The sequence below is a fragment of the Streptococcus sp. 1032 genome (genome assembly GCF_013277015.1).
Taxonomy (GTDB): domain Bacteria; phylum Bacillota; class Bacilli; order Lactobacillales; family Streptococcaceae; genus Streptococcus.
On the sequence record NZ_VMMD01000032.1, the window covers coordinates 1 to 42,869 of the forward strand.

The window sequence follows — 42,869 nt, forward strand, 5'->3', positions numbered from 1 at the left end:
ATAAGACTGACGAAGTCAGGAACCATACCTACGACAAGCCGACGCTGATATGGTTTGAATTTGATTTTTGAAGAGTATTAAATGAGTATGAAAAGAGAATTTTTTCATTAGAAAACGCATAATATTGAGTGTTTTGACACCTGCTATTATGCGTTTTTTATAATTTTTGCACCTTTCTTAGCCTTTGTTATCGACAAGTATTGTTCTAGCTCCTTGTTTTTAGAATGGCAATTTCCCAGCGAAAGCACCCAGTTTTTTCTTGGTAGTTTCATCGATTTGTTCAAGAGCAGAGTTGATGGCTTGAACGGTCATATCAGAAAGAGTTTCAAGGTCCTCTGGGTCAATGATAGCTGGATTGAAATCAATGCTGACAACTTTCTTATCTCCAGTTAAGGTCGCTTGGACAAGGTCTTGAGCAGATTTGCCAACAAATTGCATAGCTGCAAGTTCAGCTTGACTTTGTTCCATTTGTTTTTGAAGTTTTTGTGCTTGGCGCATCATGTTTTGCATGTTCATCATAAGATTTCTAAAGTTCCTTTCATCTCAAGGGGATAATCCTTGTTGTTAACAAGTGCCTGATTTTCTATCCTAATTGTTCTTAGTAGCATAGCCATCAAGCCCAAGTATTGATTTTATTATATCATTTTTTTAAGACATAGTCTTTTATTGGTAAGAGTTATTTATGTCAAGGAGTAATTAGAAATAAATTAAAATAATGATTTTTGCTAAGAGGGGCTCTATTCTAGTTTCATGGAAATGATTTTACTAAAGGTTCGTATGCTTTGTTTACCAATATGTTACCTCTATCTATTTTTGGAAAAATAGTTGTTTATTATTTTTATGCTAATAGTAAAATCTAAATGGTAGCCTACGATTTTTTAGAAAGAAAATGGTACAATATTCTAAGAGAAAATACAATGGGAGGGAAAATGAGGTTATTACCTATAAGAAAAATATCACGTCAGTCTAAAAGGTTAGCACTTTTTTTGACGTTTTGTGCTGGATATGTGGATGCTTACACTTTTATTGTTCGTGGGAATACCCTTGTAGCTGGACAAACTGGAAATGTTGTCTTTCTTTCGGTAGAGCTAATACAGAATAATGTTTCGGATGTTAGGGATAAGCTTTTAACCTTAATAGCGTTTATGCTGGGAGTTTTTTTACTAACCATTTATAAGGAAAAATTGAGAATTGTAAAAAAGCCAATTCTGTCACTGATTCCTTTGGCAATCCTATCAATCATTATTGGTTTTGTTCCGCAGACTGTAGATAATATCTATCTAGTGCCGCCCTTGGCCTTCTGTATGGGACTGGTGACAACTGCTTTTGGAGAAGTATCGGGTATTGCCTACAATAACGCTTTTATGACAGGGAATATCAAACGAACCATGCTAGCTTTTGGGGATTATTTCCGAACCAAGCACACACCTTTTTTGCGTGAAGGGTTCATATTTGTTAGCCTGCTTAGTAGTTTTGTCCTTGGTGTTGTCTTTTCAGCTTATTTGACGATTTTCTATCATGAAAAGACCATTCTTGGTGTTCCTATTATGATGAGCATTTTTTATCTCAGTATGCTTTTTGCCTCGTGGCGGAAAAAAGTAAAAGAAAAGTAAAAGAAAAAGCTTCATTTTAGGTGTTATTACTTGTAAGAAAATAGGAGATATGCTATACTTAGAGAGTTGACTATGCACGTTCCTGTGCAACCGCACGAACATCGTTGCTTGATTATTCAAGTTTAAGTGGTTCGTCCCACGATGCTAGGCGAGTCTTCACAAAAAATCGGGGAAACCCATAAAAATCATAGGAGGTGCATAATGAGCACATACGCAATTATCAAAACTGGCGGAAAACAAGTTAAAGTTGAAGTTGGTCAAGCAGTTTACGTTGAAAAATTGAACGTTGAAGCTGGTCAAGAAGTTACTTTTAACGAAGTTGTTCTTGTTGGTGGTGAAAACACTGTTGTCGGAACTCCACTTGTTGCTGGAGCTACTGTAGTTGGAACTGTTGAAAAACAAGGAAAACAAAAGAAAGTTGTTACTTACAAGTACAAACCTAAAAAAGGTAGCCACCGTAAGCAAGGTCACCGTCAACCATATACAAAAGTTGTCATCAACGCAATTAACGCTTAATTTTAAGGAGAACACATGATACAGGCAGTCTTTGAGAGAGCCGAAGATGGCGAGCTGAGGAGTGCGGAAATTACTGGACACGCCGAGAGTGGCGAATACGGCTTAGATGTCGTGTGTGCATCGGTTTCTACGCTTGCCATTAACTTTATCAATTCCATTGAGAAATTTGCAGGCTATGAACCAATCCTAGAATTAAACGAAGATGAAGGTGGCTATCTGATGGTTGAGATTCCAAAAGACCTGCCTTCACACCAGAGAGAAATGACCCAGTTATTCTTTGAATCATTTTTCTTAGGTATGGCAAACTTATCGGAGAACTCTTCTGAGTTCGTCCAAACCAGAGTTATCACAGAAAACTAACACGGAGGAAAACATTATGTTAAAAATGACTCTTAACAACTTGCAACTTTTCGCCCACAAAAAAGGTGGAGGTTCTACATCAAACGGACGTGATTCACAAGCAAAACGTCTTGGAGCTAAAGCAGCTGACGGACAAACTGTAACAGGTGGATCAATCCTTTACCGTCAACGTGGTACACACATCTACCCAGGTGTAAACGTTGGACGTGGTGGAGACGATACTTTGTTCGCTAAAGTTGAAGGCGTAGTACGCTTTGAACGTAAAGGACGCGATAAAAAACAAGTTTCTGTTTACCCAATCGCTAAATAAAAAGGTTCAGTGAACCTTTTTATCCTGAGCCTTGAAATGTAAAGGCGAGGAAGCTAGAAGTAGCATTAAATAAGGCTTTCCGAGTTTTTCGGAGAGCCTGTTTTTTTGTTTTGGTACCCATACTTTTTAATATGTATAGTGGATTGAATCTGGAATAGAACACTGCTAAAAATTGATTTGAGTTTCCTACTCGATTTCTTCAGATTTTATTTCAATTGACTATAAGAACTGGTATCTGGTTTCAAATATTGGCTTGTCGTCCCTTAACTTGTCTGAATGGCTTGAGCCGTTCCTTCTGATAAGGGAAAATGATATTCTTTAACTGAAACTGTCTGAGAATCCAAGCTAACAGACGGAGAGAAAAATAGCTCCAATCTGAAGCACACTGGATGGGAGTTGTTGAAAATCAGTCATCTAGTTTTTCTTTACTGCTTTGGCTTTTTTCTTTGTCATCAGGGAAAGTGACTTGCTTCAAATCAGGGAGTTTAGGAAACTCTTCAAATATCTTGCACAAGTTGTCTCGTTTTGTAAATTTTACAGCCATAGGTGTACCTCGATTCTAAATTCTACCTTTTCGGCACCAATTAGTAATTTAAAGTTCTCAGGAGTTAGTTGCATTGCTTTTTCATACATAAGCATAGTATGACACTTTATGGTTACCGAACAAGTCTAATCACTCCTTTCAAACTTTTGAAGATGGCCTACAAGTTTTTGAGAAGAATATTGCAAAGTTCATAGTTAAGCAACGATAGAGTGAAGTGCTTTTTGAAAACAGCTACACTTCAGGTGAAAAAAACGACATTTCAGATTTTCTGTTCCAGAAATAGCTATCGCTATGATATAATTATTTTATGATTATTACTATTCCTATAAAAAACCAAAAAGATATTGGCACACCATCTGATTCAGTCGTTGTTCTCGGCTATTTTGATGGCATACATAAGGGGCATCAAGAATTATTTCGTGTTGCCAACAAAGCTGCGAGAAAGGATTTATTGCCTATCGTCGTTATGACCTTTAATGAATCTCCAAAGATCGCTTTAGAGCCTTATCATCCAGATTTGTTTTTGCATATTTTGAACCCTGCTGAACGTGAAAGAAAATTAAAGCGCGAAGGTGTAGAAGAATTATATCTCCTTGATTTTAGTAGTCAATTCGCTAGTCTCACGGCAGAAGAATTTTTTGCAACTTATATCAAGGCTATGAATGCCAAAATTATTGTTGCAGGTTTTGATTATACATTTGGTTCTGACAAAAAAACAGCAGAAGATTTAAAGGATTACTTTGATGGAGAAGTTATCATTGTTCCACCTATAGAAGATGAGAAAGGAAAGATTAGTTCAACTCGTATCCGTCAAGCTATTTTAGATGGAAATGTGAAAGAAGCAGGAGAACTTTTGGGGGCACCGCTTCCATCCAGAGGTATGGTGGTTCATGGTAATGCTCGTGGTCGTACGATTGGTTATCCAACAGCTAATTTGGTGCTTTTAGACCGTACTTATATGCCAGCAGATGGCGTTTATGTCGTTGATGTTGAGATTCAAAGACAGAAGTATCGTGCTATGGCTAGTGTCGGGAAAAACGTGACCTTTGATGGAGAAGAAGCACGTTTTGAAGTCAATATTTTTGATTTTAATCAAGATATTTATGGGGAAACCGTCATGGTTTATTGGCTTGATCGTATTCGAGATATGACCAAATTTGATTCTGTTGATCAATTAGTGGATCAGTTAAAGGCTGATGAAGAAGTAGCTCGAAATTGGTCTTAAGAGCTTGAGTAAACAAAAAAGAGGTTGTTTGTAACCCAAAAGATAGATGATTTAGTCTAACTTTTGAGGTCACGACATTACCTCTTTTTATTCTTTTTCAAAGGTAAATCCTTCTCCAAGGATTTCGTGGGCTTCTGTAATAGTGATAAAGGCTTGAGGATCGATTCGATGAATCATTTCCTTCATTTTCACAATCTCATTTCTACCGACAATACAGTAGATAATCTTCAAATCTTTTTGACTATAGTAGCCTTGACCTGAGATGAAAGTAACGCCTCTTCCTAGGTCATCATTAATCGCTTTAGCAAGTTGGTCAGGACGTTTTGTGATAATCATAAAGCCTTTACCAGCATAGCCTCCTTCGCCAATCAAATCAATGACACGAGAAACGATAAAATCAAATAAGAGTGTGTAGGAAACCAATCTCAAATCCTTGAAGATAAGGAGAATGAGCATGAGAATACAAAAATCTAAGATAAAGAGCAGTTTTCCCATTGATATATGAGTGTATTTATTGAGAATACGAGCTAGAATATCAGTTCCGCCAGTTGTACCTCCAGCATTAAAGATAATTCCAAGACCAATTCCCAATAGAATCCCAGCTATAAGAGCAGTGATTAGTAAATCACCTTGAAGATCAATATGAAGTGGAATACGCTCAAAAAAGGCTAACCAGGCGGATAAGGCTAAGGTTCCTAGCAAACTAGAATAGAGGGATTTTGCTCCAAATATTTTCCAAGCTAGGATGAAAAGGGGAATGTTAATCAGCAAGTTCATGAGCGAAACAGGGATTTTAAAAAGATAAAAGGTGATAAGGGTAATACCTGTTGCCCCTCCTTCAAAGAGATGATGAGGAACTACAAAATAAGTTAGACCAAAAGCATAAATAGCAGCACCTAGTAAAATGGTTAAAATGGGGTAAATTTTTTTAATCATAGGACACCTCTTTTCTTATAAGTTGATTATATCAAATTTTTACGGAAAATTTGAGTGACTCCATTAGGATTTTTAATCTTTTTTTGATATAATTAAAAGTAAGAAAACCAATCTGAATCCTAAAATAGAAAGATTGATACTATGACAAAAATTAAGATTGTAACCGATTCATCTGTTACTATTGAACCAGAACTAGTAAAGCAATTAGATATTACGGTAGTGCCACTATCTGTAATGATTGATAATGTTGTTTATTCTGATGCTGATTTGAAAGAAGAAGGTAAATTTCTTCACTTGATGCAAGAAGCTAAGAATCTTCCGAAAACAAGTCAGCCGCCTGTAGGTGTCTTTGCTGAAGTTTTTGAAGACCTGTGCAAGGATGGTAGCCAGATTCTTGCTATTCATATGTCTCATGCTCTTTCGGGGACTGTAGAAGCAGCACGCCAAGGTGCTAGTTTATCTACTGCAGATGTGACTGTTGTTGATAGTTCCTTCACTGACCAAGCCTTGAAATTCCAAGTTGTTGAGGCTGCGAGATTAGCTCAAGAAGGCAAAGACATGGAGACAATTTTAGCTCATGTAGAAGAGGTTAAAAACCATACGGAGCTCTATATTGGCGTTTCTACTCTAGAAAATCTAGTAAAAGGTGGACGAATTGGCCGTGTAACTGGATTGTTAAGCTCCCTTCTCAATATCCGTGTTGTCATGCAAATGAAAGACCATGAATTGCAGCCAATGGTTAAAGGTCGTGGAGCTAAAACTTTTAAAAAATGGTTAGATGAGTTGATAACATCGCTTTCTGAACGTTCTGTAGCAGAGATTGGAATTTCATATTCTGGTAGTGCTGATTGGGCAAAAGAGATGAAAGAAAGCTTACAAGCTTATGTTGAACAGCCAATTTCTGTTTTGGAAACGGGTTCCATTATTCAAACTCACACGGGTGAGAACGCTTGGGCTATTTTGGTACGTTACCACTCCTAAAAAAATAAAGAAAATGGGAAGAAATAGCGTTTTTAACTTGACCTAAAAGGGATTTTAGGATATGATTATATTTGTTAATTAGAAATTATTTGGAGGAATCGTTAACATGGCAAACAAACAAGATTTGATCGCTAAAGTAGCAGAAGCTACAGAATTGACTAAGAAAGACTCAGCAGCAGCAGTTGAAGCTGTATTTGCAGCAGTAGCTGACTATCTTGCAGCTGGTGAAAAAGTTCAATTGATCGGTTTTGGTAACTTTGAAGTTCGTGAGCGTGCAGAACGTAAAGGTCGCAACCCACAAACTGGTAAAGAAATGACAATTGCAGCTTCTAAAGTTCCAGCATTCAAAGCTGGTAAAGCTCTTAAAGACGCTGTTAAATAATTGGTGTTCAAAAAGCCTATTGTATCAAGCTTTCTAGCTTGGTCAGTAGGCTTTTTAATTATGAAATCTAGTAATAAATAGAGTTAAAAAGTTGAATGCTCCGAAAATATTGTATATATAGTAGTTGAATCTAAAATAGTACGAAACAATTTCTAAAACATTTATAGAAATTAATTTTACTTCCTCAATCGATTTGTTCTCATCTTATTTCAATCTGCTATACGTACGTATATAATGAAAAGAATTAAATAATAGACTTGTGCGATAACTATTTGAAGCAAGATTGGCTGGTTAGAAAATCCAACAAGATAGCGAAGGAATCTAACATAAAATATACATAATTTATTTTATGTTATAAACCCTTCGCTAAAATACTTACCATTATCTTGAATGCCTTAGGGAAACATGCTATACTACTTGTATGATTATTTTACAAGCTAATAAAATTGAACGTTCTTTTGCAGGAGAGGTTCTTTTCGATAATATTAACCTGCAGGTTGATGAACGAGACCGGATTGCTCTTGTTGGGAAAAATGGAGCAGGTAAGTCTACTCTTTTGAAGATTTTGGTTGGAGAAGAGGAGCCAACTAGTGGAGAAATCAATAAGAAAAAAGATATTTCTCTATCTTACCTAGCCCAAGATAGCCGTTTTGAATCTGAAAACACTATCTACGATGAAATGCTTCATGTCTTTGATGATTTGCGTCGGACTGAGAAACAACTGCGTCAGATGGAGTTGGAGATGGGAGAAAAGTCTGGTGCTGATTTGGATAAACTGATGTCAGATTACGACCGCTTATCTGAGAATTTTCGCCAAGCAGGTGGCTTTACCTATGAAGCTGATATACGAGCGATTTTAAATGGATTCAAGTTTGACGAATCTATGTGGCAGATGAAAATTGCTGAGCTTTCTGGTGGTCAAAACACCCGTCTGGCTCTAGCCAAAATGCTACTTGAAAAGCCCAATCTTTTGGTATTGGACGAACCAACCAACCACTTGGATATTGAAACCATTGCCTGGCTAGAGAATTACTTGGTAAACTATAGCGGTGCCCTCATTATTGTCAGCCACGACCGTTATTTCTTAGACAAGGTTGCGACAATTACGCTAGATTTGACCAAGCATTCCTTGGATCGCTATGTGGGGAATTACTCTCGTTTTGTTGAGTTGAAGGAGCAAAAACTAGCTACTGAGGCAAAAAACTATGAAAAGCAACAGAAGGAAATTGCTGCTCTGGAAGATTTTGTCAATCGCAATTTAGTCCGTGCTTCGACGACCAAACGTGCCCAATCTCGCCGCAAACAACTGGAAAAAATGGAACGTTTGGACAAGCCTGAAGCGGGTAAGAAATCAGCCAATATGACCTTCCAGTCTGAAAAAACGTCGGGCAATGTTGTTTTGACTGTTGAAAATGCGGCTATTGGCTATGATGGGGAAGTCCTGTCACAACCGATTAACCTAGACCTTCGTAAGATGAATGCTGTTGCCATCGTTGGTCCCAATGGTATTGGCAAGTCAACCTTTATCAAATCTATCGTGGATCAGATTCCGTTTATCAAGGGTGAAAAACGCTTTGGCGCTAATGTTGAGGTTGGTTACTATGATCAGACTCAAAGCAAGCTGACACCAAGTAATACTGTACTGGATGAACTTTGGAATGATTTCAAATTGACACCGGAAGTTGAAATCCGTAACCGCCTAGGTGCTTTCCTTTTTTCTGGAGATGATGTCAAAAAATCAGTCGGCATGCTGTCTGGTGGCGAAAAAGCTCGCTTACTTTTAGCTAAACTGTCTATGGAGAACAACAACTTCTTGATTCTGGATGAGCCAACTAACCACTTGGATATTGATAGCAAGGAAGTGCTAGAAAATGTCTTGATTGACTTTGATGGAACTCTTCTATTCGTCAGCCACGACCGTTACTTTATCAATCGTGTGGCAACTCATGTACTGGAATTGTCAGAGAATGGATCAACTCTCTATCTTGGAGATTACGATTACTATGTTGAGAAGAAATCAGAAGTAGAAATGATTCAAACTGAGGAAGCTTCAACCAGCAATCAAGCAACAGAAGCAAGCCCAGTTAATGACTATCAAGCTCAGAAAGAAAGTCAAAAAGAAGTTCGTAAGCTCATGCGACAAATAGAAAGTCTAGAAGCTGAAATTGAAGAGTTAGAAAGTCAAAGTCAAGCCATTTCTGAACAAATGTTGGAAACAAACGATGCCGACAAACTGATGGAATTGCAGGCAGAGCTGGACAAAATCAGCCATCGTCAGGAAGAAGCCATGCTTGAGTGGGAAGAATTATCAGAGCAGGTGTAAAGATGGAACGTCTTGGAAAAGTACTTCGTGAATTTCGGACAAGTGGAAATTATTCTTTAAAGGAGGCTGCAGGCGAGTCCTGCTCTACCTCTCAGTTATCTCGCTTTGAGCTTGGGGAGTCTGACCTAGCAGTCTCACGTTTCTTTGAGATTTTGGATAACATTCATGTCACAATCGAAAATTTCATGGACAAGGCTAGGGATTTTCAAAATCATGAACATGTTGCTATGATGGCGCAGATTATTCCGCTTTACTACTCAAATGATATTGCAGGTTTTCAAAAGCTTCAAAGGGAACAACTTGAAAAGGCTAAGAGTTCGATCAATCCCCTTTATTTTGAGCTGAACTGGATTTTGCTACAAGGTTTGATTTGTCAAAGAGATTCGAGTTATGATATGAAGCAAGATGATTTGGATAAGGTAGCAGATTATCTCTTTAAAACGGAAGAATGGACCATGTATGAGTTGATTCTTTTCGGAAACCTCTATAGTTTCTACGATGTGGACTATGTAACTCGGATTGGTAGAGAAGTTATGGAGAGGGAGGAATTTTACCTAGAGATTGGTCGCCATAAGAGATTAGTATTGATTTTGGCCCTCAATTGTTACCAGCATTGTTTAGAGCATCTTTCTTTTGACAATGCAAGCTATTTTGAGACTTATACAGAGAAGATTATTGGTAAAGGTATTAAGCTTTATGAGCGTAATATTTTCCATTATCTAAATGGTTTTGCCTTATATCAAAAAGGACAGTGTAAAGAAGGTTGTAAGCAGATGCAAGAGGCCATGCATATTTTTGATGTGCTAGATCTCCCAGAGCAAGTAGCCTACTATCAGGAACATTACGAAAAATTTGTCAAAGATTAATTTTCCCAAATAAGGGAAAAAATAAAAAGCACCTTTCAGTTTTGATACAATAGTTTCAAAATTTGAGAGGAGTTTTTATATGAATCGCTATGCCGTACAGTTGATTAGCCGTGGAGCTGTTAACAAGATAGGAAATATGCTCTATGATTATGGAAATAGTGTCTGGTTGGCTTCCATGGGGACTATCGGGCAGACTGTTTTAGGAATGTATCAGATTTCTGAACTCGTCACATCTATTCTCGTAAATCCCTTTGGTGGAGTCATTTCAGACCGTTTTTCTCGTCGCAAAATTTTGATGACGACAGACCTTATTTGTGGGATTCTTTGTCTGGCTATTTCTTTTATAAGGAATGACAGCTGGATGATTGGAGCTTTGATTGTTGCTAACATTGTGCAGGCTATTGCTTTTGCCTTTTCTCGTACAGCCAATAAAGCTATTATAACTGAAGTGGTGGAGAAAGATGAGATTGTGATCTATAACTCTCGCTTAGAGCTGGTTTTGCAGGTTGTAGGTGTTAGCTCTCCTGTTCTTTCCTTCCTTGTTTTACAGTTTGCAAGTCTCCATATGACGCTACTGCTAGACTCGCTGACTTTTTTCATTGCTTTTGTTCTAGTGGCTTTCCTTCCGAAAGAGGAAGCAAAAGTTCAAGAGAAAAAGGCTTTTACTGGGAGAGATATTTTTGTAGATATCAAGGATGGGTTACACTATATCTGGCATCAGCAAGAAATTTTTTTCCTTTTGCTGGTAGCTTCCAGCGTCAATTTCTTTTTTGCAGCTTTTGAATTTCTCCTCCCCTTTTCGAATCAGCTTTACGGGTCAGAAGGAGCCTATGCAAGTATTTTAACTATGGGGGCTATTGGTTCCATCATTGGGGCTCTTCTAGCTAGTAAAATTAAAGCTAATGTTTATAATCTTTTGATTTTACTGGCTTTGACAGGTGTCGGAGTTTTTATGATGGGATTACCACTGCCAACTTTTCTTTCCTTTTCTGGAAATTTAGTTTGTGAATTGTTTATGACGATTTTTAATATTCACTTTTTTACTCAAGTACAAACCAAGGTTGAGAGCGAATTTCTTGGGAGAGTACTAAGTACGATTTTTACCTTAGCTATTCTATTTATGCCTATTGCAAAAGGATTTATGACAGTCTTGCCAAGTGTACATCTCTCTTCTTTCCTGATAATTGGAAGTGGTGTTATCATCTTGTCTTGTATATCGTTTATTTATGTTCGAACTCATTTTGAAAAATTGATATAAGGCTGCTTGAGTTTCAAAAATAATTTCAAACTAAGTATTTTTTCCGCCCTTCTCGTTTGTGAGGAGGGCTTAGTTTATGGTAAAATGGTCTTATGAATAAAAGAATGAATGAGTTAGTCGCCTTGCTCAATCGCTATGCGACTGAGTACTATACCAGCGATAATCCATCGGTTTCAGACAGTGAGTATGACCGTCTTTACCGAGAGTTGGTTGAGTTAGAAACTGCCTATCCAGATCAAGTATTAGCAGACAGTCCGACCCATCGTGTTGGTGGTAAGGTTTTAGATGGTTTTGAAAAATACAGTCATCAGTATCCTCTTTATAGTTTGCAGGATGCTTTTTCACGTGAGGAGCTTGAAGCTTTTGATGCGCGTGTTCGTAAGGAAGTGGCTCATCCAACCTATATTTGTGAGCTGAAAATCGATGGCTTATCTATCTCGCTGACGTATGAAAAGGGGATTTTAGTTGCAGGTGCAACACGTGGAGACGGTTCTGTTGGGGAGAACATCACAGAAAATCTTAAGCGTGTTAAAGACATTCCTTTAACTTTGCCAGAAGAACTAGATATCACAGTTCGTGGGGAATGTTATATGCCACGCGCTTCTTTTGACCAGGTTAATCAAGCTCGCCAAGAAAATGGAGAGCCTGAATTTGCCAATCCCCGTAATGCGGCGGCAGGCACACTACGTCAGCTGGATACAGCAGTAGTTGCCAAGCGCAATCTTGCAACGTTTCTCTATCAAGAAGCCAGCCCGTCAACTCGTGACAGCCAAGAAAAGGTTTTGAAGCACCTAGAACAACTTGGTTTTGTAGTCAATTCTAAACGAATTCTGGCTGAAAGCATGGATGAGATTTGGAATTTTATCCAAGAAGTAGGAGAGGAACGGGAAAATCTGCCTTATGATATTGATGGAGTTGTAATCAAGGTCAATGACCTAGCAAGCCAAGAAGAACTCGGTTTTACCGTCAAGGCTCCAAAGTGGGCAGTAGCCTACAAGTTTCCTGCTGAAGAAAAAGAAGCTCAACTCTTATCAGTTGATTGGACAGTTGGTCGTACCGGTGTTGTAACCCCAACTGCAAATCTGACACCTGTTCAGCTTGCTGGTACAACTGTTAGCCGTGCGACCCTGCACAATGTGGATTATATTGCTGAAAAAGATATTCGCAAAGACGACACGGTCATCGTCTATAAGGCCGGGGACATCATCCCTGCCGTTTTACGTGTGGTAGAGTCCAAACGGGTTTCTGAAGAGAAACTAGATATTCCTACAAACTGTCCAAGTTGTAACTCTGACTTGTTGCACTTTGAAGATGAAGTGGCTCTCCGTTGTATCAATCCGCGTTGCCCTGCTCAAATCATGGAAGGTTTGATCCACTTTGCCTCTCGAGATGCCATGAATATTACAGGCCTTGGACCATCAGTAGTTGAGAAATTATTTGCTGCAGATCTAGTCAAGGATGTGGCAGATATTTACCGTTTGAAAGAAGAAGATTTTCTCCTTTTAGAGGGGGTCAAGGAAAAGTCCGCTTCTAAACTATATCAGGCTATCCAAGCATCTAAGGAAAATTCAGCCGAGAAACTCTTGTTTGGTTTGGGAATTCGTCATGTCGGCAGTAAGGCCAGTCAGCTTTTACTTCAACATTTTCTCTCAATCGAAAATCTGGCTCAGGCAGATCCAGAGGAAGTGGCTAGTATTGAAAGCCTGGGTGGTGTGATTGCCAAGAGTCTTCAGACTTACTTTGCTACAGAAGGCTCTGAAATTCTTCTCAGAGAATTAAAAGAAGCTGGGGTCAATCTGGACTATAAAGGTCAGACAGTAGTAGCGGATGCAGCCTTGTCAGGTTTGACCGTGGTATTGACTGGAAAATTGGAACGTCTCAAGCGCTCAGAAGCCAAAAGTAAACTCGAAAGTCTGGGTGCCAAGGTAACAGGCAGTGTGTCTAAAAAGACCGACCTCGTCGTGGCAGGAGCAGATGCTGGAAGTAAACTTCAAAAGGCACAAGAACTTGGTATTGAGGTTAGAGACGAGGCATGGCTAGAAAGTTTGTAATGATCTTTTAAAAATAGAGTTTAGATAGAATGACAATATTTGTTAATCGGGACAAAATCGGTCAAGAATTTATTAGTGAAACAGAAATAAAATAAAAAGGAAAAATAAAAATGTATACCTACCCTATGCGCATTCATTACCATCGCAAGAATGGTGAATATGACACTTGCTCTTTTGTAAAAAGCCAGGATCAACGAATTGATTTACTAACTTACCAAGAAGATTATTTTGGTGCCTTATTTAGCTTTGAACACCCAAGTGTTCATCCCTTAGAAAGCTTGAATTTTGTGGTTCATACCGGCCAAATCAGTAAAGAATATGCTATCCGTTTTAATCACTATCCCCTCTTAACAGAGGTCTGGATTTTGGAAGGCGATGATCGGATTTATTACTCTGAAAATCCTGCTATTGCCAGTCCTTTCTATAAAAATCAAAATCCTTTTGCCTTTGATAAGGCCATTAACAGCGCTAGTTTTGACCATCATTGGGGTTACCAAGGGGAATTGGGTTGCCATGTAGAGGACAATCAGGCTCATTTTTCCCTCTGGTCACCAACAGCGACAGCAGTACAGGTTGTGGTTTATGAATCAGCTACTAATGATGCACCTGTTTGGAAGACTTTTGATATGGAGAGAGGCAATCGCTACTCTTATAACCATAAGGACAATACTATTGGTGTCTGGAGTTTGGATGTTGAGGAAGATTTGACTGGTAAGGCTTATCAGTATCAAGTCCAATTCCCTCATCACGAAACACTGACACGTGATCCTTATACAATAGCGACCAGCCCTGATGGCAAACGTTCTGCTATTCTGAGCCATGCAGAAAAACAAGTCGAAAATTTCGAGGTCAAGCATGGTTCTGATGCTGCTTGGCGTTTGGAAAATCCATGTAAGGCAGTTATTTGTGAAATGCATATTCGTGATTTGACCCAATCACCGACCTCAGGTGTGGATGAACATCTTCGAGGAACGTTCTTGGGTGCTGCTCAGACTGGAACGGTTAACCAGTACGGTCAGTCAACTGCTTTTGATCATATCAAGAAGTTGGGCTACAATTATGTTCAGTTGCAACCAATTGCAGACCGTCACAAAGAATACGATGAGGACGGGAATGTAACCTACAACTGGGGTTATGATCCACAAAACTATAACGCACCAGAAACTAGTTTTTCAACTAATCCAGATGATCCAGCTCAGGTCATTCGTGATTTGAAGACCATGGTTCAAGCTTACCACGATGCGGGTATTGGTGTCATTATGGATGTGGTCTATAACCATACCTTTTCAGTTGTTGATGCACCTTTCCAAACAACTGTCCCTGATTACTATTATCGTATGAATCCAGACGGTACCTTCCAGAATGGAACGGGTGTTGGAAATGAAACAGCCAGTGAACACGAAATGTTTCGCAAGTATATGATTGATTCTCTTCTATACTGGGTGCAGGAATACAATATTGACGGATTCCGTTTTGACTTGATGGGGATTCATGATGTCAAGACCATGCAGATGATTCGTCAGAGTTTGGATGAAATTGACCCTAACATTATCCTCTATGGAGAAGGTTGGGATATGGGAACAGGTCTTGCCCCTTATGATAAGGCTAAGAAAGACAACGCCTACGAAATGCCAAACATTGGTTTCTTTAATGACAATCAGCGTGATGCTGTCAAAGGTGGAGAAGTTTACGGTGCAATTAAATCAGGTTTTGTCAGTGGTGCTGCGACAGAGCCAATTCTAGCTAAAGCAATCCTAGGAAGTCGTGAATTAGGAACCTATACACATCCAAATCAGGTGCTTAACTATGTAGAAGCCCATGACAATTACAATCTTCACGATTTATTGGCAACTCTTCATCCAGACCAAAGTTCAGAACAAATCATGCGCAAGGTTGAGACAGCCACAGCCATGAATCTGCTCATGCAAGGAATGGCCTTTATGGAAATCGGTCAAGAATTTGGTCGTACCAAACTGGTTGCGACTGGTGAGAATGGTGAGTTGACCCATGATGATAGAGAGCGTGCGATGAATAGCTATAATGCTCCTGACAGTGTGAACCAAGTCAACTGGGATTTGATCAATGAGCGTCAAGATAGTATTGAGTTTATCCGTCAAGTCATCCGATTGAAGACAAAAACTGGTGCCTTTTCTTACTCTAGCTATGATGAAATTTACCATCATGTCTTTGTGCATTCTGCGATTGAACATAGCGGCTGCCTTATCTATGAAGTTCATGGGAAAGAACACCTCTTGGTTGTTGTGAATGCTAAATCCGAACCCTATCAGTTTGAGAATGCAGGAAATTTAGCCATGTTGGTAACCAATAGTCGTTCAAAAGAAGATAATGTTTTAGATGATATTAGTCTAGCCGTCTTGAGTGTTTTATAAAGACCATCTATCTCGCTATTCTAACACATTATTGGAAGTGAACGAATAGAAAGAGCTTAGCTAACAACTCACTTGTATAGAAAAGTTGATAAATATTTTCATCAAATGTGTAAAATCAGGAAATTGTTTTCCTGGTTTTATTTTTTTGCTATAAAACAATAATAATCATAGAAAAAATCCGAACTTTTTGGTATTATAGTAGAGAAAAGAAAGGCGTTTTCACATTTTTTTGAAAAAATATTGCTTTACAAGTGGACACATCAGTGAATTTGTTGAAGATTTTCAAAATAATTTTAAAGAAGTATAGTAATTTACTTGAATCTTCTCTAAAAAGGTAGTATAATAAAAACATAGAAAACGCTTACAGAAAAGAGGGGGTATTATGGATAAAAGAGAAGCTTTGCGCACCTTTATGACAGGAGAGAATTTTCACCTTCAGCATTATCTAGGAGCACATAAGGAAGAGCTAAATGGAGAGTATGGTTATACTTTCCGTGTTTGGGCACCTAATGCTCAGGCTGTCCACTTGGTGGGGGATTTTACCAACTGGATTGAGGGTCAGATTCCAATGGTAAGAAATGACTTTGGGGTCTGGGAAGTCTTTACCAATATGGCTCAAGAAGGGCATATTTACAAATATCATGTCACACGTCAAAATGGTCATCAACTGATGAAGATTGACCCTTTTGCTGTCAGATATGAGGCGCGTCCAGGAACAGGGGCAATCGTAACAGAGCTTCCTGAGAAGAAATGGAGGGATGGACTTTGGCTGGCACGAAGAAAACGTTGGGGCTTTGCTGAACGTCCTGTCAATATCTATGAAGTTCACGCTGGCTCATGGAAAAGAAATCCTGATGGTAGTCCTTATAGTTTTGCCCAGCTCAAGGATGAACTCATTCCTTATCTCGTTGAAATGAACTATACTCATATTGAGTTTATGCCCTTGATGTCCCACCCTTTGGGGTTGAGTTGGGGTTATCAGCTTATGGGTTACTTCGCTTTAGAGCATGCTTATGGTAGACCAGAGGAGTTTCAAGATTTTGTCGAGGAGTGTCATATCCATAATATTGGGGTTATCGTAGACTGGGTACCAGGTCACTTTACCATCAATGATGATGCCTTAGCCTATTATGATGGGACACCGACTTTTGAGTACCAAGACCATAATAAGGCTCATAACTATGGTTGGGGCGCTCTCAATTTTGACCTTGGAAAAAATGAAGTCCAGTCCTTCTTGATTTCTTGTATTAAGCATTGGATCGATGTCTATCATTTGGATGGTATTCGTGTGGATGCTGTTAGCAACATGCTCTATTTGGACTATGATGATGCTCCATGGACACCTAACAAAGATGGGGGAAATCTCAACTATGAAGGTTATTATTTCCTTCAACGCTTGAATGACATTATTAAGTTAGAATATCCAGATGTGATGATGATTGCAGAAGAAAGTTCGTCTGCAACCAAGATTACGGGAATGAAAGAGCTTGGTGGTCTAGGATTTGACTACAAATGGAATATGGGCTGGATGAATGATATCCTCCGTTTCTACGAAGAAGACCCAATTTACCGTAAGTATGACTTTAATTTGGTGACTTTCAGCTTTATGTATGTTTTCAATGAAAACTATCTCTTACCATTCTCGCACGATGAAGTGGTTCATGGCAAGAAGAGTATGATGCATAAGATGTGGGGAGATCGTTACAATCAATTTGCAGGTTTGCGCAATCTCTACACTTACCAAATTTGTCACCCTGGTAAGAAATTGCTCTTCATGGGTAGCGAATATGGTCAATTCCTAGAATGGAAATCTGAGGAACAGTTGGAATGGTCTAACCTAGAAGACCCAATTAATGCTAAGATGAAGTATTTCACTTCTCAGCTAAACCAGTTTTACAAAGACAACCGCTGTCTGTGGGAAATTGATACCAGCTATGATGGTATTGAAATCATTGATGCGGATAATCGAGACCAGAGTGTTCTTTCCTTCATCCGTAAGGGTAAGAAGGGCGACATGCTAGTCTGCGTCTTTAATATGGCACCTGTTGAACGAAAAGATTTTACAATTGGACTGCCTATTGCAGGGATTTATGAAGAAGTCTGGAATACTGAGTTAGAAGAGTGGGGAGGCGTTTGGAAAGAACATAATCAAACTGTTCAAACGCAAGAAGGACTATGGAAAGATTATGAGCAGACCTTGACCTTTACCCTACCGGCTATGGGAGCAAGTGTTTGGAAAATCAAACGCCGCTTGAAATCTGCAAAAACCGTCACAAATAAAAACCAAAAAGGAGTAGAAAATGAAGAATGAAATGTTAGCTTTGATTCTTGCTGGTGGGCAAGGAACTCGTCTCGGAAAACTCACTCAAAACCTTGCAAAACCAGCTGTGCAATTTGGTGGGCGCTACCGTATCATTGACTTTGCTCTTTCAAACTGTGCCAACTCAGGGATTCACAATGTTGGAGTCATTACACAGTACCAACCTCTTGCTCTCAATAACCATATTGGGAATGGTTCAAGCTGGGGACTAGACGGTATCAATTCTGGTGTCTCTATTCTTCAACCGTATTCTGCAAGTGAAGGAAATCGTTGGTTCGAAGGGACTAGTCACGCTATTTACCAAAATATTGACTATATCGACAGTGTCAATCCTGAGTATGTCTTGATTCTGTCTGGGGACCACATCTATAAAATGGACTATGATGATATGCTCCAGTCACACAAGGATAATAATGCTAGTTTGACAGTAGCAGTTCTTGATGTTCCTCTAAAAGAAGCTAGCCGTTTTGGTATTATGAACACAGATGCCAATAACCGCATTGTTGAATTTGAAGAAAAGCCAGCACAACCAAAATCTACAAAGGCTTCTATGGGTATTTACATCTTTGATTGGCAACGTCTGCGCAATATGCTTGTTGCTGCTGAAAAGAGCAATGTAGATATGTCAGATTTTGGTAAAAATGTCATTCCAAATTACCTTGAGTCAGGTGAAAGTGTCTATGCATATGAGTTTAATGGCTACTGGAAAGATGTTGGTACCATTGAGTCACTTTGGGAAGCAAATATGGAGTACATTTCTCCAGAGAATGCCTTGGACAGCCGTAACCGTCAATGGAAGATTTACTCAAGAAACTTAATTTCACCACCAAACTTCCTTGGGGCAAATGCTCATGTGGAAGATTCCTTGGTTGTTGATGGCTGTTTTGTAGATGGAACTGTTAAACATTCTATCCTTTCAACAGGTGCGCAAGTTCGCGAAGGGGCAGAAGTAGTAGATTCAGTTATCATGAGTGGTGCAATTGTTGGTCAGGGAGCTAAAATTAAACGTGCCATTATTGGTGAAGGTGCAGTTATTTCTGACGGTGTCGAAATTGATGGAACAGAAGAAGTACAAGTTGTAGGATATAATGAAGTAGTGGGGGTAGCAACAGATGAAGATTGATAAATATTCTGCCATTTTAGGAAATACAGTTGGTTTTCATGATATGTCAACACTGACGGATCACCGTCCAGTAGCTAGTTTGCCATTTGGTGGTAAATATCGCTTGATTGACTTCCCACTTTCCAGTCTTGCTAATGCAGGTGTCCGTAGTATCTTTGGTATTTTCCAACAAGATAATATCAGTTCTGTCTTTGACCATATCCGCTCAGGACGTGAGTGGGGCTTATCAACCCTTCTCAGTCACTATTATCTAGGTATTTACAATACCCGTGTAGAAAGTAGCACAGTTGGAAAAGAATACTACCAACAGCTGCTCACCTATTTAAAACGCTCTGGGTCAAACCAAACAGTTGCCCTCAACTGCGATGTTCTGATTAACATTGATTTGAACCAAGTTTTCCATCTACATAGTACAACAAAGGGACCTATCACTGTAGTTTATAAAAAACTAGCTAAGAAAGACATTTCAGAAGTAAACGCAATCTTGGAAGTAGATGAAACAGACCATGTTCGTTCTCATAAACTATTTGATAGCAAGTTACCAGATCAAATCTATAACATGTCCACAGATATCTTTGTCGTCGATACACCTTGGTTGATTGAACGCTTGGAAGAAGAAGCTAAGAAAGAACATCCAGAGAAATTGCGTTATGTTTTACGTGATTTAGCTGCCAAAGAAGGAGCTTTTGCCTACGAGTACACAGGTTATCTGGCAAATATTCATTCTGTAGAGTCTTATTACAAAGCTAACAAAGATATGCTTGAATCACAAAAATTCTACTCTCTCTTCTCACCAAATCAAAAGATTTATACAAAGGTCAAAAACGAAGAGCCAACTTATTATGCTAATACATCTAAGGTAAGCACTTCTCAGTTTGCATCTGGTAGTATTATTGAAGGTCAAGTGGCTAATTCTGTTTTATCACGTAATATTCATGTCCATAAGGATAGCTTGGTTAAAGATAGCATCTTATTCCCTCGTGTTGTTATTGGAGAAGGGGCTCAGGTGGAATATGCTATCTTGGATAAGGGTGTTGAAGTTGCGGATAGCGTTGTGATTCGAGGAACTGCAGAACATCCAGTCGTTGTTAAGAAAGGTGCTAAAGTAACAGAGGATATTCATTCATGAAAATTTTATTTGTAGCAGCTGAGGGTGCGCCCTTTTCAAAAACAGGTGGTTTGGGAGACGTCATTGGCGCTCTTCCTAAATCACTGGTAAAAGCGGGACATGAAGTTGCAGTGATTTTACCCTACTATGACATGGTAGAGGCTAAATTTGGAAATCAGATTGAAGATATTCTTCATTTTGAGGTGAGTGTTGGTTGGCGCAGACAGTACTGTGGAATTAAGAAAATAGTACTAAATGGTGTGACCTTCTACTTTATTGACAACCAATATTATTTCTTCCGTGGTCATGTTTACGGCGATTTTGATGACGGAGAACGCTTTGCCTTTTTCCAACTGGCTGCCATTGAGGCTATGGAAAGAATTGACTTTATTCCTGACCTTCTCCATGTTCATGACTACCATACAGCTATGATTCCTTTCTTGTTAAAGGAAAAATACCGTTGGATTCAAGCCTATGAGGGCATTAAAACTGTTTTAACCATTCATAATTTGGAATTCCAAGGACAATTTTCAGAAGGAATGTTATGGGATTTGTTTGGAGTCGGCTTTGAACGTTACGCTGATGGCACCCTTCGCTGGAATAACTGTTTAAACTGGATGAAGGCAGGTATTCTCTATGCGGATCGTGTTTCAACCGTTTCGCCTAGCTATGCTCATGAAATTATGACTAGTCAGTTTGGATGTAACTTGGATCAGATTCTTCGAATGGAGTCTGGTAAGGTCTCTGGTATCGTAAATGGGATTGATGCTGACCTTTATAATCCTCAGACGGATGCTCTTTTAGACTATCATTTCAATCAGGAAGATTTGTCTGGGAAGGTCCAAAACAAGGCAAAATTGCAAGAGAGAGTTGGCTTGCCAGTTAGATCTGACGTTCCTCTGGTGGGAATTGTTTCTCGTTTGACACGTCAAAAAGGTTTTGATGTGGTGGTGGAAAGTCTGCACCATATCTTGCAAAATGATGTTCAGATTGTTCTTTTGGGAACTGGTGATCCAGCCTTTGAAGGAGCTTTCTCATGGTTTGCTCAAATATATCCAGACAAGCTATCAGCAAATATCACTTTTGATGTCAAACTAGCTCAAGAAATCTACGCTGCTTGTGACCTCTTCCTCATGCCGAGTCGTTTTGAACCATGTGGCTTGTCTCAAATGATGGCTATGCGTTACGGAACCTTGCCATTGGTTCATGAAGTTGGTGGTTTACGAGATACCGTTAAAGCCTTTAATCCAATCGAAGGAAGCGGTACTGGCTTTAGCTTTGACAATCTATCTCCTTACTGGTTAAATTGGACTTTCCAAACAGCTTTGGACTTGTATAGAAACCATCCTGATGTTTGGAGAAATCTACAAAAACAAGCTATGGAGTGTGATTTCTCGTGGGATACAGCCTGCAGGTCATACCTTGAGTTGTACCATAGTTTAGTTAATTAATAGATAAAATCGTATGATGACTTCATACGATTTTTGGGCTGTTTAGAGAGGAGAACTGATGTCTCAAGTAAAAGGTTTGTGTGTTATGGATGTTGATGGAACCTTACTCCTAGAAGAAGTAATTGATCTTTTGGGAAGAGAGGCAGGTCGTGAGGAGGAAATTTCGCTGATTACAAGTCGGGCAATGAGAGGAGAGTTAGACTTTGAAAGCAGTTTAAGAAAAAGAGTTTCCTTGTTGGAAGGACTTCCTGTTTCTGTATTTGATAAAGTCTTCAACTCAATTCATCTATCGCCAAATGCCCAAGAATTCATCTCTATTCTTCAAAAGAATGGCATCTTGGTTGGTCTGGTGTCTGGTGGATTTACTCCAATAGTTGAGAGGCTTGCAAAATTCCTTGGTATTGCCTATTTCTCTGCCAATCAACTTGAAGTCAAAGATGGTCTTTTAACTGGAAAATTGATTGGACAAATTATAAGTCCTGAGGTCAAAAAAGAGACTCTGGAAAAATGGAGAGAGGAACTAAAACTTCCTCAAGAAAGAACTGTTGCAATCGGTGACGGGGCTAATGACTTATTAATGTTGAAGTCAGCAGGACTGGGAATTGCTTTTTGTGCCAAAAAAGTACTGAAACAAGAAATACCAAACCATGTTGACAAGAGGGATTTTTTAGAAGTTCTTCCCTTGATTGACTGTTTAGAATGAGGGAAAATATGAAGATTGTAATTGCACCAGATTCGTTTAAGGAAAGCTTAACTGCTGAAGAGGTAGCTGAAGCAATAAAAAGAGGCTTCCAACAATCAATAGCAGATGTAGAATGTCTTCTCTGCCCTATTGGTGATGGGGGAGAAGGTACTGTAGATGCTATCCGACATTCTCTTGACCTTGAAGAAAAATGGATCCAAGTGACAGGCCCTTTTGGACAAAAAGAAGCCATGCGCTATTTTCAAAAAGGGGAACTGGCACTATTTGAAGTAGCTGATTTGGTTGGCCTTGGAAAAATTCCGATAGAGAAACGAAATCCACTTCAAATCCAAACTTGTGGTATTGGAGAGTTGATTCGCCATCTCATTGCTCAAGGGATTAAAGATATCTATATTGGCGTTGGTGGCACGGCCAGTAATGATGGAGGAATTGGGATCGCTGCTGGTTTAGGTTATCGATTTTATGATAGGGATGGAAATGTCTTGCCCACTTGCGGTCAGTCCTTATTAAACTTAGCTTCTATGTCAACAGAAAATCGCTGTGAACTTCCTGAAGATGTGCAAATTCGTATTTTAGCAGATGTCGTGAGTCCCTTATGTGGTCCTCAAGGTGCGACCTACATTTTTGGAAAACAAAAAGGCCTTGATCCTACTATGTTTGAAGTCGTAGATCAGGCAATCCAAGATTTTTATGAAAAAGCCTCACCTGTAACATTGGAAATTAAAGGAGTAGGAGCTGGTGGAGGCATTGCTGGCGGTTTGTGTGCCTTTGCTCAGGCAAATATCGTGTCTGGAATTGATACCTGCTTGAACTTAATTAACTTTGATAAGAAAGTTTCACATGCTGACTTGGTAGTTGTAGGAGAAGGAAGGCTAGATCGTCAAAGTTTAGCAGGTAAAGCGCCTATAGGTGTTGCAAAAAGAACCCCTGTCGGAGTTCCTGTCATTGCTATTTGTGGTAGTCTTGCTGACGATTTACCTCCTTTACCATTTGAAAATATCCAAGCTACCTTTTCTATTTTGGAGAAATGTGAACCTTTAGAAGATAGTTTGAAAAATGCCAGTCTCTATCTGGAGCACACGGCTGCCAATATTGGGCGTTTATTAAGTCTGAGTAAGATTTAGCCGAACCATTTCTTCCATAAGGATGTTTTGGCAGGTTCTTCCTTTTTACCTTCCCAAAGTTTTGCAAAAGCAAGTCGAAGGTCCTTTTCTTCTACTTGTACTGGTGCATTGCTATGGATAATCAGGCCAAAAGGAGAAGAAGTATGCTCTTCAGATACAATGGTAGCTTGACTATCAGTTTCTTTTGCTTCCTTCAAGTAGAAAACTTGCTTGTCAAATTCGATAGTTGGTGAAATCTTCACAAATAGTGGCTCTGCTTTTTCCTGAAGGTTTTCTAAAATAGATAAAAAGCCTTTTTCTAGCTGAGGGCTATTTGCTGTGTCAATATCTGCATATCCAAGAACTCTTTCCTCAAAAGTACCAAGATAGCGTCTTTGCTCATCCGGATTTAGTTTTGGCTCACCATGAGCTTTTTCAAGTAATTGTTTTGATAAATCTGTCATGAAAATAGTATATCATAAAAGTTAGAATAAAACAGACAAAAGAAAGCGATTACTTTATAAAGTTAAGGAAAATTTGCACAAAGATAACGTTTTTTCTTGAAAAAGGAGGGTTTTTAAGGTATTATAGAGGTGTAAAAAATTTAACTCATAAGGAGAGTAAAAAATGTCAATTATTACTGATGTTTACGCTCGCGAAGTCCTAGACTCACGCGGTAACCCAACACTTGAAGTAGAAGTTTACACTGAATCAGGTGCTTTCGGACGTGGTATGGTTCCATCAGGAGCTTCTACTGGTGAACACGAAGCAGTTGAACTTCGCGACGGTGACAAATCTCGTTACGGTGGTCTTGGTACACAAAAAGCTGTTGACAACGTAAACAACATCATTGCTGAAGCTATCATTGGCTACGATGTACGTGATCAACAAGCTATCGACCGTGCTATGATCGCTCTTGACGGTACTCCTAACAAAGGTAAATTGGGTGCAAACGCAATCCTTGGTGTGTCTATCGCTGTAGCTCGTGCTGCCGCTGACTACCTTGAAATCCCACTTTACAGCTACCTTGGTGGATTCAATACTAAAGTTCTTCCAACTCCAATGATGAACATCATCAACGGTGGTTCTCACTCTGACGCTCCAATCGCTTTCCAAGAATTTATGATCGTACCTGCTGGTGCGCCATCATTCAAAGAAGCTCTTCGTTGGGGTGCTGAAATCTTCCATGCACTTAAGAAAATCCTTAAATCTCGTGGTTTGGAAACAGCCGTAGGTGACGAAGGTGGATTTGCTCCTCGTTTTGAAGGAACTGAAGACGGTGTTGAAACTATCCTTGCTGCTATCGAAGCTGCTGGATATGTTCCTGGTAAAGACGTATTTATCGGATTTGACTGTGCTTCATCAGAATTTTACGATAAAGAACGTAAAGTTTACGACTACACTAAATTCGAAGGTGAAGGAGCAGCTGTACGTACTGCTACAGAACAAATCGACTACCTTGAAGAATTGGTAAATAAATACCCAATCATCACTATCGAAGATGGTATGGATGAAAATGACTGGGACGGTTGGAAAGCTCTTACTGAACGTCTTGGTGGTAAAGTTCAATTGGTTGGTGACGACTTTTTCGTAACAAACACTTCTTACCTTGAAAAAGGTATTGCAGAAGGTGCTGCTAACTCAATCCTTATCAAAGTTAACCAAATCGGTACTCTTACTGAAACATTCGACGCTATCGAAATGGCGAAAGAAGCTGGTTACACTGCCGTTGTATCACACCGTTCAGGTGAAACTGAAGATTCAACAATCGCTGACATCGCAGTTGCAACTAACGCAGGACAAATCAAGACTGGTTCACTTTCACGTACAGACCGTATCGCTAAATACAACCAATTGCTTCGCATCGAAGACCAACTTGGTGAAGTAGCTGAATACCGTGGATTGAAATCATTCTACAACCTTAAGAAATAATCGTTGATTTAACAACGTTTCTAGCCCCTCGGATTTTATCCGAAGGGCTATTTTTGTATTTAGGGGGCAAAAAAGGGGCAAAACTTTTTAAAAAATCTTTTTCATAACTTTATCCAGTACATTGATTGCTTCATCTTTCATGTTCTTTGTGACGTGGGTATAGATGGAAGTGGTGACCTCAGAATCAGAATGGCCAACCCTGTCCATGATTGTTTTTAGAGGAATTTTATTTTCAGCTAAAATGCTAATAGTTGTATGTCTGAAGATGTGAGGTGATAGATGTTTAGGAATTGGTTTTTTAAGGCGTTCATTTGCTCGCTGGAGAGACTTGCTTAGGATGGAGCTATGAACGGGCTTTCCCGTATTTGTAACAAAGATGCGGTCGCTTTTATGCCAATTCTTATCGGTTGTTTCGCTTAGACGATTTAATTCAATCATTTTATCAAGTATTTCAATCTCTCTTTTTGTGAGGTGTGTCGTCCTGAAGCTGGCAAAAGTCTTAGTTCCATCATCGTCTGGAATGTATCGATTAAATGTAGTATGAATATCTAATGTCTTACTATCTTTGTGATATTTGTCTAGAGTCAGACCAGCCAACTCACCGACACGACAACCGTTCAGAATCATGAACTCACATGCCAAGGCGTATCGTAATGTAATATCTTTTCGATAGAGTTCTTTTAAAATAGCCTTGTATTCTTTTGGTTCTAGGTATTTATCTTTTGCGTTTTTCATCTGCTCTAAGCTTTGTTTCTTTCTAGGCAATTTCGCTTTTCTAGCAGGATTATTTTCGATAAAACCTTGGTCGATAGCATAGTCAAAGAAGACGTTTAGAATTGATTTGACACGGTATTTTTGGGTATATGTCCATTCTTCAGTATCAATCAATCTTTGAACCAGCCGCACATCCATATTTTCCAATTTAGTACCTAGTTCAACTTTATCGGATATTCGGTTGTAGGTAGCTAACATAGTCTTATACGTACTCAATTTAATTTGCTTCTGGTGAAATTCCCACCATTCGTCAAAGACTGTGTGAAAGAGAGCAGAAGCAGTAGTCAATTTTTGCAGTAAGGATTCTATCTTTTCGTCCAGTTGTTTCTGAGCTTCTTTCTTAGCCCTGCTTGATCCAGAGTCAAGGGTTACAGACACCCTTTTCCATTTCTCGGTATAAGGGTCTTTGTATCGCTCAAAAAATTTGTATTTTCCGTTAGGAAGTTCTTCCATCCACATTGATTTTCACCTCATTTCTTGATAAAATAGGTATAGTAAAGCAGGCTTTTTAATGCCGTTTACTATACAGGATATCCTCACACTCAAAGATGGCCGTCGGAGAGCGTGGGGATTTTTTTGGTTTTGAAAAGGGAAGCAACAGTTAAGTTACTTCCCCTGGCACGCTAAGGTGCAAAGTCTAAAATTATGAGGGCATGCCTCTAAGTAACTTAATTATAGTTCAATTTATAAATACTGTCAACAATCTACTCAAACCCTTTGAAACTCTCTAAAATCTTATCTTTTGAGTCTGTAGCGTTAAGCACTAAGACAACATAATTTCCGTAGATATAAGCAGGGTGCCCGATTAACTCTTTTTCTTTCTTAGCTTCTTTAAACATTGGGTTTTTATCGTAATATTCGTAAACCTCTACAGCAGTATCATCTTCTAAGATGAACCCTTTCCCTGATTCGGCTTGAATAAGGCTAGCTTCTTTTGAGATTTCTTCTTTGATTGTGAAGCCATTGCTTTCTAGCGCTTTTTTAAAATCGTCTAAGCTAGTAGCCTTTTTAGAAGCAGGTTTGTCATTTGCTTTAGTTTGCTCGGTTTTTGGTTGTTCTGCGCTATCTTTGGTAGCCGATTGATTGTTAGAGCAGGCTGCTAGAACAGTAGCAGTAAGCAAGATTGCTGATGTGGTCAGTAGTTTTTTCATGGGTATTCTCCTTTATTTCCGGTTTACGCAACTATTTCCAAAATGGAAACAGTTGGTTTTAATTTATACTCTTGGTTCATTACGGTGCCAATCATTAGGAAAACCTAAAGACTGGTTGATTACATTGATGTCTATAGAAGGCAGCTTTTTCTCTAGTTTGATAACTTTCTTTCTAAGAGTATTCCATAAAATGTTGAATTCTGCTTTACTAATAAAGCATTGAAGGCTAATAATTGTTGAATATACAGTTTTTCTACTGTCATCTCCCATCAAGATCTCTTCGTTATGAATCGTTTCCCAAAACGTACTATTAGAACGGCATCTGAAGTTTAATAAGCGATTATTGTGAGCGCATTTGTTTCGTACCTCGTTAATATTTTTTAGAAAAGATATCAAGGTTTCTGGTGGGAAAACATCGTTAAAGTCAGGTATGTTTGTGCTTATAAAACTTACTAAATCCCGTGCGATTTCATTTTGGAGTGAGTTCGGCAGGTTTTCAATAATCGTGCGTAAATCTCCAAACTCTAGATAATCAGTTAGTACCCAGATTGGGACATCTGAATGAGTATGTGCGTAGTGGTGAATGGAATTTCCTCTGTATCGCTTGTTTGTGTTTATGATTTTGGATAGTTTTGATACAATAAATCCCACGTCTAATATTTTATTATCTGCATAAGAATTGGTGTTTAAATAAGCGTATTTTTGACTGGGGTAGGCTTCGGCGAATCTGTGAGCAGTGATTGACTTGATATGGTGTTCAGCTTCAAGAATAGCTTGCAAAATGGCTCGTTTTACATCTTTGTCAAATGTATAGAGACTTGAAACTTCGTCAAATGTGACGCCGTCAATATAAGTGTCAGTACCAGGGTGTTGAAAAAACTTACTGTATCCATTGATAATATTGTAGTAATTGTTACTTAGTAGGTACTTAGCTGCTTTAGACTCATCTGTAATGGATAACCCTCTGATTTTTAGTGTTGCGATTTGTTCCTCGATTGTTTTAAATGGCTTCAAAAAAAACTCCCCCATTCTAATTTAGAATGAAGGAGTTTTCCCGTATCGGTCCCCGTAGAGATCCCGACGCTTTCTCTCTAATGAATTCATTCTAAATGATTTTTTTTAAAAAGTCAACTGTTTTTTTAATATTTTTAAAAAAATAATTTTTTTATTCCCCTCTATACACTCCGATAACTGCATAAATCTTGATGTGCGTGTCTTCGGCTGGTGGGAAGTCTAGGGTGATGTCTTCGTACTTGTCATTGAGTGATACGAGGCGTAGTCGTCCGTTTTCGGTGTATATCTTTTTGAAGTAAGAACGGTCTCCGTATGCGATAACTGCTAAATCTCCGTTGTAGGTAGTTAGTCCTTTGTCTACTAAATAGAGAATGTCTCCGTCTTGATAGTCAGGTTGCATGGAGTCTCCGCTGACCTTAGTCGCAATATCGTGACGTGGTGGTTGCTGGTCAACCTCTATAGTCTCTCTGTCTGTATCGTCGTAGCCAAATCCATAGTTAAATCCACAAGCTGCAGCCGTCTCAGATACAACCTCAACTTGGTACAAGCTGATAACTTCCGATACTTCGTTTATCTTCGTTTCTTCTTCGTTTTGCTCTGTGTACATCTCGCCGTTTGCTTTTTGTCTCTCCAGAAGCTCCTCAGACGTCCGTAGGACGATTTTTTTATTATCTGGGGTTAATTGTACTACCTTGTCCGTTATCTGCTGTATGAGCAAATCTGGGGACGCTGTGGGGGTGTCTCCTTTACTAATAGATGGAAAGAAGTCATCAATACTTACACCCAAAATATCGCATAGAGAAAATAGCATATCTTGATTAGCTTTACGTTCCCCCTTTTCATATCTACTAATGGTTTGTTTTGTTGTATTTAGCTTTTGAGCAAGTTCATCTTGAGTAAAACCAGCTGATTTTCTGAATAGCTTTATCTGATTTCCTATGTATTTTTTTAAGTCCATATTTTTTACTCCTGTGATGTTATATGTAGATTATATAAAAAAGTCACCGAAAACGCAACTTTTTTTATTTTTTCATTAAAAAAGTGTTGACTTGTCACCAAAATGGTGATATAATTAAATCATGGTTGAGGTAATCAACCAAATAAAAAAGGAGGTGCAGCCAATGAGGCGACAGGAACAAAGACCTAAAAAAAGAGAATTCGGCTTAAAAATCCAAATTCTCTGGTTCAAATTCGAACTTCACTACTCAATAGAGTGGTAGAAGTTTACAAGGGGCTGACCTAAAGCCCCTCCCCTTTAAAGGGGTACTGTCATTGTATCATATAGGCTGTATCTCCTGCAAGAAAAAGGAGAAAAATATGGATTGGAAAAAATTCTTGTTTGGTAACTTTGATTACGAAAAGATAAATCAAGACAATCATGCAAAAACTTCCTTGGAAATTCGAGGTGGACTTATTCCGAGTATATTGTTCTGGTCTGGTATTATCGTACTAATTTTATATTTAATTTTCAGATAGGGAGGTGGTTATGATTTGCAAATACTTTTGTATGAATTACGTAAATCCAAAGGATTGACGCAAAAAAAATTGGCAGATAAACTTGGGATATCCGAAACGGCATATCGTCAGAAAGAAAAGGGGCAACGTCCTTTTACTCAAGATGAAATGTTTTTCTTGCATAGTTTTTTTAATAAACCATTGCAAGAAATTTTTTTACCAAGATAGTCACCAAAATGGAAACATCAAAAAGGTCAAACTTTTTTCAAAATCGATAGAATAATTCTATCAAAACTGTTGACAAGTACCAACAGTTTTGAAAAGACCTATTAGTAGAAAGGAAAAAGTCAATGTATGGAGCGAAAATGAGGGAGCTGAGAACGGCTCAAAAGCTGGGCTTGCGTGAGCTTGCTAAGCGAACCTTGATAGACTACACGACCTTGTCACGGATCGAGAACGACCTGAAGGCAGTGACGCTGTCGCAGGCGGTGGTCATCGCCAAGGCGCTAGGGTGTAGGGTAGAAGATATGTTGTAGGAGGAAGGAAGCATGAAAATTGATGGAATTACAACGATAGACTCAGAAATTTTTTTCGGGGAGTGCGATATTCAAGAAGTTCCTGAAGAAATAAAAAAGCTTTTCCCAGAACAGAATCTTATAAAAGTTTCTGAAAAAGGAAAAAGCTATATTTTAAACTCAGACTATATCGTATTACTTTTTACGAGTCTGTGAAAGCGCCGATCCAGCGATAGACTTTGTTCGAGCAGAAGAACGCCCGTCACGAAGAGCTTTGCTTGCCTTGGTGGCGACTTTAGTAGAGGTCTGCTTAGTATTTTTTACCATAAGCAATTCTCCTTTCTTAATTATTTGACTTGCGATTTTCATAAGGAGTTTGAAAGGTCTTATCAAATCGTTTTAGTCAGGATATATTATAACTCAAACATTTTTGTTTGTCAACATATTGTATAAGAAAGGAACTGATGTGCTTGAAAAACACAACATATGGTATTTTTGATGTGGGATAAAATTAAAAAACAATTAAAAATAAAAGGCTGGTCGATGTATCGTTTAGCTAAGGAATCGGATGTCCATCCATCCAATTTTTCTAACCTAAAGGCTGGAAGATTGAAAGAGATGTCATGGACGAACATGTGCAAAATCGCTGACGCACTGGAAGTCAGCTTGGATGAATTTAGAGAGGAGAGGGAATGAATGAAATATCTTTATCAAACAACCTCAATCAGATTGAACTAGAAATCAATCATCACAAACAAATTGCAGGGCAGTCAATTTGGGAAATCGGCAGACGACTCAATCATGTTAAGGAGCATAATTTGACTCATGGTCAGTTTATGGAGTGGCTGAAAAAAGTTGATTTGAATTGGTCGGAAGCAAACCGCATGATGAAGGTTGCTAAAGAATTACCAAATTACCCAACGTTGAGTAATTTGGGTAGTACAGCCCTTTATCTCATTGCAACCCTACCAGAAGAAGAGAAACAAGCTCAAATTAACAGGATTGAGCAAGGTGATAACCCAACAGTCAGAGAGTTGCAAGATTTGAAATTAAAATTTTCTGCAGCTAAAAGAAAAATAATGGAACTACAAAAGGGGCAAGAACCAACTAAGGAAATCGTGAAAGAAGTTCCTGTTATGCCAGCAGACTACCAAGAAGCTCTCCAGAATCGTCAAAAACTAGAAGAGCGTGCCAAGTCTGCAGAGGAAAGGAATACTTTTCTTGAAGCTCAATTAAAAGACCTCTACGCTCAACGCGCAGAAGTGGATGAAAAATCGAACAAGTACGATGAATTGACAAAAGCCATCCAGCAATCCAAAGGGCAGTTGGACGACTACCAGAAAAAAATCGCTTCCTACAAGAATATCCTTAGCCTTATCCAGAAAGGGAATGATTTTCTTGCCAATATGGGCGGTCTCATCTACGCAGATGAAGAAAAAGTCCTGCATACGGACGGTGTTGCTGGTCAGGAGTTCGACAGTTTCGTCAATCGAGGCATCCGATTCTTTACGGATTTACAAGCAATCAGAAATAAAGACAATCAAATCTTAGAGGGAGAAATCTTATGACGCATGAAGTAGTTGCAATTCAACCAAGCGAATTAACCCAAGAAGATATTTTAATTCAGGTTCTACAAACTCAAAAAGAATTAAAGCAAAATCAGGAAGTGTTAGCAGGGGATGTTGATTATTTAAAAAATGAGCAACCTGTTAATCCGTCAATTTGTTTAGAGCTTGAAAATTTACGAAGAGTGAAAGTTATCATGGCTCTTGGTGGTAAGGATAGTCAAGCTTATAAAGATCGTTCTTTTGCTGGCAAGGTATTTCGTCAGGCTGCTAAAGACTTTAAAGAATTCTTTAGGATTCCACGGTATGACCTGCTGAAGAAAAAAGACGAAGAGAGGGCTTTTGATTACTGGAAATCATGGGAACCATCACATAATACCAAGATGGAAATCAAGACCATAAATGGGTAAATGCTAAGCAATTTAGAGAAGGAGATAGTAAAGATGCAACCAGGTAAAGGGAGACCAGCAAAAAAGAGTAGCCGTGGAGTTCGCACGGTCGCAATCTCAGATGAACTATTTGAGGATTTATATGAGCTAGCTCAAGGAAGCGGAATACCAATCAGTCAAGCGGCGGATTATATCTTTAAAAACGGACTGAAAAACGTCCGCATAGAGACGGAAACAGTCACCAGAAAACGCTTGGTATTTGAGGATTAGGAAGGAGAAATCATGTTAGATTTTAAGAACTTGGAAGCTCAGCTCATCTTTCAAAAATCCAGTTAATGATTACACTTCTGTCAGCAATGATTTTCTCAAAGATTCGAACCTAGAGCCTGCTTCTATCGGTATCTTGATGGTCGTCCTCAGCAATAAAGAGAACTGGCTGGTCTATCCAGAAGAAATCGCAAAGCGCTTAGGAGTGAGTCGGGATATGGTAGATAGGCATTTCAAAAAGATAGAGAAGGCAGGTTATCTCAGAACTTTTAAAAAAAGTCTCGGCAGAGGGCGAGGAGTTCAGACTTTCAGATTCTTCTCAGATACAAAAATAACTGATTTTCAATTTGAGATGATGCAACAGAGTTTAGAGGAGGCTTTAGAAAAGTTATCCACAGGTTAGCAGTTACATTTCCTTATTTTACAAATCTGTATTTTACAAATCTGTATTTTACAAATCAGTAAAATAAGGCACTAATAAGTATTAAATAACAACAAGTATTAAATAACAATAAATATTAAAAGACAACAAGTCCTACTCCTCTAAATAAATAAAAGAGAGGGTAGAAAAAATAAATACAAAGGAGAAGGAAATGAGACCGAGACGATATCCGTATAGTGGGGAAATAAAAAAGCCTATCAATTTTCAGATAGACTTAGAAAAATTCAAGCATCTTAGCTGTGAAACCATTCATGATACTTCTCAAGTAACTCAATAGGAGGAAGGAATAAAATGATTCACCATTATATAACTCACTATGCCAGCAATGGGAAAGATTACGCCGAAGCATGGATTCAAATCAATATTTTTGGAATGTGCTTTTGTGTATGGAAAAAGCGTACAACCATTGAACGATTGTACGCAAACGAAGATTAGACTTTTTTCCAGCCGTTACCTTTAGCAGATGTCGGAGGGAGCCGATCACCTTTTCCGATAGTTGCGGTATGACCATTAGTAACTTTTCCGCCACGAGGTCCTACCTCTACATAGCGACCAGGTTCCTGATTATCTGTTCCAGGTTTTATCAGAAATATCAAAACCGAGCGTATTTCTTTTAAGAACATGTGCAAAATCGCTGATGCACTGGAAGTCAGCATAGATGAATTAAGATAAAACAAAAAAGCACCTAACGAAGTCAGGCGCATACTAAAACAATTTAAACCATTATATCACAAAAATGCTTGCCCGCATAGTTGAGAGGATGTAGAAAATGGAAGGTATAACGTTACAATTACGATTGGACGGCGAAAGTGCTGAATTGTTCACGAATCAATTACTGGCCTTTGCTGAAAAGCAAGTCAAAGAGCAGTTAGAGAATGATCGCATGCCAATCAATCAACAGGCTTTGATGAAGAAGTTCGGCTTTACTCATGCCTATGTTAAGAAGTTAGAACGCAAAGGATTAAGATTTCGTAAGCAAGGAAAAGATATTATGTATGATGTCAATGATGTTTATGAAATTTTGGAGTTAGAGAAAGAAGTACGAAAATTAAGAGCGTAAGGAGATAAAAATGTTTGAACCACCGATTTTAGACCAGCTGATGGGTGTTGGAGCCTTGCTGCTTGGATTTGCAGGGCTTTGCCGTCATATCAAATTGCAGGAAAAACGCAAGGAAGAAGAGAGACAAAAAGAGCAAGAATTTGTGTCTAAGATTATCCAAGGCTACAATCACGCATTCGAACGTGGTAGAGAGGACAAATGGCAAGAGATTCGCAAGAATATTCGCCGTGAGTTCAAAGGCTTCACATATGACAACGAACCGCCTCAAGGATTGCGACCTGAGCCATTAGCTTTACCAGAACCACGAAGAGCACGCTATGCAAAGTATTTGGGGTAGAGCAAAGGAGACGCTAATGACTAGAATTGAACTTGAAAACCGTGTGTGGCTTTTGGCCAATCATGAAGAAAAAAACGAATTACTGGATCTTGGGCTAACGTCCAAGGCCGGATATGTGAAACGAGTTCTGGAACTTGGAAAGGTGTATGCTCATGTTTGATTATGACAGAGATATGATTCAACCGCCTGAAGAACATGAAGAGCTTGACCCAAGCCAGTACATCTATGTTGGATGTGGGCAGTATCGATACGTGGGTGATGAAATATGATCCAGGAGCTACACGAAGAAATCGACAACTGGCGAGCTGAATATATGCATCTTGGCCGAGAGCTCGGAGAAATCATCAACGACCAACAGGATATTATTTTGAGATTACAAAACGAAAATAGACACTTAAAACGTGAAAATTGGAATTTGAAGAAGACGAAAGGAAGAAGAAAATGACAAACGAACTAACACAAACAAAAGGCGCATATCTAACAGACTTGCAAAAACTAGACGGAGCAACATTGCGAAATTTTGTTGACCCAAAACATCAAGCAAGCCCACAAGAATTACAAACTTTACTGGCTATCGTGAAAAATCGGAATTTAAACCCATTCACAAAAGAAGTTTACTTTATCAAGTACGGAAACAATCCTGCACAGATTGTTGTCTCAAAGGACGCTTTTATGAAGCGTGCGGAACAAAATCAAAATTATGACGGTTTTGAAAGTGGAATTATCTACGAAGATGCAAGTGGAGAGTTAAAAAATAAAAAAGGCGTCATCTTACCTAAAAATTGTACTCTAATCGGTGGTTGGTGTGAGGTTTATCGTAAAGATAGAACTAGACCAGTATATCGTGAAGTTGAGTTGTCAGCGTATAACACTGGGAAGAACTGGTGGCAAAAAGCGCCAGGGCAGATGATTGAGAAAGTTGCAATTGTTGCAGCAGTCCGTGATTCGTTCTCAGAAGATGTGGGCGGACTTTATACAAGTGAGGAAATGGAACAAGCAGCTCCTATCGATGTAACTCCTCAAGAATCTCAAGAAGAAGTGAGAACGAGGAAAATGGCTCAGATTGAAGAGATGAAGCGAGATCAGGAGAAACATCAAACATCAGCTTATCCAGAAGATGAAATTCCTGATTTTGAAGACGAACCACTACAAGGTGAACTCTTAGAAGAAATGGAGTACTAACATGCAAGAATTACAGGTTATTGATGATAAGAAAATCAATAAAATCTATGAGATGATCACAACGGATGAACTTACTAGAGAGTCTTTTGAAAAAGACCTCATAGAGGCTACTGAGAAGTACAAGGACTATATTCCTACAGCTGGAACTCTCAAAGACGACAAGGCAAAGCGGGCTGAATTTAACAAGTTAATTGAGTCTAAAAATCGTATCCGTATTGACACTAAAAACTTGCTATCAGAGACGGCTAATACATGGGATAGTTATGCAAAGTCAATTATTGAACCATTTGCAACCGTAGTTAGTGAATTTGATAAAGGTATCAAGGAAATTGAAGAACATCAAAGACAACTAAAAATAGATACGGTTAAGAGTTATCTAGCCAACAAATCAGCTGAGTACATGCTGGATCCTCGTCTCTTTGACGAGAAGGCCCTTGAGTATGTCAAGGCTGGCGATTTCATGGCTGACGGCGTGACGCTTAAAAAAGCCACTATGAAGTCACTTGATGACATGGTCACATTTGAGTTTCAGAAACAAGAAGAATACAAGAAAACCATCTCAGCAATCTCAGGACAATGTGCCGAGTACGGAATGACAGACCAGCCATATATTCGAATGCTGAAAGATATGACTTTGGTTGAAGTGCTGGAGCAAATCAAAGCAGACTATGCTTTTGAAAAGCAAAAGGAAGAAGTTAGATTGGCTCAAGAGCGAGCTGAACGAGAACGTGAGGAAGTTTTAGCTCAGCAACAAGAGCAAGCGCCAAAATCAACGGAGACCGCAAAATTTGACCCAGAGACGGGCGAAATCTTAGACGGTGGGCAATTATCCCAAAACCGACAAGAAGCCGTCATAGGGGCTGAAAACGGCTTGGAACGATATACCCAAAAAATGACCTTGGAAGTGTATTTCACTGACACGGAAGAAAAAGACTATTTCAAGAATAGCCTTGCGGATTTGGGATTTGAATACAAGAAAAACTACACTGTCCAAGGTTATCAACGAATTGAGCCGTTGACGCAGGCGGAATTGGATGAACTGATTAAATAAAACAACGTGCCGTGAACCACGAAAAAAGCGAACTAGAAAATGCGTCAGTGACACTTATGAGACTTTGGACGAATGACGCAAAGAATTTCACTCATGCTTGCCTTGCTCACAATTTGGCAGGCGTGGGATTTTGGTAGAAAGTATGACTGAAGTAGTAAAAGTAGATGTGCAATGTCCGTTTTGTGGAATATGCTATACACGATTCGCAAAACTAAAACCTTGTTCAATTAACTGTCGTGGATGCAGTATGTCACTTCATTTGAAATGGACAGGTAACACACCAACAAGTACGAATAAAGCAGGTTTCGGGCGGTTAGCGTATGATCCGTATAACAACAACGAGGAGATTATGGAACTGAATGAGGTGTTCGGATGAACAGACTAAAGAAATTAAGGAAAGGCAAAAAACTAACTCAAGTAGAATTTTCTAAAGAAATCAAAATACCATATAGAACCATACAACGTTGGGAAAATGGAGAAACTTCAATTAGGAGCAAAAATGCTAAAATGCTGGCTGAATATTTTGGAGTAAGCGTAGGTTATCTACCGGGATATGAACCAGAAGGTATGCTAAAGCGGTCAATCTACGATGAAGTCTATTCAGCATTACTTAGAGTGAAATCTGAAAATCCTAATCACGATGACCGTGTGGCAATTCGTGAGGTATGTATGGAACTAATCGAAGCGACGCTTGAGGGGTATTGATGAAAGAACGATTGATTTTGAAGTTTGAGTTGAACAGGAAGCAGATGATTAACGCAAATGATAGACCGCACTTTCATCAAAAGGCTAAAATCACTAAGTTCTTAAGGCAGTTGGCTGCATACGAGGGCAACAATGTACTGAGAGATTACTTTGGTTTGCCTTACAGCGAGGATAAGCCTTGCAAGGTTAAGGTTCGGATATATCCTCCGACAAATCGGAAGTATGATCCACCGAATTGGGCACCCACAAGCAAGGCTTTGTTCGATGGATTGACGGACGCAAAGATTTGGACAGATGACAATTACAATGTGATAGTATCGACTGAGTTCATGCACGGTGGTAAGTCTGGAAATAAGAATTACAGGATTGAACTGGAGATTTACGAATATCACGAGATATTGCAGAGGATAGTTGATGGGATTTGATAAGCAAGAATTGATAAAAGGTTATCTACGCACAATCGAGCAAAACGAAGAAAAGATAGTCGAGTATTCGAAGCCGTGTGATGCACGAAAGAGACGGATTAGAGCGCTGGAACGGGATTCGTTGAGAAAGAGAATAAAGAATTGAGACGGAAAGTGGAGGAGTTGGACGATGATGGAAGATTTAAAGAAAAAAGTTAATGAAGTATACGGCTGGTCGGTAGAAGACGGGAAGCCCAAGCCTCCCAAGCAAGATTTACCACAAGCAGTGAAAGACCGGGCGGACTATTTCTGGGAAATGACAGAAGATGGCATGACGTTTATGGGAGCGATGGAATGTATCTTCGCTGATGAAAAGCCTACAGACTATGATTTGGGAGCTACTAAGGGTTGGTTGCCAAAATCTAACGAGTTTGATGATTGGATTGGCTATTCGCCAAGTATGGCTCAGGTAGTTATTGCAGTTTATTTGATTTATGGAGGAAACTAAGATGAATAAGCAGGAATTGATTAAAAAATTTGAAGAAATCGGGATTCATGGTTTGAATATGTTTGGAACTGTAGTCGAAGGCATTCCGACCGAAACTGCAATTACATTAATCAAACAACTAGACGAACCAGAAAAAGTCAAAGTTCCGCAGTGTGTTCATAAATATATTCAAGAAGCCAAAGAATATAATTGGGACTTGCAAGATTTAATGAAGTCTATAGATGGTGAAGATAGTGAGGAACTTCAAAGATGGTTTTATCACGAATGTAATCAAGAAACACTTGCCCGTGCATGGCTTCTAGGCTACGAGGTCGAGAAAGAGAAACGGTATTATGTAAGATTTAAATGGATTGAAGAAGCATATAGTTACTTAACCTTGATTAAGCACCTTCACGCTTGGACGTTAAAAAATATAACACTAGATAAAAAATTTCGTTCAGAACACACTCGCAAACAACTAGAAGACGCAGACTTCGGCTGGGTGTTCGATTGCCCAGGCGTGGAAGTCGAGGAGGTGGAGTGATGGGAGATATACGAATACTAGATGCGTGCTGTGGGTCTAGGATGTTCTGGTTTGATAAACAAGAGCCACACACAACATACATGGATAGACGTGAAGAAGAATTTGAAATTCACAAAAAGAAAATCAATGTTAAGCCAGACATTGTTGCAGATTTTCGAGATATGCCATTTGATGATGAAACATTTAACCTTGTTGTATTTGATCCGCCACACCTTTTATGGGCTGGCCAGAAATCGTTTATGCGTGCGCAATATGGTCAGCTAGACTTGTTGACTTGGAGATTAGACTTGCAACAAGGTTTTGAAGAATGTTTTAGGGTCTTGAAAATAGGTGGAACACTTATTTTTAAATGGTCCGATGCCCAGGTAAACGTTAAGGAAATTTTGGAATTAGTTCCGCATCAACCACTTTTCGGCCAACAACGTGGGACGACGCATTGGATGACGTTTATGAAATTTGAGGAGGCAACAGATTGAAACGATTCATAGCAATCTGGATTCTGCTATCTGCTGGATTAAACATCTGGCAGATGGACAGGATTCGAGATTTAGAAGAGAAGAAGCCAATGGTTATCTACAAGGCAGATAATGCAGGCGTTGAGATATTCGGCCGTGTCGTCGAGAAAGGACGGCATGGGAAGTTGTACACGATTACGATTCGTGACTATGGGGTGTTCGTAGTTACGAAAGAACAGTTTGAAAAAATCAAAGTAGGGGATGAGGTAAGAATATGAACTATAAAGTAACAGTCGATGGTAAGGAAATCGAATACGGTGCATTAGTTGAGAAATCACGTTTTTCAGAAAAAGAATGGTCTGCTATTTATGCGGAAATTGTGAAACAAAATCAGCCAGAAGTTTTTGAAAGCAAGAAAGCAGATACTGACTACATCAATGTATTTGGTGCTCTAATTGCTCTTGAAGAGCGATATGAAACATTGCTTGAGCTATTACCTCAAGATCAGTTCTCTAAGGCTGGCACACATCCAAAATGGGTAGCTGATGCAGTGGCAGAGAACACGTTGAACAAAGAGGATACGATGCTAGATGTGTCGGATTTGATTGGACGATGTGGAACTCTTGAAGAATTGAAAAATGAGCTGACAGAGTATTTTGATTTGGAAGAATTGCAGGGGTTACTATGAACACAATAGACAAAGTCAAACAATGGTTTATTGACCGTGATCTTGAAAACGGTGGACGGCTGGACAAGCAGTCTTTGAAGCTTAGCGAAGAGTTCGGTGAGTTGTGCGCAGGCTATCTCAAGAAGAATGAGAAACTGACCAAGGACAGCATCGGAGATTGCGCAGTCGTGATTGTCGGTCTTGCCTTGCTGATTAAGGTAGATGTGCAGGAAGTTTTTGAGGGATTTACAGAAGAATTTAAACAAGATACTTCTGATTACCTAAAAGACCTAAATGGATGTATCAGCTGTTTTCAAATGTGCTATGACTGGGAAGGAAAACCAACGTGTAAGAACTTACTATCATCTTCAGTCAATTGGTTGAAAATAATCAGTAAATCGCTAGGTTATAGCTTCGAAGAATGTTTTGAACTGGCTTACCAAGAAATCAAAGACAGAAAAGGTCGTTGGATTGATGGCTCGTTTGTGAAAGAGGAGGATTTGGGATGATACCGAAGTTTAGAGCGTGGGATAGCGCAAAAAAGAAATTCGTAGAACATTTTTTTATCACAGATAACGGCTTGATTTGCAACATGGAAAAACCAACATCGGACTGCAAACTTCTTATTCCTATCGAAAAATCAGAATTGATCCTCATGCAATCAACAGGACTCAAAGATAAGAATGGTAAGGAGGTCTTTGTCGGAGATATTATCAAATGTACAAGAGGATGCCTGCACGAAGTCTATATAGAAAAAGAATATGGCGGTACGTATTTTGGAGGAATGCCAGCTGTATACCTAAAAGACTTGGGAGAAGGATATGCGTGGACTGAGCATGAAGAAATCATCGGCAACATCTACGAAAACAGAGAACTTTTGGAGGATAAGGAATGAGACCAAAAAGATACCCGTTCAGTGGTGCTAAAAAAGAGAGTGAAGCTAAGAAGATATCGTTAATGCTTAAGAAAGTCGATGAATCAGACTTGAAAGGAAGTGTTTGGGCGGAGCCTCTACCTCTCTATAGAAAAACAAGAGTCCATGTAGAGATAGAGGGTTATGGAAAGAAAATCATAACCGAATTTAAAACAGATGACATGAATTTTTTCAGAAAAACTTCATTCTTTAAGAGGGCATTATTCAAAAGAGCTGAAATGATGTCTCAGTTTGATTTTAGAGAAACAACAATCGAAGAATGGAACCGAATAATCTTAGAACTTTTGGAGGCTATCAAATGGACCCAGAAATAATTGACAGCATAAACAAACCAAATCATTACATCGGGACTCATGGTCTCGAAGTAAAGGATGTTACAGCTAATTTCATCAAAGGCAAGACTGAAATGGAAGCGCACCGCTGGTGCAGTGCAGTTGAGTATTTACTTCGCTACAAAGAGAAGAACGGTCTTGAAGACCTGAAGAAAGCCCGTAAGAACCTTGACTGGTTGATTGAGGAGATGGAACATGAGTGAATACGCATTGTACGAAGGCGACACATTCATTACTATGGGGACACTTGCGGAGATCAGCAAAGAAACAGGAATTGCTGAACGGATGTTAAAGTATTATACTTTCGCATCAACACAGAGAAAAAATCCGAATGGTAGAGCAGTCGTAAAGATTGAGGTGGATGATGAATGAAAAATTAAATCCAAAGCAAGCAAGTAGATTTGCATTCTTACTAAAATTAAAGCGTAAAGAGCAGAAACTTAGCAAAGATAAGTTGGCGTCTAAACTAGGTTATAGTCGCTATCTAATCACTCAGTGGGAGGAAGAAGGGAGTGCACCAGATGTCTACAATGTTGAAGATGTCTGCACATACTTTGGATTTCCTACTGACATCATACTCGGTAGCAGGACATGAAAAAAAGAGCCAGTACACGACTGACCCTCTTTATGAATTATTCCTTGAAACTATTATATCATAAAGGAGCGATGTTGTGAGGTTATTAAAAAAGGTTGACGTGCAATTCACCAAGAAAAATGTCTATGATGTTCTAGAGAGTTATCGCTCGTATGTCCGAATGGCAGGCGCTGAGTATTTGCCTAAAATCACAACGACCTACTCATTTGAACCAAAGACATTTACTGGTAAGAACACAGTTACTGAGAATATGGTTATCGACCATGTGGATGCAGAGGCAGAAGTCCTGGAGATTGAGAGAGCAGTCAACTGCATTATGGATCCATATGTTCGGCAGGTTATCGCAAAGAAGTACATGGATATGAAAATCCAATTATCAGACAAGGCTATCTATATGGACTTAGGATATTCTGAGAGTGAGTTCTACCGCATGCTTAGTAGAGGTGCGTTGGAATTTGCGGAAGCTTATCGAAAAGGTAAGCTGATTGTTTATCGTAAAATTTTGGGAGATATTTGCAAGTAAATTGCTAGGAAATGGCTTATTTTACATGATAAAATAGTATTGTCAATAATTAGAAATAGAGGTCTCAGAATTTGGTAGATGGTTACCTGAAATCAGGGTGTCGTAAAGGCGTTGAGGGTTCGAGTCCCTTTCTCTATTTCGTTCATTGACGTCTCCTTTATATTTTTCATTTTATTTCTGAGGCTTCGGCCTCTTAGACAGTAAGGACAGGTTAGCAGGTTGTTTGGGTCTCCTTAATTTTTTTACCAAACGTGCGTTTTACTGCTAGACCAGTTGGTTCGATTCCAGCTACTGTCATTTGAGTGTTTGTGTCCCAGAATGGGGTAGGCAGTAGGCTTAGCATTCATATATCACTCATTAACTTAAAAATGGTTGCAGAAGTGACCGAACCTCGCATGGTTGCGTAGCTACTTATATCCCGGGTAAGTTATAAGCTAGAGGGTTTGATTCTCTCAGAGGTTGTAATGACTATAAAAAATAAAAAAGAAGTCAAAATTTAATACACAAGCAAGGTTGTAGTCGTCTT

Annotated in this window: 57 protein-coding genes, 1 pseudogene and 1 other annotated feature; of the genes and pseudogenes, 48 read left to right on the top strand and 10 right to left on the bottom strand. The window is 39.1% G+C overall.

The features are described from left to right. Positions 1–219: 219 nt before the first annotated feature. Entirely contained in the window at positions 220–519 is a 300-nt protein-coding gene (locus HT711_RS10395) for a YbaB/EbfC family nucleoid-associated protein (protein ID WP_000981523.1), read from the bottom strand. A gap of 398 nt (positions 520–917) precedes the next feature. On the opposite strand from HT711_RS10395, the gene HT711_RS10400 reads away from it, so the two are divergent. The 4 genes from HT711_RS10400 (at position 918) to rpmA (ending at position 2,799) form a co-directional block, all read left to right on the top strand. Then, complete coding sequence (locus HT711_RS10400) at positions 918–1,613, top strand: YoaK family protein (protein WP_173234136.1); 696 nt, start codon at positions 918–920, stop codon at positions 1,611–1,613. A gap of 78 nt (positions 1,614–1,691) precedes the next feature. After that, positions 1,692–1,779 (top strand) — a sequence feature (ribosomal protein L21 leader region). 35 nt (positions 1,780–1,814) lie between these two features. Beyond that, a complete protein-coding gene (gene rplU / locus HT711_RS10405) occupies positions 1,815–2,129 on the top strand; it encodes a 50S ribosomal protein L21 (RefSeq protein ID WP_000109141.1) in 315 nt (104 codons plus the stop codon). Positions 2,130–2,144: 15 nt separating this feature from the next. Further along, entirely contained in the window at positions 2,145–2,489 is a 345-nt protein-coding gene (locus HT711_RS10410) for a ribosomal-processing cysteine protease Prp (RefSeq protein WP_000613699.1), read from the top strand. A gap of 16 nt (positions 2,490–2,505) precedes the next feature. Then, the gene (gene rpmA / locus HT711_RS10415) at positions 2,506–2,799 is read left to right on the top strand and encodes a 50S ribosomal protein L27 (protein ID WP_000916509.1); all 294 of its coding nucleotides are present in this window, start codon (positions 2,506–2,508) and stop codon (positions 2,797–2,799) included. 266 nt (positions 2,800–3,065) lie between these two features. Here rpmA and HT711_RS11465 read toward each other — a convergent pair. Both HT711_RS11465 and HT711_RS10425 read right to left on the bottom strand, forming a co-directional pair. Continuing rightward, positions 3,066–3,155 (bottom strand): annotated as a pseudogene (locus HT711_RS11465) (TIGR03943 family protein); the annotation flags it as partial. Positions 3,156–3,205: 50 nt separating this feature from the next. Continuing rightward, entirely contained in the window at positions 3,206–3,343 is a 138-nt protein-coding gene (locus HT711_RS10425) for an SPJ_0845 family protein (protein ID WP_000268693.1), read from the bottom strand. Positions 3,344–3,650: 307 nt separating this feature from the next. Here HT711_RS10425 and HT711_RS10430 point away from each other — a divergent pair, with 307 nt between their 5' ends. Next, a complete protein-coding gene (locus HT711_RS10430) occupies positions 3,651–4,568 on the top strand; it encodes a bifunctional riboflavin kinase/FAD synthetase (RefSeq protein WP_000587434.1) in 918 nt (305 codons plus the stop codon). Between the two features lie 87 nt (positions 4,569–4,655). Here the strand turns inward: HT711_RS10430 and HT711_RS10435 are convergent, their stop codons facing one another. After that, positions 4,656–5,504, bottom strand: coding sequence for a YitT family protein (locus tag HT711_RS10435; protein WP_050243034.1), 849 nt, complete (start codon positions 5,502–5,504; stop codon positions 4,656–4,658). A gap of 141 nt (positions 5,505–5,645) precedes the next feature. Between HT711_RS10435 and HT711_RS10440 the strand changes: the two genes are divergently transcribed. The 13 genes from HT711_RS10440 (at position 5,646) to HT711_RS10500 (ending at position 23,584) form a co-directional block, all read left to right on the top strand. Then, positions 5,646–6,485, top strand: coding sequence for a DegV family protein (locus tag HT711_RS10440; RefSeq protein ID WP_173234047.1), 840 nt, complete (start codon positions 5,646–5,648; stop codon positions 6,483–6,485). Between the two features lie 106 nt (positions 6,486–6,591). Then, complete coding sequence (locus tag HT711_RS10445) at positions 6,592–6,867, top strand: HU family DNA-binding protein (protein WP_001284639.1); 276 nt, start codon at positions 6,592–6,594, stop codon at positions 6,865–6,867. Positions 6,868–7,288: 421 nt separating this feature from the next. Beyond that, a complete protein-coding gene (locus HT711_RS10450; protein WP_000584859.1) occupies positions 7,289–9,190 on the top strand; it encodes an ABC-F family ATP-binding cassette domain-containing protein in 1,902 nt (633 codons plus the stop codon). A gap of 2 nt (positions 9,191–9,192) precedes the next feature. After that, the gene (locus tag HT711_RS10455) at positions 9,193–10,056 is read left to right on the top strand and encodes an XRE/MutR family transcriptional regulator (RefSeq protein WP_000440277.1); all 864 of its coding nucleotides are present in this window, start codon (positions 9,193–9,195) and stop codon (positions 10,054–10,056) included. Positions 10,057–10,135: 79 nt separating this feature from the next. Further along, the gene (locus HT711_RS10460; RefSeq protein ID WP_001083042.1) at positions 10,136–11,314 is read left to right on the top strand and encodes an MFS transporter; all 1,179 of its coding nucleotides are present in this window, start codon (positions 10,136–10,138) and stop codon (positions 11,312–11,314) included. Positions 11,315–11,406: 92 nt separating this feature from the next. Further along, positions 11,407–13,365: an NAD-dependent DNA ligase LigA gene (ligA, locus tag HT711_RS10465; protein ID WP_173217846.1), complete on the top strand. Its 1,959-nt coding sequence runs from the start codon at positions 11,407–11,409 to the stop codon at positions 13,363–13,365. Positions 13,366–13,475: 110 nt separating this feature from the next. Then, the gene (pulA, locus tag HT711_RS10470) at positions 13,476–15,755 is read left to right on the top strand and encodes a type I pullulanase (RefSeq protein ID WP_050971579.1); all 2,280 of its coding nucleotides are present in this window, start codon (positions 13,476–13,478) and stop codon (positions 15,753–15,755) included. A 382-nt stretch (positions 15,756–16,137) separates the two neighbouring features. After that, the gene (glgB, locus tag HT711_RS10475; protein WP_173234049.1) at positions 16,138–18,066 is read left to right on the top strand and encodes a 1,4-alpha-glucan branching protein GlgB; all 1,929 of its coding nucleotides are present in this window, start codon (positions 16,138–16,140) and stop codon (positions 18,064–18,066) included. Beyond that, the gene (locus HT711_RS10480) at positions 18,056–19,198 is read left to right on the top strand and encodes a glucose-1-phosphate adenylyltransferase (protein WP_000787247.1); all 1,143 of its coding nucleotides are present in this window, start codon (positions 18,056–18,058) and stop codon (positions 19,196–19,198) included. Before glgB ends, HT711_RS10480 begins: the two co-directional genes overlap by 11 nt. Beyond that, the gene (gene glgD, locus HT711_RS10485; protein ID WP_173234051.1) at positions 19,188–20,327 is read left to right on the top strand and encodes a glucose-1-phosphate adenylyltransferase subunit GlgD; all 1,140 of its coding nucleotides are present in this window, start codon (positions 19,188–19,190) and stop codon (positions 20,325–20,327) included. Before HT711_RS10480 ends, glgD begins: the two co-directional genes overlap by 11 nt. Continuing rightward, positions 20,324–21,757 (top strand): glycogen synthase GlgA, encoded by a 1,434-nt coding sequence (glgA, locus tag HT711_RS10490; protein WP_173234053.1) that lies wholly within the window; start codon positions 20,324–20,326, stop codon positions 21,755–21,757. Before glgD ends, glgA begins: the two co-directional genes overlap by 4 nt. A 58-nt stretch (positions 21,758–21,815) precedes the next feature. Beyond that, positions 21,816–22,460 (top strand): phosphoserine phosphatase SerB, encoded by a 645-nt coding sequence (serB, locus tag HT711_RS10495; RefSeq protein WP_173234055.1) that lies wholly within the window; start codon positions 21,816–21,818, stop codon positions 22,458–22,460. Between the two features lie 8 nt (positions 22,461–22,468). Beyond that, on the top strand, positions 22,469–23,584 hold the full coding sequence (locus HT711_RS10500) for a glycerate kinase (RefSeq protein ID WP_173234057.1): 1,116 nt from the start codon (positions 22,469–22,471) through the stop codon (positions 23,582–23,584). On the opposite strand, the gene HT711_RS10505 is transcribed toward HT711_RS10500, so the two are convergent. Further along, entirely contained in the window at positions 23,581–24,027 is a 447-nt protein-coding gene (locus HT711_RS10505) for a DUF1694 domain-containing protein (RefSeq protein ID WP_173234060.1), read from the bottom strand. The genes HT711_RS10500 and HT711_RS10505 overlap by 4 nt on opposite strands. A 163-nt stretch (positions 24,028–24,190) precedes the next feature. Between HT711_RS10505 and eno the strand changes: the two genes are divergently transcribed. Beyond that, the gene (eno, locus tag HT711_RS10510; RefSeq protein WP_112443688.1) at positions 24,191–25,495 is read left to right on the top strand and encodes a surface-displayed alpha-enolase; all 1,305 of its coding nucleotides are present in this window, start codon (positions 24,191–24,193) and stop codon (positions 25,493–25,495) included. A gap of 87 nt (positions 25,496–25,582) precedes the next feature. Here eno and HT711_RS10515 read toward each other — a convergent pair whose 3' ends face one another. From HT711_RS10515 to HT711_RS10530, 4 genes are all read right to left on the bottom strand, one after another. After that, the gene (locus HT711_RS10515; RefSeq protein WP_191994277.1) at positions 25,583–26,728 is read right to left on the bottom strand and encodes a site-specific integrase; all 1,146 of its coding nucleotides are present in this window, start codon (positions 26,726–26,728) and stop codon (positions 25,583–25,585) included. A gap of 245 nt (positions 26,729–26,973) precedes the next feature. Continuing rightward, a complete protein-coding gene (locus HT711_RS10520) occupies positions 26,974–27,420 on the bottom strand; it encodes a hypothetical protein (protein WP_173234062.1) in 447 nt (148 codons plus the stop codon). A gap of 63 nt (positions 27,421–27,483) precedes the next feature. Next, positions 27,484–28,434, bottom strand: a complete 951-nt coding sequence (locus tag HT711_RS10525) for an Abi family protein (RefSeq protein ID WP_023937584.1) — start codon at positions 28,432–28,434, stop codon at positions 27,484–27,486. 151 nt (positions 28,435–28,585) lie between these two features. After that, positions 28,586–29,392, bottom strand: a complete 807-nt coding sequence (locus tag HT711_RS10530; RefSeq protein WP_173234064.1) for a S24 family peptidase — start codon at positions 29,390–29,392, stop codon at positions 28,586–28,588. Between the two features lie 359 nt (positions 29,393–29,751). Between HT711_RS10530 and HT711_RS10535 the strand changes: the two genes are divergently transcribed. The 9 genes from HT711_RS10535 (at position 29,752) to HT711_RS10575 (ending at position 33,028) form a co-directional block, all read left to right on the top strand. Then, positions 29,752–29,910, top strand: a complete 159-nt coding sequence (locus HT711_RS10535; RefSeq protein ID WP_166727863.1) for a hypothetical protein — start codon at positions 29,752–29,754, stop codon at positions 29,908–29,910. 15 nt (positions 29,911–29,925) lie between these two features. Beyond that, positions 29,926–30,117, top strand: a complete 192-nt coding sequence (locus HT711_RS10540) for a helix-turn-helix transcriptional regulator (RefSeq protein ID WP_173234066.1) — start codon at positions 29,926–29,928, stop codon at positions 30,115–30,117. Positions 30,118–30,239: 122 nt separating this feature from the next. Next, a complete protein-coding gene (locus HT711_RS10545) occupies positions 30,240–30,425 on the top strand; it encodes a helix-turn-helix transcriptional regulator (protein WP_000274132.1) in 186 nt (61 codons plus the stop codon). 12 nt (positions 30,426–30,437) lie between these two features. After that, positions 30,438–30,620: a hypothetical protein gene (locus tag HT711_RS10550; protein ID WP_173234068.1), complete on the top strand. Its 183-nt coding sequence runs from the start codon at positions 30,438–30,440 to the stop codon at positions 30,618–30,620. 282 nt (positions 30,621–30,902) lie between these two features. Further along, complete coding sequence (locus tag HT711_RS10555) at positions 30,903–31,100, top strand: helix-turn-helix transcriptional regulator (RefSeq protein ID WP_173234070.1); 198 nt, start codon at positions 30,903–30,905, stop codon at positions 31,098–31,100. Further along, positions 31,097–31,972 carry a DUF3102 domain-containing protein gene (locus HT711_RS10560; protein ID WP_173234072.1) on the top strand — a complete coding sequence of 292 codons (876 nt, stop codon included), beginning with the start codon at positions 31,097–31,099 and terminating at the stop codon, positions 31,970–31,972. The genes HT711_RS10555 and HT711_RS10560 overlap by 4 nt, the downstream gene beginning before the upstream one ends. After that, complete coding sequence (locus HT711_RS10565) at positions 31,969–32,379, top strand: ORF6C domain-containing protein (protein WP_173234074.1); 411 nt, start codon at positions 31,969–31,971, stop codon at positions 32,377–32,379. Before HT711_RS10560 ends, HT711_RS10565 begins: the two co-directional genes overlap by 4 nt. A 33-nt stretch (positions 32,380–32,412) precedes the next feature. Further along, entirely contained in the window at positions 32,413–32,628 is a 216-nt protein-coding gene (locus HT711_RS10570) for a hypothetical protein (RefSeq protein ID WP_061438988.1), read from the top strand. A 136-nt stretch (positions 32,629–32,764) separates the two neighbouring features. Continuing rightward, a complete protein-coding gene (locus tag HT711_RS10575) occupies positions 32,765–33,028 on the top strand; it encodes an HTH domain-containing protein (RefSeq protein ID WP_173234076.1) in 264 nt (87 codons plus the stop codon). Between the two features lie 470 nt (positions 33,029–33,498). Here HT711_RS10575 and HT711_RS10580 read toward each other — a convergent pair whose 3' ends face one another. Then, entirely contained in the window at positions 33,499–33,690 is a 192-nt protein-coding gene (locus HT711_RS10580) for a YjzC family protein (RefSeq protein WP_173234141.1), read from the bottom strand. A 146-nt stretch (positions 33,691–33,836) separates the two neighbouring features. On the opposite strand from HT711_RS10580, the gene HT711_RS10585 reads away from it, so the two are divergent. The 20 genes from HT711_RS10585 (at position 33,837) to HT711_RS10675 (ending at position 42,343) form a co-directional block, all read left to right on the top strand. Further along, positions 33,837–34,127, top strand: coding sequence for a hypothetical protein (locus tag HT711_RS10585; protein WP_173234078.1), 291 nt, complete (start codon positions 33,837–33,839; stop codon positions 34,125–34,127). A 10-nt stretch (positions 34,128–34,137) separates the two neighbouring features. Beyond that, complete coding sequence (locus HT711_RS10590; protein ID WP_173234080.1) at positions 34,138–34,464, top strand: hypothetical protein; 327 nt, start codon at positions 34,138–34,140, stop codon at positions 34,462–34,464. 16 nt (positions 34,465–34,480) lie between these two features. Next, complete coding sequence (locus HT711_RS10595) at positions 34,481–34,624, top strand: hypothetical protein (RefSeq protein ID WP_173212775.1); 144 nt, start codon at positions 34,481–34,483, stop codon at positions 34,622–34,624. A 105-nt stretch (positions 34,625–34,729) separates the two neighbouring features. After that, the gene (locus tag HT711_RS11385; RefSeq protein ID WP_240149013.1) at positions 34,730–34,909 is read left to right on the top strand and encodes a hypothetical protein; all 180 of its coding nucleotides are present in this window, start codon (positions 34,730–34,732) and stop codon (positions 34,907–34,909) included. Next, positions 34,906–35,646, top strand: coding sequence for a phage recombination protein Bet (gene bet, locus HT711_RS10600; protein ID WP_173234082.1), 741 nt, complete (start codon positions 34,906–34,908; stop codon positions 35,644–35,646). Before HT711_RS11385 ends, bet begins: the two co-directional genes overlap by 4 nt. Position 35,647: 1 nt before the next feature. Next, complete coding sequence (locus HT711_RS10605; RefSeq protein ID WP_173234084.1) at positions 35,648–36,697, top strand: DUF1351 domain-containing protein; 1,050 nt, start codon at positions 35,648–35,650, stop codon at positions 36,695–36,697. Between the two features lie 372 nt (positions 36,698–37,069). Continuing rightward, the gene (locus tag HT711_RS10610) at positions 37,070–37,402 is read left to right on the top strand and encodes a helix-turn-helix transcriptional regulator (protein ID WP_173250139.1); all 333 of its coding nucleotides are present in this window, start codon (positions 37,070–37,072) and stop codon (positions 37,400–37,402) included. After that, a complete protein-coding gene (locus tag HT711_RS10615) occupies positions 37,402–37,827 on the top strand; it encodes a hypothetical protein (RefSeq protein WP_173234088.1) in 426 nt (141 codons plus the stop codon). Before HT711_RS10610 ends, HT711_RS10615 begins: the two co-directional genes overlap by 1 nt. 169 nt (positions 37,828–37,996) lie before the next feature. Beyond that, positions 37,997–38,314: a hypothetical protein gene (locus tag HT711_RS10620; RefSeq protein ID WP_171043438.1), complete on the top strand. Its 318-nt coding sequence runs from the start codon at positions 37,997–37,999 to the stop codon at positions 38,312–38,314. A gap of 1 nt (position 38,315) precedes the next feature. Beyond that, entirely contained in the window at positions 38,316–38,837 is a 522-nt protein-coding gene (locus HT711_RS10625; protein WP_173234090.1) for a DUF1642 domain-containing protein, read from the top strand. Next, positions 38,837–39,313 carry a methyltransferase domain-containing protein gene (locus HT711_RS10630; RefSeq protein ID WP_173234092.1) on the top strand — a complete coding sequence of 159 codons (477 nt, stop codon included), beginning with the start codon at positions 38,837–38,839 and terminating at the stop codon, positions 39,311–39,313. Before HT711_RS10625 ends, HT711_RS10630 begins: the two co-directional genes overlap by 1 nt. After that, the gene (locus tag HT711_RS10635) at positions 39,310–39,570 is read left to right on the top strand and encodes a DUF1372 family protein (RefSeq protein WP_173234094.1); all 261 of its coding nucleotides are present in this window, start codon (positions 39,310–39,312) and stop codon (positions 39,568–39,570) included. Before HT711_RS10630 ends, HT711_RS10635 begins: the two co-directional genes overlap by 4 nt. Continuing rightward, entirely contained in the window at positions 39,567–39,980 is a 414-nt protein-coding gene (locus HT711_RS10640; RefSeq protein ID WP_173234096.1) for a hypothetical protein, read from the top strand. The genes HT711_RS10635 and HT711_RS10640 overlap by 4 nt, the downstream gene beginning before the upstream one ends. Beyond that, on the top strand, positions 39,977–40,468 hold the full coding sequence (locus HT711_RS10645) for a MazG-like family protein (RefSeq protein WP_173234098.1): 492 nt from the start codon (positions 39,977–39,979) through the stop codon (positions 40,466–40,468). Before HT711_RS10640 ends, HT711_RS10645 begins: the two co-directional genes overlap by 4 nt. Further along, on the top strand, positions 40,465–40,854 hold the full coding sequence (locus HT711_RS10650; protein WP_173234101.1) for a YopX family protein: 390 nt from the start codon (positions 40,465–40,467) through the stop codon (positions 40,852–40,854). Before HT711_RS10645 ends, HT711_RS10650 begins: the two co-directional genes overlap by 4 nt. After that, the gene (locus HT711_RS10655) at positions 40,851–41,207 is read left to right on the top strand and encodes a hypothetical protein (protein ID WP_173234103.1); all 357 of its coding nucleotides are present in this window, start codon (positions 40,851–40,853) and stop codon (positions 41,205–41,207) included. The genes HT711_RS10650 and HT711_RS10655 overlap by 4 nt, the downstream gene beginning before the upstream one ends. Continuing rightward, positions 41,192–41,428, top strand: coding sequence for a DUF3310 domain-containing protein (locus HT711_RS10660; RefSeq protein WP_173234105.1), 237 nt, complete (start codon positions 41,192–41,194; stop codon positions 41,426–41,428). The genes HT711_RS10655 and HT711_RS10660 overlap by 16 nt, the downstream gene beginning before the upstream one ends. Then, positions 41,421–41,597 carry a hypothetical protein gene (locus HT711_RS10665; RefSeq protein WP_173234107.1) on the top strand — a complete coding sequence of 59 codons (177 nt, stop codon included), beginning with the start codon at positions 41,421–41,423 and terminating at the stop codon, positions 41,595–41,597. The genes HT711_RS10660 and HT711_RS10665 overlap by 8 nt, the downstream gene beginning before the upstream one ends. After that, positions 41,590–41,820 carry a helix-turn-helix transcriptional regulator gene (locus tag HT711_RS10670; RefSeq protein WP_173234109.1) on the top strand — a complete coding sequence of 77 codons (231 nt, stop codon included), beginning with the start codon at positions 41,590–41,592 and terminating at the stop codon, positions 41,818–41,820. Before HT711_RS10665 ends, HT711_RS10670 begins: the two co-directional genes overlap by 8 nt. Positions 41,821–41,896: 76 nt before the next feature. After that, the gene (locus tag HT711_RS10675) at positions 41,897–42,343 is read left to right on the top strand and encodes an ArpU family phage packaging/lysis transcriptional regulator (RefSeq protein ID WP_173234111.1); all 447 of its coding nucleotides are present in this window, start codon (positions 41,897–41,899) and stop codon (positions 42,341–42,343) included. The last annotated feature ends 526 nt before the right edge of the window (positions 42,344–42,869 follow it).

Excerpts from the sequence above, each read along its gene's own strand:
- HT711_RS10395 (WP_000981523.1), bottom strand. The coding sequence starts at position 519 with ATGATGAACATGCAAAACATGATGCGCCAAGCACAAAAACTTCAAAAA.
- HT711_RS10400 (WP_173234136.1), top strand. The coding sequence starts at position 918 with ATGGGAGGGAAAATGAGGTTATTACCTATAAGAAAAATATCACGTCAG.
- rplU (WP_000109141.1), top strand. The coding sequence starts at position 1,815 with ATGAGCACATACGCAATTATCAAAACTGGCGGAAAACAAGTTAAAGTT.
- HT711_RS10410 (WP_000613699.1), top strand. The coding sequence starts at position 2,145 with ATGATACAGGCAGTCTTTGAGAGAGCCGAAGATGGCGAGCTGAGGAGT.
- rpmA (WP_000916509.1), top strand. The coding sequence starts at position 2,506 with ATGTTAAAAATGACTCTTAACAACTTGCAACTTTTCGCCCACAAAAAA.
- HT711_RS10425 (WP_000268693.1), bottom strand. The coding sequence starts at position 3,343 with ATGGCTGTAAAATTTACAAAACGAGACAACTTGTGCAAGATATTTGAA.
- HT711_RS10430 (WP_000587434.1), top strand. The coding sequence starts at position 3,651 with ATGATTATTACTATTCCTATAAAAAACCAAAAAGATATTGGCACACCA.
- HT711_RS10435 (WP_050243034.1), bottom strand. The coding sequence starts at position 5,504 with ATGATTAAAAAAATTTACCCCATTTTAACCATTTTACTAGGTGCTGCT.
- HT711_RS10440 (WP_173234047.1), top strand. The coding sequence starts at position 5,646 with ATGACAAAAATTAAGATTGTAACCGATTCATCTGTTACTATTGAACCA.
- HT711_RS10445 (WP_001284639.1), top strand. The coding sequence starts at position 6,592 with ATGGCAAACAAACAAGATTTGATCGCTAAAGTAGCAGAAGCTACAGAA.
- HT711_RS10450 (WP_000584859.1), top strand. The coding sequence starts at position 7,289 with ATGATTATTTTACAAGCTAATAAAATTGAACGTTCTTTTGCAGGAGAG.
- HT711_RS10455 (WP_000440277.1), top strand. The coding sequence starts at position 9,193 with ATGGAACGTCTTGGAAAAGTACTTCGTGAATTTCGGACAAGTGGAAAT.
- HT711_RS10460 (WP_001083042.1), top strand. The coding sequence starts at position 10,136 with ATGAATCGCTATGCCGTACAGTTGATTAGCCGTGGAGCTGTTAACAAG.
- ligA (WP_173217846.1), top strand. The coding sequence starts at position 11,407 with ATGAATAAAAGAATGAATGAGTTAGTCGCCTTGCTCAATCGCTATGCG.
- pulA (WP_050971579.1), top strand. The coding sequence starts at position 13,476 with ATGTATACCTACCCTATGCGCATTCATTACCATCGCAAGAATGGTGAA.
- glgB (WP_173234049.1), top strand. The coding sequence starts at position 16,138 with ATGGATAAAAGAGAAGCTTTGCGCACCTTTATGACAGGAGAGAATTTT.
- HT711_RS10480 (WP_000787247.1), top strand. The coding sequence starts at position 18,056 with ATGAAGAATGAAATGTTAGCTTTGATTCTTGCTGGTGGGCAAGGAACT.
- glgD (WP_173234051.1), top strand. The coding sequence starts at position 19,188 with ATGAAGATTGATAAATATTCTGCCATTTTAGGAAATACAGTTGGTTTT.
- glgA (WP_173234053.1), top strand. The coding sequence starts at position 20,324 with ATGAAAATTTTATTTGTAGCAGCTGAGGGTGCGCCCTTTTCAAAAACA.
- serB (WP_173234055.1), top strand. The coding sequence starts at position 21,816 with ATGTCTCAAGTAAAAGGTTTGTGTGTTATGGATGTTGATGGAACCTTA.
- HT711_RS10500 (WP_173234057.1), top strand. The coding sequence starts at position 22,469 with ATGAAGATTGTAATTGCACCAGATTCGTTTAAGGAAAGCTTAACTGCT.
- HT711_RS10505 (WP_173234060.1), bottom strand. The coding sequence starts at position 24,027 with ATGACAGATTTATCAAAACAATTACTTGAAAAAGCTCATGGTGAGCCA.
- eno (WP_112443688.1), top strand. The coding sequence starts at position 24,191 with ATGTCAATTATTACTGATGTTTACGCTCGCGAAGTCCTAGACTCACGC.
- HT711_RS10515 (WP_191994277.1), bottom strand. The coding sequence starts at position 26,728 with ATGTGGATGGAAGAACTTCCTAACGGAAAATACAAATTTTTTGAGCGA.
- HT711_RS10520 (WP_173234062.1), bottom strand. The coding sequence starts at position 27,420 with ATGAAAAAACTACTGACCACATCAGCAATCTTGCTTACTGCTACTGTT.
- HT711_RS10530 (WP_173234064.1), bottom strand. The coding sequence starts at position 29,392 with ATGGACTTAAAAAAATACATAGGAAATCAGATAAAGCTATTCAGAAAA.
- HT711_RS10535 (WP_166727863.1), top strand. The coding sequence starts at position 29,752 with ATGGATTGGAAAAAATTCTTGTTTGGTAACTTTGATTACGAAAAGATA.
- HT711_RS10545 (WP_000274132.1), top strand. The coding sequence starts at position 30,240 with ATGTATGGAGCGAAAATGAGGGAGCTGAGAACGGCTCAAAAGCTGGGC.
- HT711_RS10550 (WP_173234068.1), top strand. The coding sequence starts at position 30,438 with ATGAAAATTGATGGAATTACAACGATAGACTCAGAAATTTTTTTCGGG.
- HT711_RS10555 (WP_173234070.1), top strand. The coding sequence starts at position 30,903 with ATGTGGGATAAAATTAAAAAACAATTAAAAATAAAAGGCTGGTCGATG.
- HT711_RS10560 (WP_173234072.1), top strand. The coding sequence starts at position 31,097 with ATGAATGAAATATCTTTATCAAACAACCTCAATCAGATTGAACTAGAA.
- HT711_RS10565 (WP_173234074.1), top strand. The coding sequence starts at position 31,969 with ATGACGCATGAAGTAGTTGCAATTCAACCAAGCGAATTAACCCAAGAA.
- HT711_RS10570 (WP_061438988.1), top strand. The coding sequence starts at position 32,413 with ATGCAACCAGGTAAAGGGAGACCAGCAAAAAAGAGTAGCCGTGGAGTT.
- HT711_RS10575 (WP_173234076.1), top strand. The coding sequence starts at position 32,765 with ATGGTCGTCCTCAGCAATAAAGAGAACTGGCTGGTCTATCCAGAAGAA.
- HT711_RS10580 (WP_173234141.1), bottom strand. The coding sequence starts at position 33,690 with ATGTTCTTAAAAGAAATACGCTCGGTTTTGATATTTCTGATAAAACCT.
- HT711_RS10585 (WP_173234078.1), top strand. The coding sequence starts at position 33,837 with ATGGAAGGTATAACGTTACAATTACGATTGGACGGCGAAAGTGCTGAA.
- HT711_RS10590 (WP_173234080.1), top strand. The coding sequence starts at position 34,138 with ATGTTTGAACCACCGATTTTAGACCAGCTGATGGGTGTTGGAGCCTTG.
- HT711_RS10595 (WP_173212775.1), top strand. The coding sequence starts at position 34,481 with ATGACTAGAATTGAACTTGAAAACCGTGTGTGGCTTTTGGCCAATCAT.
- HT711_RS11385 (WP_240149013.1), top strand. The coding sequence starts at position 34,730 with ATGATCCAGGAGCTACACGAAGAAATCGACAACTGGCGAGCTGAATAT.
- bet (WP_173234082.1), top strand. The coding sequence starts at position 34,906 with ATGACAAACGAACTAACACAAACAAAAGGCGCATATCTAACAGACTTG.
- HT711_RS10605 (WP_173234084.1), top strand. The coding sequence starts at position 35,648 with ATGCAAGAATTACAGGTTATTGATGATAAGAAAATCAATAAAATCTAT.
- HT711_RS10610 (WP_173250139.1), top strand. The coding sequence starts at position 37,070 with ATGAACAGACTAAAGAAATTAAGGAAAGGCAAAAAACTAACTCAAGTA.
- HT711_RS10615 (WP_173234088.1), top strand. The coding sequence starts at position 37,402 with ATGAAAGAACGATTGATTTTGAAGTTTGAGTTGAACAGGAAGCAGATG.
- HT711_RS10620 (WP_171043438.1), top strand. The coding sequence starts at position 37,997 with ATGATGGAAGATTTAAAGAAAAAAGTTAATGAAGTATACGGCTGGTCG.
- HT711_RS10625 (WP_173234090.1), top strand. The coding sequence starts at position 38,316 with ATGAATAAGCAGGAATTGATTAAAAAATTTGAAGAAATCGGGATTCAT.
- HT711_RS10630 (WP_173234092.1), top strand. The coding sequence starts at position 38,837 with ATGGGAGATATACGAATACTAGATGCGTGCTGTGGGTCTAGGATGTTC.
- HT711_RS10640 (WP_173234096.1), top strand. The coding sequence starts at position 39,567 with ATGAACTATAAAGTAACAGTCGATGGTAAGGAAATCGAATACGGTGCA.
- HT711_RS10645 (WP_173234098.1), top strand. The coding sequence starts at position 39,977 with ATGAACACAATAGACAAAGTCAAACAATGGTTTATTGACCGTGATCTT.
- HT711_RS10650 (WP_173234101.1), top strand. The coding sequence starts at position 40,465 with ATGATACCGAAGTTTAGAGCGTGGGATAGCGCAAAAAAGAAATTCGTA.
- HT711_RS10655 (WP_173234103.1), top strand. The coding sequence starts at position 40,851 with ATGAGACCAAAAAGATACCCGTTCAGTGGTGCTAAAAAAGAGAGTGAA.
- HT711_RS10660 (WP_173234105.1), top strand. The coding sequence starts at position 41,192 with ATGGACCCAGAAATAATTGACAGCATAAACAAACCAAATCATTACATC.
- HT711_RS10665 (WP_173234107.1), top strand. The coding sequence starts at position 41,421 with ATGAGTGAATACGCATTGTACGAAGGCGACACATTCATTACTATGGGG.
- HT711_RS10670 (WP_173234109.1), top strand. The coding sequence starts at position 41,590 with ATGAATGAAAAATTAAATCCAAAGCAAGCAAGTAGATTTGCATTCTTA.